The following is a 50,791-nucleotide window of genomic DNA, read 5'->3' as shown; positions in this document are numbered from 1 at the left end:
GTCCTATAACTTCTGATGGAGGGGGAACTCCTCCTTCCGTTATATCTATATAGATTTATTAGATTGGACTTTGTAACTGTTAACCAGTAGTCGTTCTTGACTACACCATTATTATACTAGGAGGAAAAAAATGGGTTATAATGTTGCTGACTAAAAAGCTCTCTGCGGAAGAGGGATATACAGGAAAAACAAGCAGGAGGAAACGTGATGAATACGACAGAATTAAGACCCGGCATTTATGCGGTAGGCGTGGTGGACTGGAATGTGCGCAGCTTTCATGGCTATACGACCGACAGAGGCGCCACCTATAACGCCTATCTCATCATTGATGAGAAAATCGCCCTGATAGACACGGTGAAAGAGCCCTTTGCCCAGGAGCTTCTTGAGCGTATCAGGGAAATCGTAGATCCGGAAAAGATTGACTATCTGATATCCAACCATGTGGAGATGGATCATTCCGGGGCAATCCCGGCGGTAATGGCAAAGGCGACCCATGCAGTGATTGTCACAAGCGCTCCCAGCGGATACAACGGCCTGAAGCTGCATTACGGCGACAGCTATGAATATATGCCGGTAAAGGCGGGAGATACCCTGAGCCTTGGTAGGCATACGCTGCAGTTTGTGCCTACGCCCATGCTTCACTGGCCCGATAATATGGTTACCTACTGCCCGGAGGAAAAGATCCTGTTCTCCAACGATGCCTTCGGCCAGCATTATTCCAGCAGCAGGCGTTATGATGATGAAGTGGATATGGCCGAGGTAATGGCGGAGGCGGAGAAATATTACGCCAACATACTCATGCCCTACGGCATGCAGATGAAGAAAACCATTCCGGTAATTGAGGGGCTGGATATCAGCCTGATCGCACCAAGCCACGGCGTGATGTGGAGAAGTCATATCGGGGACATTGTGAATGCCTATAAGCATTTCAGCGATGATACGCCGGATCATAAGGCAGTGGTGGTATTTGATTCCATGTGGCATTCCACGGAGAAGATGGCGAGAGCCGTTCTTGAGGGCTTTGCAATGAAGGGAGTTCCGGTAAAGCTGTATGACCTCAAGGTTGATCACATTTCCGATATTATGACGGATGTGCTGAAGGCGGAATATGTTGCGGTAGGCTCCCCTACAATCAATAACCAGATGCTTCCCACGGTGGCATCCTTCCTCTGTTATATGAAAGGACTTGCTCCTAAAAATAAAAAAGCATTTGCCTTCGGTTCCTATGGCTGGGGCGGACAGAGCGCCGGCCTTGTCAATGACGGACTGGAAGCATGTAAATTCCAGATTGTCATGGAACCGGTAAAGGTGCAGTACATTCCTTCGGAAGCATTTCTGCAGGAGCTGTCCGAAAAGGTTGCAGCTCTTGACTGAGGCCGTACGCAGCGGATGCTGCCGATGCAGCATTCGCTGCATCGGCAGTGTTATTTACGGCGCTGCATCAGCTTCATTATCTGATTCATTTTCATCAGTTCCTCTGGGGTGCTGTATTTTTTTATCGCTTCGATAATTACCGTCATTTCCTCCTGTGTGAAGGTGATGTTTGCCGAACGGCTTCTCTGGGCGAGAGCCATGAGAAAAGGCATCAGCTCCTTCTGGGATAGCGTCTTGCTTTCAAACACCATTTTCTGAAGAAAATCCAGCTTATAAACTGGAATATCCTTTAGTGAAGGTTCCCGCATCCATTCCGGTTTATCTGCGGAATTACCCGAACCCATATAATCTGCCATAATTATTGCTCCCTTTCCGGCGGGCTGTCCTGTATATCAGTATTGCCTGTGGAAGCCGCCTCTGTGTTAAAATCCGACTGAAACATCTGGAACATGGACTGCTGGTCCGGTGAAAGCATTCCCATGAGCATATCCATGGGGTTCATGCCTCCGGCGGAAAACGGGTTGTTCCCGGCTTTTTTTCCGTCCTGTCCGGACTCCGGTGCAGAATCCTTTCCGTCTGCGGCACCAGCGGCGCCGTCTGCATCATTCGTACCCATTCCCTGAAAAAGATCCATATACTGTTTCATTTCCTCATACATCTGCATAGCATTCTGTATGGACTGGAACTGCTCCAGCATGGAACGGACCTGGGGTGAGCAGTAATTTTTTATTTTATCACAGATGTCAATTAAGGAAAAAGGAAGGGCTTCCTCCCGGAAGGCTTCCGGATGTGTGCGGGCAAAACGGAGAGTATAATCGAATTCCATGAATTTGATCATGACGGCCAGCCCTCTGCGGCTGTCTGGATTACAGTAAGGCAGAAGGATTTTCATTATCTGTATTTGGTTGGTCGTATACAGAGCATCAAATGTCTGTAAAAAATCTTTATCATGTTTCTCCATATCCCGGTCCTTCTTCCTTTCATAGAAATACTATGTCGGCGCCGGAAACATAAGAACATAAAAATAGGCTCTGAACCAGAGCCTATTTTCATGTATGCGCCGGGGAGAGGCGCGGTTACATTAGCAGAATCCGTTTCCGCCACAGCAGCAAAGCAGGATCAGAATCCAAATCCAGCTTCCACAGCCAGAGTTATTACCGCCGCATCCGCATCCGCATCCGCAGGAATCGCCGCATCCGCAGCCGAATCCGTTGCCGCCGCAGCAGCAAAGCAGGATCAGGATCCAAATCCAGCTTCCGCATCCGCTGTTTCCGCCGATTACGCCGCATCCACAGTTGTTGTTCCCGCAGTTACTTCCACATCCACATCCACAGCCGGTGTTGCTGCCGCCACAACCGGTATTGCCGCCGCATCCGCAGCCGCTTGCTGTTAAATCACTCATGTTTGTTTGCCTCCAAATTGGTTTTTATGGTTTATACTATGCCGTACAGCATGTCAGTGTTTCCTGTGGTTTTGCCATTCTTTAAAATAATTTTTTATTTTTCTTTAAGACAGGGCTGTGCGGACCTGTCCGCCCGGGAGGGGCCTTGGGGCGTTTTCTTACCTTTGGAAACAGTCATTCACCGGAAGGGAAATCAGACATATTTTAATAGAAAAAGGAAGGTAACTGTGGCAACGAAACGGTTACAGAGAAAGAATAATGAGCGATGGACCGGGTTAGAAAACTGATACATGCGGAAAGAGAGGACGTATCCCCATACACCGGGGCCGGGGTCACGGTGGCAATTCTGGATACGGGAATCGCCATGCACCCTGATTTTGCGGATCGGGTAATCGGCTTCCGGGATTTTGTGGGCACCAGCCGCATGCCCTATGACGATTGCGGACACGGAACCCATGTGGCGGGATGCCTGTGCGGCAGCGGCGCCTGCTCCGGCGGATTATATGCCGGTGTCGCACCCGGATGCCGGATTTTGTCGGGAAAGGTCCTTGATGAAAAGGGCGACGGTACCATTTCGAATATGGCGGCCGGAATTGAATGGATCCTGGATAACCAGGAGCTTTATCAAATAAAGATATTAAATATTTCTGTAAGCATGGAAGCGAAGCGTTCCATGGAAGCTAAACGTTCCATGGAAGCTAAACGTTCCATGGAAGCAAGACATTCCATGGATGAGAAGGAACATGTGAGAATGATGCAGTACCTGGTAGCCCGCCTGGAGAGGGTATGGGATGCCGGTATTTTTGTTGTTGTGGCAGCAGGCAACCGGGGACCGGCGGCGGGCAGTATTTCCCCGCTGGGGGCAAGCAGGAAGGTAGTTACGGTAGGCTGCCATGATGGAATTGCATGTCATGGAAGAAAAAACTCCTGTGAGGCATATTCAGGCAGAGGCCCTGCGGGAACGGAACTGAAAAAACCGGATATCGTGGCGCCGGGAACGGATATCATGTCCTGCAGCGCCGGGTTCCGTCAGACGGTGCGGGGCTGCAGGGACGCCTATATCATAAAAAACGGTACTTCCATGTCCACGCCCCTGGTGGCCGGAGCTGCCGCGCTGTGTCTCCAGAAATATCCGGAATACTCCAACGAACAGATAAAACGCCGGATTCTCTGGTCCGCCGCGGATCTGGGAGAGGCGTGGAGCAAACAGGGCTGGGGGATGCTGGATGTGGAGAGAGCCCTCCGGTAGATGAGATATAAAGTTAATGGAATATAACCATGTTTTATCAGGCAGATCATTTTGCCTCCCAATGCGGGACGCTGTCCGGCAGCAGGAGGCGGGCGGGTCTGTTTTTTTCTGCCGGACGGCTGAAGCCATAATATTTTTTTCAAATCCCAAGAAAAATATTGACATGATATGTATAATTGTATACAATTATACATGGATTAAGGGATAATGTATAAGACAGACCCTGTTGGGATACATAAGAGTAAGCCAGGCCGTGTGCCGGCGCGCCTGACAGGCCTGAGAAAAGGAGAAACACATGAATATGAATGAAACTTTTTCCAACCGCCCGGTAACAATGAATGAGAAAAATAACCTTCTCGAAATCGAAGAGCATATGTACATACTGGACGATGTCAAGAAACCTAATGTTTTCAGAAATATGTTTCCGTATTCGGAAATTCCGAAGATTCCCTTTAACGACAGGATTGTGCCCCATAACATGCCGAAGGATATCTGGATAACGGATACCACCTTCCGTGACGGACAGCAGTCCCGCGCGCCTTATACCACAGAACAGATTGTGACGATTTATGATTACCTGCACAGGCTGGGAGGGCCCAACGGCATGGTCCGCGCCTGTGAATTCTTCCTTTACAGCAAGAAGGACAGGGATGCAGTATATAAATGTATGGAGAGAGGATACCAGTTTCCTGAAGTAACCAGCTGGATCCGGGCCAGCAAGGAGGATTTCAGGCTGGTCAAGGAAATCGGCATGAAGGAAACGGGAATTCTGGTAAGCTGCTCAGATTACCATATCTTCATGAAGCTGAAAATGACAAGAAGACAGGCCATGGACCATTATCTGAGCGTCATCAGGGAGTGCCTTGAGGAAGGTATCAGCCCCAGATGCCATCTGGAGGACATTACCAGAGCCGATATTTACGGATATGTGGTTCCCTTCTGCGTGGAGCTGATGAAGCTGATGGAAGAATATAAGATCCCGATCAAAATCCGTGCCTGCGATACTATGGGCTACGGCGTGAATTATCCTGGCGCCGTAATCCCCAGGAGCGTGCCCGGAATCATTTATGCGATCCATACCCATGCAGGCGTGCCCCACTCCCTGATTGAATGGCATGGTCACAATGATTTTTACAAGGCGGTCGCCAATTCCACCACCGCATGGCTGTATGGCTGCTCCGGGGTAAACGCCTCTTTGTTCGGTATCGGGGAGCGTACCGGAAACACGCCTCTGGAGGCCATGGTTTTCGAATATGCGCAGCTTAAGGGCGACCTGAACGGTATGGATACCACGGTAATTACAGAGCTTGCGGAGTATTACGAGAAGGAAATCGGCTATCATATTCCGGAGAGGACACCTTTTGTGGGAAAGAATTTTAACGTGACCAGGGCAGGGATTCATGCGGACGGCCTCTTGAAAAATGAAGAGATTTATAATATATTTGATACGGAGAAGTTTTTGAACAGGCCTGTCATCTGTGCGGTATCCAACACATCCGGACTTGCGGGCATTGCTCACTGGATCAATACCTATTTCCGTCTGAAGGAAGATGAGCAGGTGAGCAAAACCTCCGAGCTGGTACATGAAGTAAAGAAATGGGTGGATGAGGAATATGCCGGCGGACGTGTTACCGTTCTGACGGATGCGGAACTCATAAAAGTAATTGATGACGCCTGCGAAAAACTTGGCATCAGCCTGAAAGGCGGCCAGAGTAAGGCGGCAGGAAAGCTGGACAGGTAAGTATGAGCGATAGAGATGTAAAGAGTGAGGTCACGGATAAATATTCCCTGCGGGGACGTGTCTTTCACAAGCTCCGGGATGACATCCTGAATGGAAAATACAAGGAAAATGAAGAGCTGCGGGAGGCAGCCGTCGGTGAGGAGATGGGCGTCAGCCGCACGCCGGTCAGAGAAGCCTTCAGACAGCTGGAGCTGGAGGGACTTCTGCAGATCGTACCCAATAAGGGGGCCTATGTTACCGGCATTACGGTGAAGGATGTGAAGGACATTTACGCCATCCGTTCCCTGCTGGAAGGACTGTGCGCCAGATGGGCCACGGAGAACATCAGCCGGGAGCAGATGGAGGAGATGGAGGAAAATATCTATCTTTCCGAATTCCATGCCGGAAAGGGCCATGCCCAGCAGCTGGCGGAGCTGGATAACCAGTTCCACGACATTCTTTATGCGGCTTCCAACAGCAAAATGCTGGAGCATGTGCTGCGGGAATTCCATGAATATGTATTGCGTGTCAGGAGAAAGACGCTCTCGGACGATGCCCGGGGCGTACAGTCCAATGCGGAGCACCGCCAGATTATGGAGGCGATCAGACAGAGGGATGCCGATCTGGCGGAACAGCTGGCCAATGCCCATATCCGCAAGGCCTACCGGAACATGGTAAAAAGCGGGTTATATGAGGCTTATGAAGAAACCGAGTCTGCGGACGGCAAGCAGGCGGAACAGGAGAATTAAAATATGAATAAAATCGAAATGAAGACTCCCCTGGTGGAGATGGACGGCGATGAAATGACCAGAATTCTGTGGCAGATGATCAAGGAGGAGCTGATTCTTCCTTTTGTGGATCTGAAAACAGAATATTACGATCTGGGACTGGAACACCGGAATGAAACCAACGATCAGGTTACCGTAGATTCCGCCGAAGCCACAAAGAAATACGGCGTTGCCGTAAAGTGCGCAACCATCACTCCCAATGCGGCCCGTATGGATGAATATAAGCTGAAGGAAATGTGGAAAAGCCCCAACGGCACCATCCGCTCCATTCTGGACGGCACCGTATTCAGGGCGCCCATCGTTGTAAAAGGAATTGAACCCTGCGTCAGGAACTGGGAAAAGCCCATCACCATCGCCCGCCATGCCTACGGCGATGTATATAAAAACGTGGAAATGAAAATCGAAGGCGTCGGTAAGGCCGAGCTTGTTTTCACCGATAAGGACGGGAAGGAATCCAGGGAAACCATACATGATTTCAAGGATGCCGGCATCATCCAGGGCATACATAACACAAAGGCTTCCATCACCAGCTTTGCTCGCGCCTGCTTCCAGTATGCGGTAAGTACAAAGCAGGATCTGTGGTTTGGAAGCAAGGATACCATTTCCAAAAAGTACGACCATACCTTCAAGGATATTTTCCAGGAGGTATATGAAGCGGAATTTAAAGAAAAATTCGAAGCGCTTGGGTTGGAATATTTCTACAGCCTGATCGATGATATCGTAGCCCGTATCATGAAAGCAAAGGGCGGCTTCATCTGGGCCTGCAAGAACTATGACGGCGACGTGATGAGCGATATGATTTCCTCCGCCTTCGGCTCCCTGGCTATGATGACCTCCGTTCTGGTATCCCCGGACGGCATTTACGAATATGAAGCCGCCCATGGAACCGTGCAGAGACATTATTACAAATATCTGAAGGGAGAAGAGACCTCCACCAACCCGGTGGCCACCATCTTCGCATGGACCGGCGCACTGAGAAAACGAGGCGAGCTGGATGGAATTTCCGCTCTCTGCGATTTCGCGGACAGGCTGGAAAAGGCAACCCTTTCCACCATTGAAAGCGGCGTTATGACAAAAGATCTGGCCCTGATTACCTCCCTGAAGGAAGTGACTGCGCTGAACAGCAGGGACTTTATCGGAGCTATCAGAAAACAACTGGAGGCATAGCGGTCCTGCGCCGGAGCGCTTCCTGGAAACGATCGGCAGGCGGTTTTTGAAAATAATGTTCAGGCAGTTTGTGAAAACAGAAGCTTGATTCCTTACGGAAATAGTGTTACAGTATTACGGGCTGATACTAATGAAAGTAAGGAGCACAGGAAAAATGAAAAAATTGATACAACAGATATTAAAGTTCGGCGTAGTAGGATTTCTCTGCTTTTTTATCGACTACGGCATCATGGTGGCTCTCACGGAGCTTTGCGGCATACCGTCGGTAATTTCCAGCGGAATCTCCTTTTCAGTATCGGTAATTGTAAATTATATTCTGAGCATTACCATGGTATTTGATGCGGACAAGGATGCGAATAAGGTAAAGCAGTTTGTTGTTTTCCTCATTCTCAGCATCATTGGCTTAGGCATCAACCAGCTGATAATGTGGGGAGGCACTTCCTGGCTGGATCAGTACATGGAACGCTCCTACATGCTTGTTAAAATAGTGGCGACGGCTGTGGTTATGGTTTATAATTTCATTACCAGAAAGATTTTCATCGAGAAAAAACCGGAGAAAAAATAGTAACGGAAAAGAAGGACAGCACACGGAACGGCTCAATAAAACAGTATAAGTTGTTTTCGGGAAACGGCGTAGCTTCAGGCTATGCCGTTTCTCCGTTTTGTGTGACGTGTAGTGATTGTTAGTTTTTCTGCGGGAAAACGGGAATGCCTTGATGTGATATCCTCATTCATGTATAATTAAATCAGCGCGGAATGTGGGAGGTTATCATATGAAACAGCTTAAAACAGCCGTAATCGTGATAGATATGCAGGCAGATTATATTGTGGAGGGCTTATCTGTTGTATCAAATTGCATTGTGGAAAAAGGAAAGTCAAGCGTCTTCGATAATCTTATTCTATTGGATATGCTGAAAGAAAATGAAAATTGAAATCGCGCCAAAGTACATCCCTGCTATGAAAGCGTTGGAGGGCTTTAGCCACATCAACGTCATTTGGTGGTTTAGCGACTTTGATAACAATGACGCAAGGAACACGCTTGACGCACCGAAACCGTATAAAAATGCCCCTGATACAATGGGCATTTTCGCCACAAGGTCGCCTATCCGCCCTAATCCGATTGCCCTAACCGCAGTAGAAGTAATACACATTGATTATCAAAAGGGGCTTATCCAGATTGCGTATATTGACGCTAACGACAATACGCCCGTTTTGGATATTAAACCTTATACGCCGAGCCTTGACCGTGTAGAAACGCCGGGTGTGCCGGAGTGGTGCAGTCACTGGCCGAAAAGTTTAGAGCAATCCGCTTATTTTGCATGGGAAGATGAATTTAATTTCTGATACCCATTAACCGCCCAACGGATAATATTAACTGTTCTTCCAGAATATTTTTCAGCGCAGTGTATTCAGAGGAATGATTACCCTTTGCAACCCACATATGAATTGATGTGGGTTGTATTTCTTCAATTACAAAAGTCCTGATATCCTGCCTGCCGCACAGAACATTTTTAGGTAACAAAGAAACACCACCGCCGTTAGAAACCAGATTCAGGATTGACTCTACAGTGTCCAGTTCTATTATTTACAAATAAACCTGCCAGCAATAACATTGGTGTGCTTTTTGAAATATTGCATTTATCCATGTAATTCCTGTTCAGTATGACAGGCTCCAGGCGTATTTTATCTGTGGAAAGCAGCCGATTTAACTGAAACATAGAAATCAAAGCCCTTTCCGGCGCATATGATACAAAAAAAGGCTACAGGATACGAATATGCAGATTTATGTTGTAAAACAGGGGGATACTGTCGATACCATTGCCGGAGAATACGGTGTTTCCGTTGAGGATATCATTTACGATAATCAGATTCCCTATCCCTATCGCCTGGCAGTGGGCATGGCGCTGCTTTTGCGGATAACGGGAGAGGAGGGTGCCGGCCGGTACGATGCATATGTCAACGGCTATGCCTATCCGTTTATCAGCAACTATGTGCTCAACCAGACCCTGCCATACTTGTCCTCCTTATCCATTTTTTCTTATGGGTTTACTACGGAAGGGAACCTTATTCCCCCGGCGATTGATGAAAGCTTCATGATTCAGGCGGCGCTTCTGGAGGACGTGGCTCCCATCCTGACCCTGACGCCCTTCGGGGCGGACGGCATGTTTAATAATTACCTGATTTCTGTCCTGGTCAATAACCAGCCGGTCAGGGATACTCTGATTGCACAGCTGCTGTTTACCATGGAACAGAAAGGCTATCAGGGAGTGGATATCGATTTTGAATACATCCTTCCTGAAGACCGGGACGCTTTCACCGCCTTTGTGGCGGAAACGAGGGCGGCGGCCAATGCGGAAGGCTACACCCTTTCCGTCGCGCTCGCGCCCAAAATATCCGATACCCAGACAGGCCTTCTCTATGAAGGAAAGGACTACGAGGGACTGGGAAGAGCGGCGGACAGCGTACTCCTCATGACCTACGAATGGGGGTATACCTACGGTCCGCCGATGGCCGTCGCGCCCCTCAACAAAGTGATCGAGGTGGTGGAATACGCCATAACAAAAATCCCTCCCGAAAAAATCGATCTGGGCATACCCAATTATGGCTACGACTGGACCCTCCCCTACATAAGAGGCGAGAGCAAAGCAGATACCATCGGCAACATAGAAGCCGTCCAGATAGCCATTGAAAACAACGCTGAAATCCTTTTTGACAGCACTGCCATGTCCCCATGGTTCCGCTATACAAGGGACGGGGCGGAACACGAGGTCTGGTTTGAGGATGTCCGCAGCCTGCGCGAAAAATTCCGCCTGGTAAAAAGCTATGGCCTGAGAGGCATGGGCTACTGGCAGATCATGCAGCTTTTCCGATCCAACTGGCTTCTTCTCGCAGATACCTTTTCCATACAAAAAAGGCCTGCCGGTTAATCCGACAGGCTTTCCCATTCCTCCATTTTAAGCAGAAGCTCTTCCTCAACCTGCTCCTTTTCCTTGGCCAGCGCCTGCAGCCTGGCAACATCCGTGCATACCTCGGGCCGCAGCATTTCCGCATCGATTTCCTGGCTGCGGGTTTCCAGACGTTCGATTTGCTCCTCACACCTTTTCAGGGCGTTTTCCTTCTTCCGCAAAGCGGCCTGCGCTTCCTTCTGCGACTGCCAGTCCTGTTTCAGACTGGAAGAAGCGGCAGAGGAGGCTTCGGATTTTATCCCGCCGGCAGCAGGAGGGAAGGCTCCGCCGGTCCCTGAAGAAAGCACTGTATTTTCCGCCTTCTTCTCCAGATAGTAATCATAATTCCCAAGATACCCGGTAAACCCGCCGTTGCAGAGCTCCAGAATCCGGGAAGCCGTGCGGTTGATAAAATAACGGTCATGGGACACATAAAGCACCGTGCCGCTGTAGCTGTTGATGGCGTCCTCCAGGATTTCCTTACTCATGATATCCAGATGGTTCGTAGGCTCATCCAGAATCAGGAAATTTGCTTCAGACAGCATCAGCTTGGCCAGAGACACACGTCCCCGTTCCCCTCCGGAAAGCATCTTAATCTGCTTGAACACATCGTCCCCGGTAAAAAGAAACGCTGCAAGAACATTCCTGATTTCCGTATTTGTGAGCGCAGGATACTCATCCGAGATTTCCTCAAACAACGTTTTGTCAGGATGCAGCACATGATGCTCCTGATCATAATATCCGATATGTACCTTTGTCCCCAGCCGGATATTTCCGGCATCCTGTTCCACAAGCCCGTTGATGATTTTTAAAATCGTGGTTTTCCCCGTCCCGTTGTCACCGATAACCGCCACATGCTCCCCGCGCTTTATGGAAAAAGACAGCCCCTCAAACAGCCGTTCCGGCCCGAACGCCTTTGCCAGATTTTCAACATCCAGCACATCGTTCCCGCTCATGATCCTGGGATGCAGCTCCATACGCATATCCGCCCGCGTTTCCACCGGCTTGTCCAACACCTCAATCTTCTGAAGCATCTTTTCCCGGCTTTCCGCCCTCCGGATGGATTTTTCACGGTTAAAGGAACGCAGCTTCTCGATTACCGCCTCCTGATGCCTGATTTCCTGCTGCTGATTCATGTAAGCATTCCACCGCGCTGCCCGGACCTGCTCCTTTTTCACCGCATAATCCGAATAATTCCCTGAAAAAACGGAAGCCTCCGTACCGTCAAGCTCAATAATTTTCGTCGCGATCTTATCCAGGAAATACCGGTCATGGGACACGATCAAAACCGCACCCTTATAATTCAGAAGATAGTTTTCCAGCCAGGCGATGGAAGACATGTCCAGATGGTTCGTAGGCTCATCCAGAATGATCAAATCCGGCCTGTCAAGCAGAAGCTTACCCAGAGCCACCCTTGTTTTTTGCCCGCCCGACAACGTACAGGCCTTCTTCGAAAACTCCTCCTCCGTAAACCCGAGCCCCTTCAAAACCCCCACGATCTCGCTCCGGTAGCTGTACCCGTCCGCCAGCTCAAACTGATGCGTATAAAGCGCATACTGCTCCATCAAAGCAGCCAGCGCCTCCCCTTCCACATGCTTCATTTCCAGCTCACACTGTCGGATCCGCTCCTCCAGCGCGATTACATCCCGCTTCACCTCAAGAAGCTCATCATAGATCGTATGCTCACTGTCCACCTCAGCATTCTGCGGAAGATACCCGAAGCTCTTATCCTTCCCGAAGACCACCTGCCCGCTGTCAGCCTCCAGCTCCCCCACAATAATCCGCAGCAAAGTAGTCTTCCCGGCCCCGTTAATCCCCACCACAGCCGCCTTCTCATAATCCTCTATATGAAAAGAACAATTCCTGAACACCTGCTTCTCATGAAAAGCCTTATTCACATTCTGACAAGATAAAACCATCCCAACTCACCTCTATAATCATTTTCTTTTTTTTGCCCTTAAATCCCTTTTCTCTTCCGCCCTACTTAGCGTACCCCGCCTGACGTCCTGCGCCGTTCTCAGGCCCACCCCCACAAGTTTACCGTTGAAGGGACGGGCTGTCAATTCAAACCTATTTAATTCATTGACATTTTTTTAACATATGTCTATAATAATTAAGTAATGGGTTCAGCCGCAGGACAGGTCTGCGCACTTGCTGCACAGACCATACAAAATGCGGCGCCTGGAAGCGGAAATCCGTCGCCAAAAGCAGGCCGGGATGGATTTTTGCCTGTAACTGCGGATGCAAAGCAGTTACAATGGGCTTGGAAAAAAGAATGGAGGCGTAACAAATTGGATAAAGAAATTTCACAGGCAGTAATCGCGCGTCTTCCCAGATATTTCCGGTACCTTGGTGAACTGAAGGACAGTGGCGTGGAACGCATTTCCTCTCAGGAGCTGAGCAGGCTGATGCATGTTACCGCATCCCAGATCCGGCAGGATTTCAATAATTTCGGAGGCTTCGGACAACAGGGGTATGGCTATAACGTGGAGTATCTGTATACCGAGATCGGCAAGATACTCGGATTGGATAAAAAGCATCATCTGATAATCATTGGTGCGGGCAATCTTGGCCAGGCGCTGGCTAATTATATGAATTTTGAGCGCCGCGGCTTCATTTTTACAGGCGTATTTGATATCAATGAAAAGCTGCACGGAAAAATGATCCGCGGGATGAAGGTCCGCCCCATGGAAGAAATGCAGGAATTTGTCAGAGAAAACAATATTGATATCGCGGTGCTTACCATACCGAAGGAAGGCGCGGCCGCCGCAGCTGAAAAGCTGGTGGGAATGGGAATCAAGGCCATATGGAATTTCGCCCATGTGGATTTGGATGTGCCTGACAGCGTACAGGTGGAAAACGTACACCTGTCGGACAGCCTCATCAAGCTGTCCTATATGATAAATCAATATGAAAATGAGTTGGAAGAGAAAGAAAAGAACGCTTCCGGTGAGGCGTAAAGACAGGCTTGTATAAAGGGTGCCGTGTTCCCGGACGGGAATGCGGCAGTCTGGTAAATGCGTCAGGGCAGCAGGCTCAGGACGCATTTTTGCATGATTTGGGAATTCGGAAGCTGCGGTTTGCGGGGAGATAAAAATGGAATATCTGGTTACCTCGGCGGAAATGAAACGCTGTGATGGAAATACAATAGAACATTTCGGCATGCCTTCCATGGTGCTGATGGAAAGGGCGGCGCTGGCCTGTGCGGAAGAACTGATCGCACGGGATAAGAAGCTGAAGGAAGCGATGCGCCCCTTTGGGCCTGTGCCTCCTGCCAACAGAACGCTGGTTGCCGCAGGCACCGGCAATAACGGCGGCGACGGGCTGGCCATAGGCAGGCTGCTGAGCCAGGCGGGCTTTCCGGTGGATTTTGTACTGCTGGGCAAAGAAGAAAAGTGTTCCGCGGAAACGGCGGCCCAGCTTAAAATTCTTGAAAACTATGGATACCGGGTCATGCGCAAACTCCCGGAACGGGAATATGATATTATCATAGACTCGATTTTTGGCATTGGACTGACAAGGCCTGTGGAAGGCAGCTTCGCGGAGGCGGTGGAATATATCAACGCACAGGACGCCTATGTCCTTTCCGTAGATATCCCTTCCGGCATCCATGGGGATACCGGGGAGGTGATGGGCTGCGCCGTACAGGCGGATGTAACGGTAACCTTTGGATTCCGCAAGCTGGGACTTGTTTTATATCCGGGCGCCCGGTATGCGGGAAAGGTGCTCTGCGCCGATATCGGAATTACACAGGAAGGCTTTCTGGGAGAGTATCCCCGGATTTTTACCTGGAACAAAGAAGACAGAGGATTCCTGCCGGTAAGGCTCCAGGAGGGAAATAAGGGCACCTTCGGTAAGGTGCTCCTAATCGCGGGAAGCCGGGGAATGGCGGGCGCCTGCGAGCTGTCTGCGGCGGCCGTGTTAAAAAGCGGCGCGGGCATGGTGCGGGCGGTGACGCCGGAAAGCAACCGTGTTATTATGCAGACAGCGCTGCCGGAAGCCATGCTCACCACCTATGAGAAATGGACGCCGCAGGCGGAAGAAAAGCTGAGAGAGGCCTGTGCCTGGGCGAATGTAATCGCTGTCGGCCCGGGGTTTGGAAAAAGCCCGGAAGCACTGCGGATACTGGAGGCGGTGCTAAAGCAGACGATGCAGCCACTGATAATAGACGCGGACGCGCTGAATCTGCTGTCAGAACACAGAGAGCTTCTGGATGAGCTGATACAAAGGCAGCAGGAGCCGGAAACAAGGCGTGAGCTGATCCTTACGCCACATCCGGGAGAATTCGGCAGGCTTGCGGGAAAGAAAACGGATGAAATCCAAAAAGAAGCGGCTGCGCTGACCCTGGAATGGGCAGCCAGGCTGCAGGCCGCATTTATCTGTAAGGGCGCACGCACGCTGGTGGGAAGCCCGGAGGGAAGGCTGTATATGAATCTTACCGGCAACAGCGGTATGGCCACGGCGGGCAGCGGCGACGTGCTCACCGGCATTCTGGCCGGACTTTCCGCCCAGGGAATGCATGCTTTTGATGCCGCCTGTGCGGGAGTGTATCTGCACGGTATGGCAGGAGACCGGGCCGCGCATAAAAAAAGCGAATACGGCGTCACTGCCGGCGATTTGACCCTGGAACTGGAAGCCCTGTTTCCGGAGCTTTTAAAGAAATTGCAATAAAGAAAACGCCGTAAAGAAAACACCGTAAATAAAGTACTGTAAGAAAAACCTGCGATGCCGGGTGCGGGAGAAGCTTAAAATTCCTTTCAAACTACTGATTGATGCAGAATCGCAGGCAACCTGCGATATGCGGGAGGTAAAAATAAGATGAAGAATTATGACAGAATATGGGCGACGGTGGATCTGGATGCGATAAAACACAATATGGCCGCCATGAAAGTCAATCTCCGGGAGGAGACGAAGATCATTGCCGTGGTGAAAACAGACGGCTATGGCCATGGGGCGGTGCCCATTGCCCATGAAATAGAGGATTTGCCGTACCTGTACGGCTTTGCCGTGGCAACGGTGGAAGAAGCCCTGATATTACGGGGCAGCGGCATACGCAAACCGGTGCTGATTCTGGGCTATACCTTTCCCTACTGCTATGAGAAAATGGCAAGAGAGGAAATCCGTCCGGCCGTGTTCCGTGAGGATATGCTGGAGGAAATGGGAAAAGCGGCCGTTTCCTGCGGCCGCCCTGTGAAAATACATATCAAGGTGGATACGGGAATGAGCCGTATCGGAATCCGTCCGGATGAGAGCGGCCTTGCCTTTGTCAGAAAATGCATGGAAACTCCGGGGATAGAAATCGAAGGGATTTTCACTCATTTTGCCAGGGCTGATGAAACGGATAAGACGCCGGCAAGGCAGCAGCTGGAACAGTTCCTTGATTTTACCGGACGGATCCGCAGGGAGCTGGGCATACATATTCCCGTGCAGCACTGTTCCAACAGCGCCGGCATCGTAGGGCTTGGGGAAGCAAACCTGGATGTGGTCAGGGCAGGAATAACCCTTTACGGCCTGTGGCCGTCGGAGCAGGTGGCAAAGGATATCGTTCCTTTAAAGCCGGTGCTCTCCTTAAGAAGCCGCATCGTATACATAAAAGAACTGGAAGCCGGCAGGGCTGTCAGCTACGGCGGGACCTTCGTGACGCAGGCTCCCACCCGGGTAGCCACCATACCGGCCGGATATGGGGATGGATATCCCAGAGGCCTTTCCAACAAGGGCAGCGTGCTGATCGCGGGAAAACGCGCGCCGATTCTGGGACGGATATGCATGGATCAGTTTATGGTGGATGTCACCGGGATACCCGAAGCGAAGGAAGGCGACGTGGTCACCCTCATAGGACCGGACGGGGACGATGCCATAACCATGGAGGAGCTGGGAGAGCTTTCCGGCCGCTTTAATTATGAGCTGGCCTGCTGTCTGAATAAGAGGGTTCCCAGAGTCTATGTGAAGGACGGGGAAACCGTTTACAGCAAGGACTCCTTCCGGGATTTCCGCTAGAGAGGAAAGCAGTTTTCAAATACGCTCCAAAAATCACCCTACCTGAATACCTTCCGAAAAACAGGCAATAATATTGCAAGACAGCCGGATTACTTAAGACGCTGCGGCTGCCTGTAAGGATGTAACGCTTTCCGGAGAAGAAGGAGATCAGGACATGAGACGCGGAGATATCTATTATGCGGATTTAAGACCGGTAATTGGATCGGAGCAGGGCGGAATCAGGCCGGTATTGATCATACAGAACGATGTGGGAAACAAACACAGCCCTACTGTGATTTGCGCCGCAATTACCTCCAGGATGAATAAAGCGAAGCTCCCCACGCATATCGAGCTGCGCGCAGGGGAGTATGATATTGTAAAGGATTCCGTCATTCTCCTGGAACAGCTGCGGACAATTGACAAGCAGCGTTTAAAGACAAAAGTCTGTCATCTGAATGAATCCACCATGGCCCGTGTAAACCAGGCCCTGAAAATCAGCCTGGAATTAAATACATAAGCTAAGCCAGGTTTCTTGACGTTTTTTTACCAAGATGATATATTAAGATGAGTTTGAAAAGGAGTTGATAGAATGGACGATGGTGGGCCTACTGCCAGTATACTTTTATTTCTGGGGCTTTTGCTCCTGGAAGCATATTGTTACGGCTTCGGCGCTGCGATTCATGGACTGAATGAAAAAGAGGTGGAAAGAAAAGCGATAGAGGAGAATGATAAAAGGTCTCTTTTGCTGAGCAGGCTTGTGGGAAAGCCGTCCCGGTACGTTAATACGGTTCAGCTGGTGGTAACCTTTCTGAACCTGTGCATGGGCGGCATGTATCTGCGTGTCTGGAGCTCCCATATCAGGAAAATGCTCCGGGCGCTTGCGGAAAGGCAGGCGGGGCTGTCTCCTTTTATGGGCGGGCTGATTACAGCGGCCTCCCTGGTGATTACCGTGATCCTTCTGCTTTACATACTGCTGGTTTTCGGCACGCTGATACCGAAGAAGCTGGCTTCCCGGTCACCGGAGAAATGGGCTTACAGAATGATTAAGCCCGTTTCCGCCGTTATGACCATTTTTACGCCTCTGACAGGACTTTTTTCCGTAACGGCGTACGGGATACTGAAGCTGTTCGGCATGCATCCGGATGAAGACAGCATTGATGTGACGGAGGAAGAGATCATTTCCATGGTAAATGAAGGCCATGAGCAGGGCGTAATCCAGGCCAGCGAAGCGGAGATGATAACCAATATTTTTGAATTCGGGGACAAGCGTGCCGAGGATATCATGACCAACCGCACGAATATCGTGGCCATTGACTGTGAGATGACCTTCGGCGATGCGATCCAGTTCATGCTGAACGGACGCAACAGCAGATACCCGGTGTATGAAGAAAATATTGATCATATCATCGGCATTCTCCATATGAAGGATGCACTGCGCAGACAGTCTGCGACCGATCCGGGAATGAAGGTCCGGGATATTCCCGGGCTGCTCAGGGATGCCAGGTTCATACCTGAGACGAGGAAGGTGGATTCCCTGTTCAAGACAATGCAGTCTACCAAATGCCAGATGGTTATTGTCCTGGACGAATACGGGCAGACCGCGGGCATGATAGCCATGGAAGATATACTGGAAGAAATAGTAGGCAATATTCTGGATGAATATGATGTGGATGAATCCTATATCAGGGAAAAGAGCAAGGACGAATACATCATAGAAGGGAAGACTCCTCTGGAGGAGCTGGAGGAGCTGTTTGACATTTCCTTTGATGAAAGCGAGTTTGAGACATTGAACGGATTCCTGATTGCAAAGCTGGAGCATATCCCCGAGCCGGACGAGCAGTTTGATATCCGGATCGACGGATATGATTTCAAGGTGCTTTCCGTGGAAAACAAAATGATAAAGACGGTCCTTGTGAAAAAGCTCCCCGAAGAAAGCGGCGCCGCCTGTGAAGAGCAGCCCCTTTCCGGAAAAACAGAAGAAGACAGGCGTTCCTCCGGCCAGGATAAGGCGGGAGAAAGCGGAAACAAGTGATGGATAAAAAAGGAGAAAGAAAAATGTCAGGACATTCAAAATTTGCAAACATTAAGCATAAAAAAGAAAAAAATGATGCTGCCAAGGGCAAAATTTTTACCATTCTGGGAAGGGAAATTGCCGTTGCGGTAAAGGAGGGCGGCCCGGATCCGGCCAATAACTTCAAGCTTTCCCAGGTGATTGCCAAAGCAAAGGCCAACAACATGCCCAACGATACCATTGAACGCGGCATCAAGAAGGCCGCCGGCGATGTGGGAAATGTAAATTATGAATACGTAACCTATGAAGGCTACGGTCCCAACGGCATCGCCATCATAGTTGATGCGCTTACCGATAACAAGAACCGTACGGCCGCCAATGTAAGGAGCGCCTTTACCAAGGGCAACGGCAGCATCGGGACACCCGGCTGCGTATCCTTCATGTTTGACAAAAGAGGACAGATCATCATCGACAAGGAAGAATGTGAAATGGAAGCGGATGATCTGATGATGATGGCTCTGGATGCCGGCGCGGAGGATTTTGGCGAAGAGGAAGACAGCTTTGAAATCCTTACGGCTCCCGATGATCTGGAGGCTGTGCAGAAAGCGCTGGAGGAAGCCGGCATTGTCCTGGCAAGCGCCGAAGTGACCATGATCCCCCAGAATTATGTGGAGCTTACCGATGAAACAGCATTAAAGAACCTGCAGCGTACGCTGGATCTGCTGGATGACGATGACGACGTACAGGCGGTATATCATAACTGGGATGAGTAAATCCTAAAGGGAGCATACGAATGAAGAAACCATACGCAAAAGAAACAATATGTATCCAGTCGGGCTGGAAGCCCGGAAACGGAGAACCCAGGGTCCTTCCCATCTATCAGACAACCACTTATAAATACGATACCTCCGAGCAGATGGGACGTCTTTTCGATCTGGAGGAGGACGGCTATTTTTACACCAGGCTCCAGAACCCCACCAATGACTGTGTCGCGCAGAAGATCTGCGAGCTGGAGGGCGGCGTGGCGGCCATGCTCACATCCTCCGGCCAGGCCGCTAACTATTATGCGGTGTTCAATATCTGTGAGGCGGGCAGCCATGTGGTGCTTTCTTCCACCGTTTACGGCGGCACCTTCAACCTCATCGCCGTAACAATGAAGAAAATGGGAATTTCCTGCACTATCGTGGATCCGGATGCGGACTATGAAACCCTCTGCCAGGCTTTTCAGGAAAATACAAGATGTGTGCTGGCGGAAACCATTGCCAACCCCGCGCTGGTGGTGCTTGATATTGAAAAATTTGCAAAGGCGGCCCACGCCCATCAGGTGCCTCTGATTGTGGACAATACCTTTGCCACGCCCATTAACTGCAATCCTTTTAAATGGGGGGCGGATATCGTTACCCATTCCACCACCAAGTACATGGACGGACATGCCATGTGCGTAGGCGGCGCCATTGTGGACTCCGGCAATTTTGACTGGAGCCTTTATCCGGAAAAGTTCCCGGGCCTGTGTGAACCCGATGATTCCTATCACGGCATCATATATGCGGAAAAATTCGGAAAGGAAGCGTACATAAGGAAGGCAACGGTACAGCTGATGCGCGATCTTGGCTCCATCCAGTCGCCGCAGAATGCGTTCCTTCTGAACGTGGGGCTGGAAACGCTTCATCTGAGAATGCCCAGACACTGTGAAAACGCCATGAAGGTGGCGAGCTTCCTGGAAAATCATGAAAAGGTGGCCTGGGTGAACTATCCCGGCCTAAAGAGCAGCAAATATTATGAACTGGCATGCAAATATATGCCGAACGGTACCTGCGGCGTGATTTCCTTCGGCCTGAAGGGCGGAAGGCATGCAGCACAGATAATGATGGATAAGCTGGAGCTGGCGGCTATCGTGACGCACGTTGCGGATGCCAGAACCTGTGTGCTTCATCCTGCCAGCCATACACACAGGCAGATGAACGACGAGCAGCTGAAGGAAGCCGGAGTCAATCCGGATCTTATCCGCTTCTCTGTGGGAATCGAGAATGCGGAAGATATTATAGCGGATTTGGAGCAGGCGCTTGCCGCTATCTAAACTCAGCGGGCCGCGCCGGTTATCCGGTGCGGCCCTGCGTGTTAAAAGAAGGCAGCAGTTCGTACCAAGCTGCGCGGTAAATACGCAGACTGGACAAATATGCGTCGGCAGAAGGCATCCTGTCCATCGCACAACGGTTATAAACGGCAGGATGCCTGTAACAGTTCGTCTATACAAACTGTTCGAATCGGGGGGAAGCATGAGATATCTCAGATGCAGGTTTAATTATATATTGTGGGCATTGTACGGTCTGGTAATCTGTATTTATTTTACTGCGCAGATTTCTCTGATCTGTACCATGCTGGATCTTGGCTGGCCTTATTATTTCCTCGGAACGGCAGGCTGCGCTTTGCTGTTGGTCCTGGCGGTTTATACGCCGGTTCATATGCTGGCGGAAAAACGGGCTGAAGTAAGACCGGAATTAAAGCATGCCCAGCTGTGGGAATGCCTTTTCCTTATTTTTGCCATTGCGGCGGCCCTGCTTCTGAGGCTCTGGATGGCTTCCTCCGGCGGCGCCGGGCTGTACGGCGACAAAAGCCTGTATATAATCGCAGCCGCTACGGCAGGACAGCCTGTGAGGCTGACCGGGCTTCATTTTAACGAAATTTTTCTGTTCCTTCTTACCTGCCTGTTTTCCATGATCGGCGTGTGGGAAAATAACTGTATTCTTTTACAGCTGGCCCTGCAGATTGCAGCCATTGCCCTGCTGTATCCGGCTGTGCGCATGATTGCGGGGAAAATCGCGGCGGTGGCGGCCGTGACGGCGGCGGCCCTGCTTCCGGTATATGTGGAATACTGTCTGTCCGCCACGCCGGAAGGCCTGCGTATGCTCTGTTTTTCCCTGCTTCTGTTAATAGTGGGAGCCATGCTTGGCAAGCTTAAGAAATGCGGAAGGAAATCTGCGGCGGCAGGACTGATTCTTTTTCTGGCCGGCTTTGCGGCGGGGATTTTTTCATTCCTGGATTATTATTTCCTGAGCGTATTTCTTCTGGGACTTCTGGGGATCCTGTATCTGGAACGACGCGGTGTCCGTGCTAAAACAAGAATTAAAGAAACGGCAGCTTTTTTTATCGCCGCCCTGTGCGGTTTTGCAGGCGCGCTCTGCCTCCGGCTTTTTCTTTTCGGCGGGAGCGTTGCGGAGGTGCTTCAGGAATGGTTTTTGGCAAATATGGAGTCAGGACAGACCGGCTGGGCAAGCCTTGCCGGCAGGGAAGCGCTGTTTTACTTCCTCCCGCTGCTGTTTTCGGCGTTTTTTTATGTATTCGGATTTTTTGAACAAAAGGGAAATCTGGGAATAATCTGGATTCTGCCTTTTGCTTTTCTTCTTATCAGTGATCTGATATTTGGCACCAGCCTGGAAAAGCAGACGATAACGCTGCTTTTCTGGGGCGTATTTGCCGGTATGGGGGTACATAGCATGTGCTGCTTTGAAAAGGATAAAAACAGGAAAAATAAAGAAAAGCCGTCCCTTCCCAAAAAAAGAAGGCATCACCCGGGCGCTTCCGAAAAAGAAGCGTCTGCGCAGGCTTCCTTTATGGCTGTGGGAATTGAAGCAAGGCTGGAAGCGCCTGCTGGTTCGCCGCTGCCCGGGGAACCCATTCCCAACCCGCTGCCCGGACCCAAAAAGCATGTCCAAAGGGAAATGGATTTTGCATATGAGCCGAAGGAAGAGGAGATGTGCTTCGATATTGACCGTTTTGAAGAGGGTGACGATTTCGATCTGCTATAGAATAAGGAAGGGTAAACGTTTAGCAGGAGCAGGCTGGTGAATTTTTCTGCGCTTGCCGTATGGTTGGACAGTAACTGAAACCCATATAATCATAAAAAGTTTTTATAAAAGTGTGCCGGAAAATTCCATTATTATTCCGGCGCACTTTTTTCTTCCCGCTTTTTCCTCCCGGAAACAATTGCTTTGGCGCATAAAACCCGCCTGACCTGCAAACAATACGAAAAACAAACGGATAACAGCAAACGCGGTTTTTTCGCGGGACAGGAGCAGACAATATGAGCAGCAATAAAGCAGACGAAGAAAAGCAAAGGGATGAAAGAATCGAGGAAACCGGACAGCTGACGCTGGAGCGTCACGGAGAAAACGACAAAGCCATCCATATGATAACCATCATCGGGGAAATCGAAGGCCATGACAACCTGGGAAGCTCCTCCAAAACAACAAAATACGAGCACATCCTTCCCCAGCTGGCCGCCATAGAGGACAGCAGTAAAATAGAAGGTCTTCTTATCCTTCTGAACACCATGGGCGGCGATGTGGAAGCGGGCCTTGCCATAGCGGAGATGATCGCCTCCCTCAGCAAGCCCACCGTTTCCCTTGTGCTTGGCGGCGGCCATTCCATCGGCGTCCCCATTGCCGTCGGCGCCGACTATTCTTATATCGTTCCCACAGGAACCATGGTCATCCACCCCGTGCGTATGAGCGGCACCGTCATCGGCGCTCCCCAGACCTTTGACTACTTCAAACAGATCCAGAACCGTATCACCGGCTTCGTTTGCTCCCACTGCGACATCACCAGAAGCCGTATGGAAGAGCTCATGATGGAAACAGGAGTCCTCACCAAGGACCTGGGCACCATCCTTGTGGGTGAGGAGGCTGTAAATGCAGGCCTTATCAACGAAGTGGGCGGTATCAAAGAAGCTATCCAAAAGCTCCACACCCTGGCCGGCCGGAAAAAGTAGGGGAGGACGGCTAAAGTCAGCAGCCCCGGCTGCGTACTGTTTTTCCCCGCAGGGTCCCTGGCCGGCCGTCCTTCTTCCCGGATACGGTGGGGGTGTTTCCGGCTCCAGTCTCAAAAACGGGGTATTTCTAACCGTCCCGGGAGGCCGGAATCCTGCCAACGCGGCCGGAACTCCTCACGCAGCGGCTTGCAGCCGGCTGCGTTCGTCAGACAGGCCGCTAAGGGCGGCATGATTCCGGCCTCCCGGGGCGGTAAGAAATATCTCCGTTTTTTCCAATGGAGCCGGAAACACCCCCACCGTATCCGGGAAGAAGGACGGCCGGCCAGGGACCCTGCGGGGAAAACCAGGCGCAGCCGGGGCTGCTGACTTTAGCCTGGGTATATAGGGTTGCCGGAAGACTATAAGAAAGACTTTGAGGAAGGCTATGAAATATTAAATGATGACAAGGGCCCCGTTTCGTGGTATACTGATTTCGATTCAGTCTGTGATTCAAACAGATTTCGGAGGCGGTAAACAATGGCATCAGCTTCAGGAAGCAGGTCAGGCGCGGGTAAAAAGAATACAACTTCTTCTTCCAGAACGAGAAGCAATTCCAATACAAAAACTAAAAAAAGCACATCGAATGCACGGGATAAAAGTCAACAGAAGATTAGAACAGAAGAGGAAAGCGCAATCACCAGTGAGATCATTCTGATTGGTGTCTTTGCGTTAAGTATTCTTCTCTTTTTATGTAATTTTGGGGTGATCGGCCCTGTGGGGAATGCTGTCAGTCATGCGATGTTCGGCATTTTCGGCATGATGGCTTATGTGATTCCGGTGATGATTTTTCTCGGGATTGCTTTTGGTATCTCCAACAGAGGGAATGTGTTCGCTGTAATGAAAATTGTGGCGGCTGTTCTTTTGGTACTTTTAATTGGTGTGGTGCTGGAGCTGATCGGGGGGCAGGTGCCTTCCATGGAGAAGTATTCCGTTGCGTCGCTTTATAAGGTGAGCGCGGATTCCAAGGCCGGGGGCGGGGTGCTGTCTGGTTCCCTTGCCTATCTTCTGAATCATTTCCTGGGCATGGTGGGAGCTGTGCTTCTGGTAATCGTGCTGGCAATTATATGCCTGGTGCTGATTACGGAGAAATCTTTTGTGGGCGGCGTGAAGTCGGGGAGCAGGAAGGTATATGAGTCTGCCCGTGAGGATGCAAGAGTGCGTAAGGAACGCGCCCGGATAAGAAGAGAAGAGCTGGAAGCCAGAAGGGAAGAGGAAGAACGGCTGGCACAGGAGGAGGAGGCGCGCAGGGATGCGGAGCGGATTCTCCGGATGGATAAAAAGGTGTCCGGCGTAATGATAGATACTACCCTGGCGGCGCAGGAGAAAGAGGCCCGTGAGGAAAACAGGGAACGGCTGAGAAATGATATTCATGAAATAACGGTGGAGGATGCTGCGGCGGAAAAGAAAGAGAGTGTCAAGGTAGCGCCCAAAACAGATAATATTATTGATTTTGATAAAATACAGATACATACCGCCGGGCAGACGGTCCGGGAGGAGGAAGGGGAAGCTGCGGGTGAGCTGCATCCTGTCAAAGAACCTGCCGTTTCGGATCCTCTGGCACAGACCTACAAAAATGCGGATGTATTCAGCGATATGAAGGAAGTGTCACCCGTACATATTACGGCAAAGCCTGTGGGGGAGGCACGTTCTGAGATTTTTGACAGCCAGGTATTCCCGGAGGGGGCGGAGCCTGAAATGGACGTTGTTGCGGCAGGGGAGGAGCTTCCCTGGGACGAGCCGCCAGGAATACCGGGGGATGGGGCGGCAGAAGAAGTCAGCAGCCCTGCGCCTGAAAGGGAGCGGCCGAAGGCCAGGCTTTCGAAAGAGGAACATCCGCTTCCGGGAGGCGGAAAGCAGTTTACCGGCGAAGGGCGCCAGCTTACGCTGAAGGATATAGAACCGGCCGGAAAAGCGGCTGCGGCGGCGGGAGCTGCCGGACAGGCGGCCATGGCTGAAATGCGCAGGGAAGGGGCGCCTGCAGTTGCCCAGATACCGAAAAAAGAGCGCCCCTATCATTTCCCTCCGATTTCACTTCTTCAGAAGGTTGGCGGAAACAATTCCGGGGATTCAGTCAGGGAGCTTAAAAATACGGCGGCCAAGCTGCAGCAGACGCTGGCTACCTTCGGCGTTAAGGTGACCATTACAGATATCAGCCAGGGACCGTCCGTAACCAGGTATGAGCTGCAGCCGGAGCAGGGTGTTAAGGTCAGCAAAATTCTGGGACTGGCGGATGATATCAAATTGAACCTGGCGGCAATGGATATTCGTATTGAAGCGCCGATACCCGGAAAAGCAGCGATCGGGATCGAGGTTCCCAATAAGGAAAATACCATGGTTTCGTTTCGTGAGCTGATGGAAAGCAAGGAGTTTAAGGAGTTCCCATCACGGCTGTCCTTTGCCGTAGGGAAGGACATTGCCGGTAAGGTAGTTGTTTCCGATATTGCCAAGATGCCTCATATGCTCATTGCAGGGTCTACCGGTTCCGGTAAATCGGTCTGTATCAATACATTAATAATGAGTATTTTGTATAAAGCCAAGCCGGATGAGGTCAAGCTGATCCTGGTGGATCCCAAGGTGGTGGAGCTGAGTGTTTATAATGGAATTCCGCATCTGCTCATCCCTGTTGTGACCGATCCGAAGCAGGCTTCTGCGGCCCTGCACTGGGGCGTTGCCGAGATGACGGACCGTTACCAGAAATTTGCGGATATGAACGTCCGTGATTTGAAGGGATATAATAAGAAAGTTGAAGACATGCGGGTGAAGGGAGACGCAACGGCTCCCGATAAGCTGCCTCAAATCGTCATTATTGTAGACGAGCTTGCCGATCTGATGATGGTGGCTCCCGGTGAGGTGGAGGAATCCATCTGCCGTCTGGCCCAGCTGGCCAGGGCTGCGGGGATCCATCTGATTATTGCGACCCAGCGTCCCTCCGTGGATGTTATAACGGGCCTGATTAAAGCCAACATGCCCAGCCGTGTGGCTTTTGCCGTATCCAGCGGCGTGGATTCCAGAACCATTCTGGATATGAATGGTGCGGAAAAGCTGTTGGGAAAAGGAGATATGCTTTTCTATCCCCAGGGCTATTCCAAACCGGCGCGTATCCAGGGAGCTTTTGTTTCCGACGGCGAGGTTTCCGATGTGGTTGATTTCCTGAAGAACCAGGTGATTGGAAATGTTTACGATGATCAGATCGTTGAAAAGGTAAAAACGATGGAATCCTCCGGCGGCGGAAGCGGCGGAGGTGCCGGCGGCGGTGGGCCGGAAAGAGACGCCTACTTTGAAGAAGCGGGCAAGTTTATCATCGATAAGGATAAAGCGTCTATCGGCATGCTTCAGAGAGTGTTTAAAATCGGCTTCAACCGTGCGGCGCGCATTATGGATCAGCTTGCGGAAGCGGGTGTTGTGGGAGAAGAGGAAGGCACCAAGCCCAGGAAGGTGCTGATGAGCCCGGAACAATTCGAACAATACATAGAGGAATCGTAACTGTGAAGGTGTTTTTAAAGCAGTTGCCCAAAAACTCTTTAATCAAGGAGGATACAAATGAAAACAGATATTGAAATCGCACAGGAAGCGGTCATGGAGCCAATCGTTAAGGTGGCGCAGAAGCTGGGGATCAAAGAGGATGAGCTGGAGCTTTACGGAAAGTATAAAGCGAAAATATCCGATGAGTACATGAATTCCATCAAAGGAAACCCGGACGGAAAGCTGGTACTGGTGACAGCTATCAATCCCACGCCCGCCGGGGAAGGCAAGACCACAACCAGCGTAGGCCTGGGCGAAGCCTTCGGGAAGCTGGGGAAAAAAGCGGTAATCGCCCTGCGTGAGCCTTCTCTTGGGCCCTGCTTTGGCATTAAGGGTGGAGCGGCCGGCGGCGGCTATGCCCAGGTGGTTCCCATGGAAGATTTGAACCTTCATTTCACAGGAGATTTCCATGCGATTACATCTGCCAATAATTTATGTGCCGCTCTTCTTGATAATCATATTCAGCAGGGAAATGAACTGGGTATTGATACCAGACAGGTGGTCTGGAAACGCTGCCTGGATATGAATGACCGTGTGCTGCGCAACATCGTTGTGGGTCTGGGAAATAAAATGGACGGTACGGTAAGGGAGGATCATTTTGTTATTACCGTTGCAACGGAAATTATGGCTGTTCTCTGCCTGGCGGAGGATATGGACGATCTGAAGGAAAGGTTGTCCAGAATGGTAGTGGCTTATACTTTTGATGGAAAGCCCGTTACCGCAGGGGATATCCATGCGGTAGGCTCTATGGCGGCACTGCTGAAGGATGCGCTTAAGCCCAACCTGATTCAGACGCTGGAGCATACGCCGGCGCTGGTTCACGGCGGTCCCTTCGCCAATATCGCCCATGGCTGCAACTCGGTAAGAGCCACCAAGACTGCTTTGAAAATGGCTGATTACGTTATCACAGAGGCTGGCTTTGGCGCAGATCTGGGCGCTGAAAAATTCTTTGATATCAAATGCCGCATGTCCGGCCTGAAGCCTGATGCGGTCGTTCTTGTAGCCACAGTCAGAGCGCTGAAATACAACGGCGGCGTACCCAAGGCAGAGCTTGGCAGCGAGAATCTGGAAGCCCTGGAAAAAGGAATTGTCAATCTGGAGAAGCATATTGAAAACCTTCAGAAATATGATGTTCCTGTTGTGGTTACCCTGAATTCCTTCATTTCGGATACGGCAGCGGAAATTGCCTTTGTAAAGAAATTCTGTGAGGACAGAGGCTGTGAGTTCGCTATTTCCCAGGTATGGGAAAAGGGCGGTGAAGGCGGAATTGAGCTGGCGCAGAAGGTTCTGGAAACACTGGAAAAGAAGGAAAGCCATTTCCATGTATTATATGAGGATACTCTCAGCCTGAAAGAAAAGATTGCTGCAGTTTCCAAAGAAATTTACGGGGCGGACGGTGTGGTTTATTCGCCTGCTGCGGAGAAACAGCTGAAGAAGCTGACAGAACTTGGCTTCGGAGGACTGCCGGTCTGCATGGCAAAAACCCAGTACTCCCTTTCCGATAACCCGGATCTTCTGGGACGGCCGGAAGGCTTTGAAATCAATGTGAGAGAAGCCTATGTATCCGCGGGAGCGGGCTTTGTGGTTGTGCTGACCGGAGCGGTCATGACGATGCCGGGTCTTCCCAAAACACCGGCCGCGTTCAGTATTGATGTGGACGAAGACGGCAGGATAACCGGCCTTTTCTGAGAATCATCAGGAATGCAGGGTATTTTTTGACAGCATATGTACCAGCGCAGGAAGGAGAGAATGACCTATGGCAAAAATTATTGACGGCAAGGCAATATCCAAAGCCATCAAGGATGAAGTAAAGCAGCAGGTGGAGGAATGGAAGCAGCAGGGGATTACAGTTACCCTGGCTGTTATCCAGGTAGGCAGTAACCAGGCCTCTACCGTATATGTGAACAATAAAAAGAAGGCCTGCGAGTACACGGGCATCCGTTCGCTTTCTTATGAGTTGCCGGAGGAAACCACGCAGGAGGAGCTTCTTTCTCTTGTAAGGGAGCTTAATGACAGGGAGGACGTGAACGGCATCCTGGTACAGCTTCCTCTTCCTGCGCATATGGACGAGGATGAGGTGATCAGGACGATTTCACCGAAAAAGGATGTGGACGGCTTTCATCCCCAGAGCGTTGGTGCGTTATGCATAGGCCAGCCGGGGTTTGTATCCTGCACCCCTGCGGGGATTATCGAGCTGCTCAAAAGATCCGGCGTTGAAATCGCAGGCAGGGAATGCGTGGTTATCGGCCGCAGCAATATTGTGGGAAAGCCCATGGCAATCCTTCTTCTGCGTGAAAACGGTACAGTTACCGTGGCTCATTCTAAAACTGCGGATCTGAAGGCGGTAGCCAAAAGGGCAGATATTCTTGTGGTCGCTGTGGGCAAAGCCAAAATGATAACAAGCGAATATGTGAAGCCCGGCGCCGCAGTCATCGATGTGGGGATGGACAGGGATGAAAATAACAGGCTTTGCGGCGATGTGGACTTTGAAGATGTGGAAAAGGTGGCAGGCAGCATCACCCCGGTTCCCGGAGGTGTGGGCCCTATGACGATTGCCATGCTGATGCACAATTGCCTGGAGTCCGTAAAGCTTCAGGGAAAGTAACAGGAAGGATTGTGTATGAAATGTCCCAGATGTGGAAGTGAAATCAAGGACGGAAGGCTGTTTTGCGAGAAATGCGGGGAAGAAATCCGGATAGTGCAGGATTTTGAACCGGAGATGGAAGTGAATATGGAAGGAAATATTTCCATTGAAGATGAAATCTCCATGGAAGAAAACCTCTCCGCAGATGATATTCTGTCTGATGATACGGAAAAATCCGGGACAGAGCCCTGGCGGAGTGGAGTCCTGCAGAAAATAGGAAAACGGGTTTCCCTTCTGACAGTAAGACAGAGAATGATTATGGCTGTCGTACTCGTTCTTCTGCTGAGCGCGGTTTTAGGACTGGCGGTGGCGGGAGTGCAGCATTTCAGCGCAGATTATCAGTATGATAAAGCGCTGGAATACATAAATAAAAAGGATTATGCAAAGGCATGTTCCTACGCGGAAAGAGCTGTGGAGCTGGAACCGGGCAATGTGGAATATCTGGTACGGCTCGCCGGCTGCTTTAGCGCCATGGGCAATGAAGAGGAGACCATTGAGCTGTGTCTTCGTATTATAGGAATGGACGAATCCAATGAAGCGGCCTACAAACGTTTAATATCCATATATGAGAAAAGAAAAGAGTATGATATAATAAATGAGCTGCTTCTTTCCTGTGGAAATGAACAGATAGTAAATCAGTATCCTGGCTTTATAGCCAAACCGCCGGAATTTTCCTTCAAGGGAGGTGTTTACAATGAGACGCTTTCATTGAAAATGCTGGCGAATACCCAGGGCACCATTTATTATACGGTGGATGGCAGCAAGCCTGATGAAAGCGGTCTGGTGTATTCCTCCCCGGTTTTTCTGGAATCCGGCCAGTATGATATCCGTGCGGTTTTCATCAATTCATATGGTGTGGAAAGTGATGAAACACAGGAACATTTTTTTGTGGACGTAACCGTGCCGGAGGCTCCGCTGGTAAGCCCTGAGGAAGGGGAATATTCACGTCCCACCATCATTTCGGTAGAGGTGCCCGAGGATTATACGGTATATTATACCACTGACGGAACGCTTCCTACTGCTGACAGCATTCAGTATACCGGGCCGTTTCCCATGCCGGTGGGAGTCAATACCTTCCGGTTTGTCAGCTATAGTGCTGCGGGAGTGGCAGGCGTGGAAACGCAGGTACGCTATTCGCTGAACCTGCATGCGGCGCTGAGTATTGAAGCGGCAAAGAACAAGCTGCTGTTTGAACTGGTCAATGCCGGTATCATCCAGGATATGAGCGGCAGTGTGAAGACAGGGAGCGGACATAACGTTTATGGATATAAATATGCGGTGACGGTAGACGGATCCGATTATTATCTTTACAGGGAATATTATGAAGACGATGCCGGGAACCGTGCCGGAACAGGCACGGATTATGTGGTAAGCATCATGGAAGGACAATGTTATAAAGCAGTGCAGGCTGCGAAGGAAACTTCGGCGGCAGGTGCGGCGGTACAGGGAGACGGCGGCAAACTGCCGGACGAGCCTGAGACTTCTGCGAAGGAAGCCTCTGAGGAAAACGCGGATGCTAAGGACAAAGGCCCCTGGAGCACACTGATACTGCAGGATATAAATTCCGGATCCAATCCGGAGTAAGTCATCAAGACATTATTAAACAAGCAGATGGAGGGAAAAAATGTATCAGATTTTACAGGCAAAGGAACTGACCACAAACATTTTTATGATGGTAGTGGAAGCAAAGAGAGTTGCAAAATCCTGTGAACCGGGACAGTTTGTAATCGTAAGAAGGGATGCAGACAGCGAGAGAATTCCGCTTACTATCTGTGATTATGACAGAGAAGCGGGCACGATCACCATCGTATTCCAGATTGTAGGAGCAGGAACATTGGAAATGTCTACCCTGAAGGCAGGAGATGCCTTCCATGACGTTGTAGGTCCTCTGGGCCGTCCTTCGGAACTGGTGGAGGAAGACATGGAGACCCTTTCCAGGAAAAAAATCCTTTTTGTTGCAGGCGGCGTGGGAACAGCTCCCGTATATCCCCAGGTGAAATGGCTTCATGAGCACGGAATCGCAGCGGATGTTATCGTAGGCGCAAAGACTAAAGATCTGCTGATTCTGGAAGAGGAAATGAAGTCTGTTGCCGGAAATCTCTATGTGACTACGGATGACGGCTCCTACGGAAGAAGCGGTATGGTAACACAGACAATCCAGGATCTGGTGGAGAAAGAAGGCAAGGCCTACGATGTCTGCATTGCTATCGGACCGATGATCATGATGAAATTTACCTGCAAAATGACAGAGTCCCTGAATATTCCCACTGTTGTCAGCCTGAATCCCATTATGGTTGACGGAACCGGTATGTGCGGCGCCTGCCGTGTAACCGTAGGCGGCGAAGTGAAATTCGCCTGCGTGGACGGACCGGAATTCGACGGACATAAGGTTAACTTTGATGAAGCAATGAAGCGCCAGCAGATTTATAAGACAGAAGAAGGCAGGGCGTTTTTAAAGGCCAAAGAAGGCGCTACCCACCACGGCGGATGCGGTAACTGCAACTGACAGGTATAATTTGCGGAATGAAGACAGTGACAGTTCAGTCAGCGGAACTGTTACCGAAGACAGTGACAATGGAGGATAATATGGACGTTTTAAAGAAAGTGCCTGTAAGAGAACAGGATGCAAAGGTGAGGGCTACCAATTTTGAAGAGGTGTGCCTTGGATATAATAAAGAAGAGGCTATGGAAGAAGCTGCAAGATGCATTAACTGCAAGAATGCCCAGTGTATCAAAGGCTGTCCGGTATCCATCAACATCCCCGGCTTTATCGAAAAGGTAAGGGAAGGGGATATCGAGGCGGCTTATCAGGTTATCAGTGAGGCTTCCGCGCTTCCTGCCGTATGCGGCCGTGTATGCCCTCAGGAAAGCCAGTGTGAAGGAAAATGTATCAGAGGCATTAAAGGGGAGCCGATTTCCATCGGTAAGCTGGAGCGTTACGTAGCCGACTGGGCAGGGGAAAACAACATCAAACCGGAAGGCGCAAAGGAGAAAAAGGGCAAGAAGGTTGCTGTTATCGGTTCCGGCCCTGCAGGACTGACCTGTGCGGGAGATCTGGCAAAGATGGGCTATGAGGTTACCATTTTTGAAGCGCTGCATGAGCCCGGCGGCGTTCTTGTATACGGAATCCCTGAATTCCGTCTTCCCAAGGAAGCCGTAGTGAAGAAGGAAATTGAAAACGTAAAATCTCTGGGTGTTACAATTGAAACCAATGTAATTGTGGGAAAATCCGTAACCATCGATGAGCTTCTGACAGAAGAAGGCTTTTCTGCTGTATTCATCGGCTCCGGCGCAGGGCTTCCCAAGTTTATGGGAATCCCCGGAGAAAATGCGAACGGTGTGTTCTCTGCAAATGAATATCTGACAAGAAGCAACCTGATGAAGGCATTCCGCGAGGATTCCGAGACGCCTATCATGCGCGGCAAAAAGGTAGCGGTAGTCGGCGGCGGAAACGTAGCTATGGATGCGGCAAGAACAGCGCTTCGTCTCGGGGCTGAGGTTCATATTGTTTACAGAAGAAGTGAAGAAGAGCTTCCTGCCCGTGTGGAAGAAGTGCACCATGCAAAGCAGGAAGGAATTATATTCGATCTGCTCACCAATCCCGTTGAAATCCTTGAGGATGAAAACAACTGGGTATGCGGCATGAAATGCGTGAAGATGGAGCTGGGCGAGCCCGATGCTTCTGGAAGAAGGCGTCCTGTGGAGATTCCCGGTTCCGAATTTGTTATCGACTGCGACACCGTAATCATGTCCCTGGGAACCTCACCCAACCCGCTGATTTCCTCCACCACCGAAGGACTGGATACCAACAAGTGGAAATGCATCGTTGCCGATGAAGAATTCGGAAAAACCTCCAAAGAAGGCGTTTACGCCGGCGGAGACGCCGTAACCGGAGCCGCCACAGTAATCCTGGCAATGGGGGCAGGAAAAGCCGGGGCTAAGGGAATAGACGAATACTTATCAAAGTAACTGAGTTTGGAAACAGGGAGATACAGCATCATGGTAAATCATATTGTTTTTTGGAATTTCAAGCCTGAACTGACGGAGCAGGAAAGAGAAGAGGCCGGGGAGACGATCCGGCAGAGCCTGGAAGCGGTCAGGGAAAAAGCGGAAGGGGTCATCAGCCTGGAAGTCCGGATCAACGAGCTGGCATCCAGCAGTAAGGATATCGCCCTGATTTCCAGCTTTGAAACAGTGGATGCGCTGAATGCGTACCAGGTTCATCCCGACCATGTCAAGGCGGCCGGCTTTATCAAAACAGTGACCTGTGACAGGGCATGTTTTGATTATGAAGGCTGAGATTAACTGTAACGATTCCGTCCCTGACAGGGGCGGAGCGCTGAAAGAGGAGGAGTCATTATGCCCTGGTGTCCAAAGTGTAAAAACGAATATGTGGATGGCGTAAAGACGTGTGTTGACTGCGGCTGTGACCTGGTGGGTTCCCTGGAGGAAATGGAAAAGGAAGGCCTGATTTTCGGGACGCAGGAAGAAATGGAAGAACTGCTTTCCTTCCTTTCCTGCAATGGAATCAAAAGCGGGGAACTACGTTTTGACGAAACAGAGGATCTGTATGAATTATTCGTTTCACCGGAGGAAAAGGGCAGAGCATCCCGCTATTCCGGTATTTTCCAGAAGGAGAAAAACCTTCGGGAAAAAAAGAAAGCGATAAATAACAATAGTTTTGAAGATATGCAGGAAGAGCTGGCGGAGACGGAGGAAGAGGCTGAAGAAGAAGCTGTGGAAGCTGCACCGGCAGGCCCAGTGTATGAAGCGGCCTCCCAGAAAGCCGAGAATTTCAAGTCGGGTGCTTATACGCTGCTGGGAGCCGGTATTGTGGGCATGCTCCTGCTCATCTGCCTTCTGGCGGGCGTTCTGCCCATACAGCTTAACGGAAGCACGAAATATCTTACCGGCGGGGTAATGGGAGCGCTTTTTCTCGTATTTATAGTAATGGGAGTGCTTTCCCTGAAATCTTCCAGGCAGTTTGAGGGAAAAGCAAAGGAAGAATCCGCTCTGAAAGAGGAGCTGCGCCGCTGGTGTGATGAGAATATTACGGCGGAGGCTGTGGACGCTTCAATTCCGGACTTGCCGGATGCGGAGGAGGCACGCTATTTCAGGCGGACGGAACGGATCCGCGCTATGATATCCGAGAATTTCCTGAATCTGGAGGCCGGCTATCTGGAAAATTTTGTGGATGAAATATACCCACAGTTTTTCGGCGAAGACGGACAGTAACTGTGAAGAAACCAGGCAGTTAGGAATGAGTTAAATATGCGGCAGCCTCTGAGTGGGATCAGAGGCTGTTTTCAGGTAATTGTCCCGGGGGCCGTGCGCCGCGGACGGGCAGGATATGATTGTGATGCGGCGGAATGCCGGACAGGAAAGGGAGCGGTATATGAAAATCTCAATTATCTGCGTTGGGAAAATAAAAGAAAAATTTTACAGAGAGGCCGTTGCCGAATATGCCAAAAGGCTTTCACGCTACTGTAAGCTAGAGGTGCTTGAAGTGGAGGATGAAAAGACGCCGGAGCAGCCAAGCCCCGCGCAAAAGGAGCAGATCCTGCGCAGGGAGGCCGAACGCATGGAACGTTATATCAGGCCGGACGCCCATTTAACCGCGCTTGCCATAGAAGGCAGAAAAATGGATTCCGAACAGTTCGCTTCCCGTATAGAAAGCCTGGGCGTCAGAGGAATCAGCCATATCCAGTTCCTGATAGGTGGATCGCTTGGAATCCATCCGTCACTGCTGGATAAGGCGGATGACAAACTCAGCTTTTCCGATATGACCTTCCCTCACCAGCTGATGAGGGTAATACTGCTGGAACAGATTTACCGGGGATACCGGATCATGAACAAAGAACCGTATCACAAATAATTGTATTTGACTTGCTGTAAAAAGAAAAGCGTATCAGACACGCAGACAGGAGAACTAATGGAACGCAATCTGATTATGCTGGGAACCGGACATGCCATGGTGACCAGATGCTATAATACATGCTTCTGCATACAGAACGCAGAGGACTACCTTCTGGTGGATGCAGGCGGCGGAAACGGAATCCTTTCCCGGCTGGAGGAGGCGCAGATCCCTGTGGAAAAAATACACTGTATGTTCGTCACCCATTCCCACACGGATCATGTGCTGGGCGTGGTCTGGATGATACGGAAGGTGGCCACAATGATGCGCGGCGGCTCCTATGAAGGAAAGTTTAAAATTTACTGCCATGAAGAGCTAGCAGATACGATTACCCAGCTCTGTATGCTCACGCTGGTTAAGAAATTCACTTCGTTTCTGGGAGATCGTATTCTGATTAAAAAGGTGAAGGACGGGGAAGAAAAAAATGCGGCGGGCATGAAGCTGACTTTTTTTGACATCCATTCCACGAAAACAAAACAGTTCGGATTCCGGGCGGGGTTTGAGGACGGGACAAGGCTTACCTGTCTGGGGGATGAACCCTATAAGGAAACGGCCAGACCCTATGCCGAAGGTTGTGACTGGCTGTTGAGCGAAGCCTTCTGTCTGGACAGGGATAAGGAAATTTTCCATCCTTATGAGAAGCATCACAGCACGGCCCTGGATGCCGGACGCCTGGCGCAGCAGCTTCATGTGAAGAACATGGTCCTTTACCATACGGAGGATACCTGTCTTTCGGAAAGAAAGGAGTCCTACACAAAGGAAGCGGCCCGGTGCTTTGACGGAAATATTTTCGTGCCTCTGGACCTGGAAAGAATCCGGTTATGAAGAGGGGAAAATGCTCATATACTGCAATATGAGTAGAAAATCTAATGTATTTAAAAAGAAAAGTATAACCGGAAAGAAAAGCGTACTGGAAAAAAGCTCCGCCCCGGGCAGGAAGGAGCAGCTTGTGGAGTCCCTGAAGCTGCCCAAGGATATGCTTCTTGGGGCTTCCATCCTCACCATGACGGGAAATCACGAGCTGTGGGTGGAAAATTACAAGGGAATTATCGAGTATACCACGGAGTCAATCATACTGCAGGCAAAAACCGGACAGATCGCTATCTGCGGAGGCGGGCTGGTCATTGATTATTATACCAACGAGGACATGAAGATAATCGGAAATATACAGTGTATCCGCTATCTTTGACACCATGGAGGGATAATAGGCATGAAGGAATTTTTCCGGTATCTGCGGGGGTATCTGAAGATAAAGGTATGGGGATATTCTCCGGAGCGGTTTATGAATCTGTGCAGCAATCACCACATTCTGCTGTGGGACATTGCCAGGCAGGAGGATTGCTATACCATGTATATCAGCCTGTCCGATTTCTACAAGCTGCGGCCGATTGTAAAAAAGACCGGAACAAGGGCAGCCGTTCTGGAACGATACGGGCTGCCTTTTTTTATATGGAAAATGCGGAAAAGAAAGGTCTTTGCCCTGGGGCTTCCCTGCTGTCTGGCCTTTCTTATCGCCATGTCCCAGTTTGTATGGGCCATTGATTTTGAAGGGAATATATCTATTACGGATGATGTGCTTCTGGATTTCCTTGCGGAGAACGGCGTGGATTACGGCGTGGCCAAAAATAAGGTGGATATCGAAGCCCTGGAGGCGGGGCTTCGGGAAAATTTCGATATAATTACCTGGACCTCGGCCAGGATAGAGGGCACCCATTTTATTGTTAAAATCAAGGAAAACGATCTGGCCGTGGAGGAAGAGACGGAGGATGACAAGGAAAACTGGCCCGGAAGCAATCTGGTGGCCACACAGGACGGCGTGGTAGTATCCATCCTCACAAGACAGGGGGTGCCAAAGGTGACGGAAGGCACGAGCGTGCAGAAGGGAGACATCTTGGTTTCCGGAGCAGTGCCGGTCATGGCCGATGACGGGACGGTGCGGGAATACCAGTTCTGCCATGCGGACGCGGATGTGGCCCTGGTTTATGAAATCCCTGTACATGAAGAACAGCCGCTTCTGTATGAATATAAAAACTATACCAACCGGGAAAAGAAGGATTTGTTTTTTTCATTGGGACATAAACGCTACATACTGAAGCTGGGAGAGTGCAGATTTGTAAAATACGATACCATACTTGACAGCCGCCAGCTGTGCATCTTAAACCAGATCTACCTTCCCTTTTATTACGGCTTTGTAGTACACAGGGAATATCTTCCAGTAGAAGCGGTTTATCAGGAAAAAAAGGCGGAATCCATGCTGAATGAAGCACTTTCAAAAAATATAGTAAGTTTAGAAGAAAAAGGGGTACAAATAATACAAAAAGATGTTAAAATAGAAGCAGTGGGCAATATGCTGGTGATGGACGGCTATATGACCGTGCAGGGAAATGACGGTAAATCACAGCCTGTACAGGAACAGCAGCCTGCGGTTGAAAATGAGACGGAACCCGGGAGCAGTCAGTAAATATATGGAGCAGTTTGAAGAGATAATTGAAATGGAAGCCGGACATATTCTGAATGTGTTCGGCGAATACGATAAATATGTGAAGAAGCTGGAGAAATATCTGTCGGTCACCATAGTTGACAGGGACGGAGGCGTCCGGATTACCGGTTCGAGGAAGCATGTGGAGCAGACCGCAGCCATTCTGAACCAGCTTCTGGAATTATCGAAAAGGGGAAACCAGATTCAGGAACAGAATGTGGATTATGCGATTGAGATGAGTATGGAAAGCAACAATGACGCACTTTTAGAAATAGACGGCGATCTTATCTGCCATACGGTGAGCGGAAAGCCGATTAAGCCGAAAACGCTGGGACAGAAGCAGTATGTGGATGCGATCCGCAGGAATATGATCGTTTTCGGTATGGGCCCTGCCGGCACAGGCAAGACCTATCTGGCCATGGCTATGGCAATTACGGCATTTAAGAACAACGAGGTGGAACGGATTATCCTCACCCGCCCCGCCATTGAAGCGGGAGAGAAGCTGGGATTTCTGCCCGGCGATTTGCAGAGCAAGGTTGACCCGTACCTGCGCCCTCTCTACGATGCCCTCTATCAGATCATGGGCGCGGAAAGCTTTGTAAAAAACATGGAAAAAGGGCTGATCGAGGTGGCGCCTCTTGCCTATATGCGCGGCCGCACGCTGGACAACGCCTATATCATACTGGATGAGGCGCAGAATACCACGCCTGCCCAGATGAAAATGTTCCTGACGAGAATCGGCTTCGGCTCCAAGGTCATTATAACCGGTGATTCCTCACAGAAGGATCTTATGCCCGGTGTGAAATCCGGCCTTGACATAGCGGAGAAGGTACTGCAGAAAATCGACGATATCGCCTTCTGTACCCTGACCAGCCGGGACGTCGTCAGACATCCCCTGGTGCAGAAAATCGTAAAGGCATACGAAACCTATGAAAACCGCGAGCTTTCCAGGGAACGCACAAAGCCGCAGAGGGAAACGAAGGATAATGCCCGTAAAAAGGGGAAAGGAAGATTTGCCAGATGACCATATTTGTAGAAAATGAAACCGACTATGTCTTTCCCTTCGACCCCGAAAAGGTTGCCGGGCAGGTCGTCCTGGAGGTGCTGGAAGAGGAAAGCTGCCCATATGAAACGGAAGTGAATATCCTCATTACCGATAATGAAGGCATAAGGCTTTACAACCGGGAATACAGAAATATTGACAGGGAAACGGACGTGCTGTCCTTCCCCAACGTCCCCTTTGAAGCCCCGGCGGATTTTAACGCGGCGGAGCAGTACGAAGCAGACTGCTTCCAGCCTGACAGCGGAGAACTGATTCTGGGAGATATTATTCTTTCCCGTGACAGGATACTGGAACAGGCGGAGAGCTTCGGACACAGCATACGCCGTGAATTTGCGTTCCTTGTGGCCCACAGCATGCTTCATCTGTGCGGCTATGACCATATGGAACTACAGGAAGCAGCCGTAATGGAAGAAAAACAGAACCATGTCCTGGACGTGCTGGGAATTACGAGAGATATTACCGACTGATAACGGCAACTGTCCCGCAACAGTTCCGTTATCTGAACTGCTGACGCTGTGTTTAATGCACAAAATAAAAACGACAAATAGAAAAGAAAAATAGAAAAGACTTGATGATAGGATTGCGATACGGATGAAGATGGCTGCGAATAACCATAAGAAAAAAAGAAGAAGAAACGACAGACCGGCCGGAGGAGGCGGCGCTTTTCTTGCCGTCTGCAGCGGCCTGGCCGGTCTGATTGCCATGATTAAAAGAATACCTCTGACCAATATGATCGGAGATAACGGAAACGCCTACTACAGCATGGCGTTTGATACCTACACATTTTTCTTTTTACTCTGCGGCTATGCCGCTCCCGCCGTTGTGGCTAAAATGACGGCAGCCCGGTGCTCCAAAGGACAGTTCCGCAATACCAGGCGGGTCTGGAATGTCTCCATGGGCCTGACAGCCGGTTCGGGCCTGATATGCGCACTGCTCATGTTCCTTCTTTCCGATGTGCTTTCACGCAGGGTTCTCGGAGAACCCATGAGCGCCATCGCTATGAAAATTCTTGCGGTAAATCTTATTTTTGCTTCGGTACTTGGACTCTACAGAGGCTTTTTCCAGGGCATGGGTACGATGGTTCCCACGGCGCTTTCCCGCTTCCTGGAAGAAGTGCTCTGTCTTATTGTAATGCTTGTAGCCGCCGGAAAAATGGGAGAGTACGGCAGCAAGGTGGGAGCCCTGCTTCAGAACCCCAATTACGAACAGGCCTTCGGCGCCGCAGGCGGCATCCTTGGCCTTGTCATCGGAAGCCTGGTACCACTTCTGTTTCTCCTGGTGGTATTTTTCATGTTCCAAAGCAGCTTCCGTAAAAAAGAGCGAAAGGACATGGGAAAAGGCACTGAAAGCTACCACCGCCTGATCCGCATCCTCCTGCTCACCTCTTTTCCGGTAATTCTCATTGCGCTGGTAACCCAGGGCAGTGTCATTGCAGATCAGATTATGTTCCTGAAAATGAGCTCCAAATCACAGGATACCATAGTCCAGTGGGGCGTTTATGCCGGAAAATACAGAATCCTGTCAGGAATGCCCATTATCGTGATTACCTCCATATGCGCATCCCTCGTACCGGCCATGTCCGTTTCCAACGCCAGCATGAACATCGGCCGCCTCAAGGAAAAGGCTCAGCTGCTCCTCCGCCTGGCCGTCCTGCTTGCCCTGCCTGCAGCCGCCTTTTTTGCCATCATGGCGGACACCCTGATGCCGGCGCTGTTTAAAACAGGAAACCTGGAACTTCCCGCCGCGCTTCTGCGCATCGGAAGCATCGCCATCATATTCCAGGCCCTTTCCATGGCCATGGCAGGCATACTCCAGGGACTTGAACGGGAAAGGAACGTCCTCGTCAACTCAGCGATCGCCTTCCTCGTCCATATCATCACCCTGTACATCCTTCTTAAAAGCACGAAACTGGGCATCACCGCCGTCCTCATTTCCACCATCGTCCTGTATGCCCTGCTTTTTATCCTGAACCTCCTGTCCGTACAACGGCGGATATCCCTGCGCATTGACTGGGGCCGTATGATAGGCACCCCTGTCATCTCCGCAGCCGTATCAGGCGTGATTATCCTCCTGATAAACAAGCTCCTTACCGAAAAAATGGGCAGCATGGCCATGACCATCCTCTGCCTCATCCTCGGAACCATCATATACCTCGTCCTTCTCCTTGCCCTCCACGGCATTACAGAACGAGACCTCAAAGATATCCCCGCAGGAGAGATACTGATCACAGCCGCCAGGGCGCTCCATCTGATGTAGCCCCCGACCCCTGCCGGTTACAGACCTGTGATAATTATATTTTTACAGAGAAGTCCTTATAAACAGTGCAGGTACACCGTTTATAAGGGCTTACTTTATAAAATAAAAAATTTTGCCGGAAAGGATGGAAGAACACATAATGATCCAATTTTCAAAAAAAATAGAACAATATCGAAAACGGATACAAAATAATCCTGCACTTGTCAGGCATTTACAGGAGGAAGTTAAGGCTGTATTTACCAGCCGGATTCAGGTCCCCGAAAAAGGAATCGGAAACTGGATCCTATATTACTATTGTCCGGACTGTTCGGCAGCGCTGGAATTTAACAGGAACAATGAAAAGGAACACCGATGCCCAAGATGCGGGAAAATTTATCACGGCGAACCCTTCCATGGCGCCTGGTGGAGCCATATCCACAACCAGAATGCGATCCAAAGCGTAAATATGGGCATATTATTCTTCCTCACAAATGAAAAGGAATATTTTGAAAAGGTAAAGCAGATATTACTAACCTATGCAAAATACTATGCAGGCTATGAAATCCATGGAAACATACCATGCAACGGCCCCGGAAAGGCCGAGGCCCAGACGCTGGACGAGGCAATACTGCATACGATATAATTCAGGACCAGCTGTCTGCGGAAGAAAAGAAAACCATCTGTGAAGGCCTGTTTCTCCCTGCCGCTGAATTTTTACTGAAATACACGGAAAAACAGATTCACAATCACGCCGTTGTGATTGGAGCGGCATTGGGAATGCTGGGCATCATACTGGACAGAAAAGACTGCATAAAAATTGCCGTCTATGATAAATATGGACTGAAGGACCAGCTGGACAGAGGCGTCCTGGAGGATGGAATGTGGTATGAATGCGCTTTTTCATATCATATGTACGCTCTGAAGTGCTTTTTTACCTATGAAAAATTCGCCCGCCGCACACAACATGGGCTGCTGGGACATCCCAACTACCCGAAAATGATCTCCTGTATTCTGCGCTACATACAGGAAGACGGGACTCTGCCTGTTATCAATGATGCACAGCTGTCACAGGGCGGAATGGAAGAATATCAGATTTTGGAATTTGCCGCATCAAACTTCCCTGTTGACGGAATACATGACATACTTAAAAAATCATACCAGGGAACCCCCCGCAGCTTAAACACAGAAGCCTTTCTATACGGACCGGAAACATTATACACAAAGCAGGAAAAGCTAAAAGAAAGCTACATTGCCCAAAACGGCGGCGGACTGACCATGCTGTGTGAAAATGGCAACACATGCCTTTGCTTTCGACACGGTCCATATGCCGGAGAACACGAACACTTTGACAAGCTGGCCATTACACTGCGCGCATTTGGCACTGACATTGCCTCTGATCTGGGAACCTGCGGCTACGGCGCCCCCATGCATTATCAATATTACAAAAACACAGCCACACACAATACGGCAGTCATCGATGAAAGCAACCAACCTCCGGTAAATGCAAGACTGGTACGATATGAGCTAAAGGAACAAGGCATATACCTGGAAGCCGAAGCCGACTTTTCAAAAGACACACGCCCCCGTCCCGACAGCAATGCCCCCAGGCTGTGGAAAGAAGAAATATACGACGGCGTATACATGAACCGCAGGCTTTTCTGGAATCCCAAATGGCTGGCGGAAGTATTTGTGGTACAAGCAGACCGCCCGCACCAGATAGACTGGGTGATGCATTTCAACGGCCAGGCCTGCAAAACCCCCGCAACCGCCGCTGTTACCCCCTTTTCACAAAAACCGCCCTTTTGCTTCCTGGAAAAAATGAGACCCCTGGCCGCCAGCCAAGAACTCATTAACACATACCAAACCTAGGACATTTACACCACACTCTACGCCGGCCAACAGAACCACCACCTTTACCAGGGACTGGGCCCCGGAAATCCGTCAGATGAAAAAATCACTTATCTAATAGAACGTACCTCCGGAAAACAAGCCATATTCTGCCACCTTATTGAAATAAGAAAAGACACACCAACAATAGAAAACGTAAAATTTGACCTTAACGGAAAAGATGCCACCATCCGCATTAAAGAAAAACAAAAAACAATCCTCCTGCAAATGAAAAACCAACTGCCAATTCAAATTACAGAATTAAATTAACCCAAAGAAATAAATTTCCCCAAGGAAATGATTCCTATAACATAAAAATCAACGAAACAACACATTACTAAATAAGAAAATTACCGCTAACAATACCCCCAGGTTCTTTCTGCCCTCAATTGGTTCCGTGACGCAGGTATGTGGGTTGGGGGTTTGTTCCGGCAGGCGGGGAGGGATGGGGGAATTTCCAGTTCCATTAGAAAAAACGGTGATGTTTCTTACAGCCCCGACAGACCATTCATCTGCCGCCCTTAGCGGCTTGTCTGACGAACTGCAGCCGGCTGAAGGCCGCTGCAGTGAGGAGTTCAGCCGCGCTGGCAGAAGAATGGCCTGCCGGGACTGTTAGAAACACCCCGTTTTTGAGACTGGAACAGGAAATCCCCCCATCCCTCCCCGCCTGCCGGAACAAACCCCCAACCCACATACCTGCGCCCTACGGAACCAATTGAGGGCAGAAAGAACCGCCCTCCCCCGCCGCTGAATAATTTGGCTTAAATATGCTGATACTTGATACAAAAGGGATATAAGAGCAGGAGGTTCTTATGCGTTTGTGGAAGAAAATCAGCATATTTTTAATTTATCCGCTGCTTATGCTGGCCGCGGGTTTTCTGGCATCCATAAAGCTGCAGGATTTCTTTTACCCCAGCCGGGAACAGCCTCAGATCGTACAGGAGGAAACAGCGGCGCAGGAGCAGGGAAGTCTGGAAGCGGCGGAGCTTGGCGGCTTAATCATTACCTGTGATACACGTTTTGTGGTAAAGAGCCTGGATTTGGCGGATTCCAGCCGGACGGAGGAGGAGCTTCCGATTCCGGAACAGTATATCGGCATGGACAGGGAGGCGTTTCTGTCAGCAATGGACAGCTACGAGACGGCGCCGTCTTTAAATGATCTCAATAAAGGCTTTCTTTCCCTGGATGTGCAGCGGTTCTCAGCCGATGAGGTGGTAATCCAGAAAAATTACGAAAGTAAAAAGAAATGTACAGAGTTCTATCTTGCCGTGGAAAATAATTATGTGGTAGTATATGAATCTGATAAAAAGACGAAATATATGTCCACAGGGATTCCGCTGCAGAGCCTTTCCGCAGAGCTGGCGGGGGAAATTCTCCGTTTCAAATATGTGGGAAGCGAGGCGGAGCTTTATAATTTCCTTGAGTCTTACTCCAGTTAGTATTATAATGGATAACAGTTCGGACGGCTGAAATGAGGCCAGGAAGCGGCATCTGGAGCCGTCTGAAATGTTACGGTAAAGAGCGCGCGGGACATATGCGCTTGTACAGGATAGGAACCGGTTGTATGAGGAGAAGAGAGATTGGAATTATCGGAGGCGGGGCCTCCGGCCTGATGGCTGCCATATCGGCGGCGCAGGCTGACAGCTCTGGCAGCTGTAAAATCACAGTATTGGAAAAAAAAGACAGGGTGGGTAAGAAACTGCTGGCGACAGGCAACGGGAAATGTAATTTAACCAACCTGTCTTTTTCTGTAGAAAATCCGCAGCAATATTACCGCAGCCAAAATCCGGAGGCACTTTCCGGGTTGTTTGCGCAGTTTGGGGAACAGGATACGCTGAAGCAGTTCCGGCGTATGGGGATGCTGGTCATGGACAGAAACGGCTATGTATATCCCCTTTCACAGCAGGCGGCCACCGTGCTGGACACACTGCGTTTTACCCTGGAGGAGCAGGAAACTGAGGTGGTTACGGATTGTGCGGTGGAGAAAATAATCGTTTCCCAAAAGGGGCGGGATACGGAATTCCTGGTGCGCGCCGGTGGGGAAGACTGGCTGTTTCGGAAGCTGATTCTTGCCTGCGGAAGCATAGCCGGTGAAAAAAATGCGGATTTTGGCGGGTATGCCCTGGCGAAGGCCTTAGGACATACGATCCTTAAGCCGCTGCCTGCGCTTGTGCAGCTTCGTTGTGCGGGAAGCTTCTGGAAGGGACTGGCAGGGGTACGGTGTGATGCAAGGATACAGCTCCTGATCAGCGGACCGGGAACAAAGGAGAGCTATGAGGAGCAGGGAGAGCTGCAGCTGACGGACTATGGGATTTCGGGGATTCCGGTTTTTCAGCTTAGCCGTTTTGCCGCTGCCGCGCTGGATGCCGGAAGGCAGGTGAAGGCGTCCATTGATTTCCTGCCGGGGTTCCGGGATAATGAGGCTCTGTGGCAGGAGCTGATGGAAGAAAAATGCACGTCCTGCCGTCAAAGGAGTATGGAGGTGCTGTTTGGCGGCCTGGTGAATAAGAAGATTATCCAGACGGCGGTAAAGCTTTGTGGGCTTTCTATGGGAGACAGGGCGGAACGCAAAAATCTTCCTGCCATAAGGAAGGTTTTTGCGCTGCTTAGAAGCTTTGAAGTGCAGGTGACGGATACGAATCCTTTTGCCAATGCCCAGGTATGTGCGGGCGGCGTACCTCTGACGGAGGTGGACGGGCATATGGAATCACGCATATGCTCCGGCCTTTATCTGGCGGGAGAGCTTTTGGATGCGGACGGAAGGTGCGGCGGCTACAATCTTCAGTGGGCATGGACCACAGGTTACATAGCGGGGAAAGATGCGGTTCTGTCACTGGAGAAACCAGCCGGCCAACGGAAAAAAGGAAAAAGAGAGTAACAGATTAAAAAAGCTGTTGCAGCAAAGGGAAAAACGGAATGATTCGAATACAACAGATGAAGTTAAAGCCGGGACACGCCCCGGAGGCCGTGGAAGAAAAGGCCGCCAGGATACTGCGCATCCCTGCGGGACAGATTGCCTCCTGCAGCGTGGCGAAGCAATCCATAGATGCCAGGAAGAAACCGGAGATATGGTATTCCTACGTGGTGGATATCACTCTGAAAAGCGGGGATGAGGATAAGGTTATCAGGAAATGCCGGAATGCTGATGTAACCCGGTTTACCCCTGTGGCTTACCATTTTCCCGGGCCGGGAACTGAAAAAATGCAGCACCGGCCGCTTATTATCGGTATGGGGCCGGCGGGGCTTTTCTGCGGTTATATGCTTGCCAGGGCGGGATACCGCCCCATCATTTTAGAACGGGGCAGCGATGTACAGACCCGTTCCAGGGATGTGGAAGCATTCTGGGCAGGCGGCCCATGCAGGCCGGATTCCAATGTGCAGTTCGGTGAAGGCGGTGCAGGAACCTTTTCCGACGGCAAGCTGAATACGCTTGTTAAGGATAAAGAGGGCAGAAGCGGCGAGGTCCTGCGGATTTTTGTGGAGCATGGCGCGCCTTCCGGTATTTTGTATGAAAACAAACCGCATATCGGCACGGATATTCTGTCCCAGGTGGTCAGGAATATGCGGGAGCAGATCCTTTCCTGGGGCGGTGATGTCCATTTTAACACCAAAGTGACCGAGCTGCTTTTGGATAAGGGCAGGGTCACCGGCGTAAAATGTGCCGGAGGACAGGTTTTCCCGTCGGAGCAGGTGGTGTTGGCCATCGGCCACAGCGCCAGGGATACCTTTGAAATGCTGGAGCAGAAAAAGATACCCATGGAGGCCAAGGCATTTGCCGTGGGACTCCGGGTGGAGCATCCCCAGTCGCTTATCGATCTGTCCCAGTATGCCTGTGAATGGCCGGAGCATCTTCCTCCGGCCTCCTATAAGCTGACGGCCCAGACGTCTGAAAACAGGGGAGTCTATTCCTTCTGTATGTGTCCGGGCGGTTACGTGGTCAATGCCGCGAGCGAGGAGAAGCGGCTGGCGGTAAACGGCATGAGCTACAGCAGCAGGGACGGCAGAAATGCGAATTCCGCGATCATTGTTTCTGTAACACCGGAGGATTTCGGAGCCGAAGGGCCTCTTGCGGGCATCGCCTTCCAGCGCCGGCTGGAAGAAAAAGCATGGGAGCTGGGCGGCGGGAAAATCCCGGTACAGCGTTATCGGGATTTTGCGGACAGAAGCGGGGAAGCAAAGCGGGAAAAACATGTGGCGGCGGATTTTATGCCCTGCATCAAAGGAAAATATACTTTTGCCGATTTAAAACCTCTGTTTTCACCCTCCATCAGGAAAGCTTTTCTGGAGGGAATGGAAGCTTTTGACAGGATCATTCCCGGCTTTGCGGATGATGCGGTCTGCCTTTCCGGCGTGGAAAGCAGAACCTCGTCGCCTGTGCGTATTCACAGGGAGGCTGATTTTCAGTCGCAGGTCAGGGGGCTTTATCCCTGCGGAGAGGGCGCGGGATATGCGGGAGGCATTACTTCCGCCGCTATGGATGGTATGAAGATCGCAGAAGCTATTGCGAAATGCTATGAAATTATATAAAATGCTTTTTAGAGCATATGTACGGAGGATAAAATGATGGAGCAGTATCGTGAAAGGCTTAAGGATAAAAAAAGAATTGTTGTGAAAATAGGCTCTTCGTCCCTTCAGCATCCTGAGACCGGAGATCTGGACTATATTAAGCTGGAGGTTCTTGTAAGGGAGCTTTGCAATCTGAAAAACCAGGGCAAGGATGTGGTTCTTGTTACCTCCGGGGCCATTGCCCAGGGGAAAAAGGTAATGCATCTGAGGGAGGAGGACATCAACGAGCACAACCGGATTGCCATCAAGCAGGCCTGTGCCGCTATCGGCCAGTCGAGGCTGATGATGACCTATGAGCGTATTTTTTCCGAATATAACCAGGTAACCGCCCAGATTCTGATGACTAAAAATACGATAGTGGACGATCTGAACCGTTATAATGCCCACAATACCTTTTCCCAGCTGCTGCAAATGGGTGTTATCCCGGTGGTAAATGAAAATGATACGGTTGCCACCTATGAGCTGGAAATGGATAACGATACACTTTCCGCCATTGTGGCCGCCCTGATTGATGCGGATCTGCTGATTCTCCTTTCCGATATAGACGGGCTGTATACGGATGATCCCAGGAAAAACCCGGATGCCGAATTCGTGGAGATCGTGGAGGAGCTGAGCGATGCCTATATGGATATGGGGAAGGGAAGCACGGGAAGCAGCGTGGGCACCGGCGGCATGAATACCAAGCTAACCGCCGCTAAAATCGCCACCAAGGCAGGGGCGGATATGCTGATCGCGAACAGTAAGGATATCCGCATCATACACCGTCTCATGGACGGCAGGAATTACGGAACTTTGTTTGTGGCAAATAAGGACGAGGATTTTGACCTCCCCGGATTTGTAAGCAGGCTGAAAAAATAGGGACTGTGGCAGTTTGGACAGGGGCTGCGCATTTACTGCGCTGACCGTACGAAATGTATCGGCCAAAACAGACTATACGGAAAGGAGAACGGCAGAAATGAGCGAACCGCTTACCATGGATGAGAAAATAAAACGAATCAACGAGCTGTATCATAAATCCCAGGCAGAGGGGCTGAGCGCTGAGGAAAAGGATGAACAGGCGCGGCTGCGTAAGGAATATATCAACAGTGTGAAGGCGAACCTGCGTTCCCAGCTGAATAATATCAATATTCAGAATGAGGATGGCTCCGTCATCAATCTGGGAAAAGAACATGCGGAGTAAAAAAGAGTGCCGGAAGGAAGCGCTTGCCAGGCGTGCCCTGATGAGCGCCAAAGAGCGTGAGGCCGCCGGCAGACGGATCACAGACTTCCTCAGGGACAGTGAGGAATACCAACTGGCGGAAAAAATTCTGGTTTATGCCTCTTACCGGGATGAGGTGCCTACCTATGATTTGATAGAAGGCGCGCTGCGGGAGGGTAAACAGGTTTTCTGCCCGAAAATTGAAGGCCAGGCGCGGGCCAGAACAATGTCTTTTTACCGGATTATGGATCCGGAGGAGCTTCAGGACGGCTTTCAGGGAATCCCGGAGCCTGTGGTATTGCAGGGAAGGCATTATGAGACGGGAAAAAATTCCCGGGATTTGATCCTCATGCCCGGCACTGCTTTTGACAGGCAAAGGCGGCGGCTCGGATATGGAGGCGGTTTTTATGACCGGTTCTGCCGGAGGGCGCAGGGCGCGGCAAGAATTGCGCTCTGTTTTGACTGCCAGCTGCTGGAAGAGCTGCCCGAGGAGGAAACAGATATAAGGCCGGAACGGATCGTGACGGAATCGGGCTGGATATAGAATAAAACGGACTGGATATAAAAAAAACTGGCCGGATACAGTCATGCCGGATAAAGAAGAGGAATAGGCCAGGAGATGACACAGGGAGGGCGTGCCGCAGCGGCATGCTGATTTATGCGGTACCGCAGGCCTGCCTGCGGTGTTCAGGAGGTATGGTTATGAATCTGACGGAAATGGGAAAAGCGGCGGCAGCTGCGAAATATGAAGTGCAGAAAATGAGCGCGTCTGCGAAAAATGCGGCCTTGCTGGCAGTGGCGGACGCCCTTACAGGAAACTGTGGAAGAATTCTGGAAGCCAACGGGCGGGATGTGAGCCGGGCACAGGAGAACGGAATGCATCCGGGCATGGTGGATCGCCTGCGGCTGACAGAAGCCAGGGTGGAAGCCATGGCGGAAGGGCTGCGCCAGATAGCCGGGCTTCCGGATCCGCTGGGAGAGGTACTGGATCGGTTTACCCGTCCCAACGGTCTGGAAATCGAGAAACGCCGGGTGCCGCTGGGAGTCATTGGAATCATTTATGAATCCCGTCCCAATGTGACGGCGGATGCCTTCGGCCTTTGCTTTAAGGCGGGGAATGCCTGTATCCTCAAGGGCGGGAAGGATGCCATTGATTCCAACACCGCCATTGCGGAAAGCATCCGCGCTTCTCTTGCAGAATGCGGCGCCTGCGCCGATGCCATCCAGCTGATTACCGATACGGACAGGGAAACAACGGAGCGGTTCATGAAGCTGAACGGCTATGTGGATGTTCTCATTCCCAGAGGCGGCGCGGGACTGATCCGGGCGGTGGTGGAAAACAGCACGATACCCGTGATTGAAACCGGCACAGGCAACTGCCATATCTACGTGGATGAATATGCCGATATCCAAAAAGCAATTCCTATCATCATAAATGCCAAGACACAGCGTATCGGTGTCTGCAATGCCTGTGAGTCCCTGGTGATTCACGAAAATATCCGGGAGAAGGTCCTGCCGGCCCTGGCGGAAGCCCTCAGAAGCGCATCCGTGGAAATCCGGGGGGACGAAAGGACACTGTGCAGTGTCCCCGACGCGTCTACGGCTGACGAAGAGGACTACGGGAAGGAATACCTGGACTATATTCTTTCTGTGAAAACAGTGGACAGCCTGGACGAGGCCATTGCCCATATCAACCGTTACAATACGGGACATTCCGATTCCATTATCACGGAGAATGCCGACAATGCACAACGGTTTCTGAATGAAGTGGATTCTGCCTGCGTTTACGCCAATGCATCCACCCGGTTTACGGACGGCTTTGAATTCGGCTTCGGCGCGGAAAT

General features: G+C 50.6%; 46 protein-coding genes (1 of these 46 running past the window's edge). 42 read left to right on the top strand and 4 right to left on the bottom strand.

Annotation, left to right across the window (positions count from 1 at the left end; all coding sequences use genetic code 11):
* Positions 1–207 precede the first annotated feature (207 nt).
* On the top strand, positions 208–1,374 hold the full coding sequence (locus FYJ45_RS11845) for an FprA family A-type flavoprotein (RefSeq protein ID WP_154464748.1): 1,167 nt from the start codon (positions 208–210) through the stop codon (positions 1,372–1,374).
* Between the two features lie 50 nt (positions 1,375–1,424).
* Here FYJ45_RS11845 and FYJ45_RS11840 read toward each other — a convergent pair whose 3' ends face one another.
* The 3 genes from FYJ45_RS11840 to FYJ45_RS11830 all read right to left on the bottom strand — a co-directional run bounded on the left by FYJ45_RS11840 (position 1,425) and on the right by FYJ45_RS11830 (position 2,776).
* Positions 1,425–1,730, bottom strand: a complete 306-nt coding sequence (locus FYJ45_RS11840; protein ID WP_154464747.1) for a hypothetical protein — start codon at positions 1,728–1,730, stop codon at positions 1,425–1,427.
* 2 nt (positions 1,731–1,732) lie between these two features.
* The gene (locus FYJ45_RS11835; protein WP_154464746.1) at positions 1,733–2,335 is read right to left on the bottom strand and encodes a hypothetical protein; all 603 of its coding nucleotides are present in this window, start codon (positions 2,333–2,335) and stop codon (positions 1,733–1,735) included.
* Positions 2,336–2,455: 120 nt separating this feature from the next.
* A complete protein-coding gene (locus FYJ45_RS11830) occupies positions 2,456–2,776 on the bottom strand; it encodes a hypothetical protein (RefSeq protein ID WP_154464745.1) in 321 nt (106 codons plus the stop codon).
* Between the two features lie 265 nt (positions 2,777–3,041).
* Between FYJ45_RS11830 and FYJ45_RS11825 the strand changes: the two genes are divergently transcribed.
* From FYJ45_RS11825 to FYJ45_RS11790, 8 genes are all read left to right on the top strand, one after another.
* A complete protein-coding gene (locus FYJ45_RS11825) occupies positions 3,042–4,025 on the top strand; it encodes a S8 family peptidase (RefSeq protein ID WP_154464744.1) in 984 nt (327 codons plus the stop codon).
* A 295-nt stretch (positions 4,026–4,320) separates the two neighbouring features.
* A complete protein-coding gene (locus FYJ45_RS11820) occupies positions 4,321–5,766 on the top strand; it encodes a beta/alpha barrel domain-containing protein (protein ID WP_021636744.1) in 1,446 nt (481 codons plus the stop codon).
* A 2-nt stretch (positions 5,767–5,768) separates the two neighbouring features.
* Positions 5,769–6,494 (top strand): GntR family transcriptional regulator, encoded by a 726-nt coding sequence (locus FYJ45_RS11815; protein ID WP_154464743.1) that lies wholly within the window; start codon positions 5,769–5,771, stop codon positions 6,492–6,494.
* A gap of 3 nt (positions 6,495–6,497) precedes the next feature.
* On the top strand, positions 6,498–7,700 hold the full coding sequence (locus FYJ45_RS11810) for an NADP-dependent isocitrate dehydrogenase (RefSeq protein WP_154464742.1): 1,203 nt from the start codon (positions 6,498–6,500) through the stop codon (positions 7,698–7,700).
* A gap of 154 nt (positions 7,701–7,854) precedes the next feature.
* The gene (locus tag FYJ45_RS11805) at positions 7,855–8,265 is read left to right on the top strand and encodes a GtrA family protein (protein ID WP_154464741.1); all 411 of its coding nucleotides are present in this window, start codon (positions 7,855–7,857) and stop codon (positions 8,263–8,265) included.
* Positions 8,266–8,473: 208 nt separating this feature from the next.
* A complete protein-coding gene (locus FYJ45_RS11800; RefSeq protein WP_154464740.1) occupies positions 8,474–8,632 on the top strand; it encodes a hypothetical protein in 159 nt (52 codons plus the stop codon).
* Complete coding sequence (locus tag FYJ45_RS11795; RefSeq protein WP_154464739.1) at positions 8,622–9,044, top strand: SAM-dependent methyltransferase; 423 nt, start codon at positions 8,622–8,624, stop codon at positions 9,042–9,044. The genes FYJ45_RS11800 and FYJ45_RS11795 overlap by 11 nt, the downstream gene beginning before the upstream one ends.
* A 431-nt stretch (positions 9,045–9,475) precedes the next feature.
* Positions 9,476–10,627, top strand: coding sequence for a glycosyl hydrolase family 18 protein (locus FYJ45_RS11790; protein WP_154464738.1), 1,152 nt, complete (start codon positions 9,476–9,478; stop codon positions 10,625–10,627).
* Here the strand turns inward: FYJ45_RS11790 and FYJ45_RS11785 are convergent.
* Positions 10,624–12,564, bottom strand: coding sequence for an ABC-F family ATP-binding cassette domain-containing protein (locus FYJ45_RS11785; RefSeq protein WP_154464737.1), 1,941 nt, complete (start codon positions 12,562–12,564; stop codon positions 10,624–10,626). The two genes, FYJ45_RS11790 and FYJ45_RS11785, sit on opposite strands and share 4 nt — an antisense overlap.
* Positions 12,565–12,936: 372 nt before the next feature.
* On the opposite strand from FYJ45_RS11785, the gene FYJ45_RS11780 reads away from it, so the two are divergent.
* From FYJ45_RS11780 to FYJ45_RS11620, 33 genes are all read left to right on the top strand, one after another.
* Positions 12,937–13,605: a redox-sensing transcriptional repressor Rex gene (locus FYJ45_RS11780; protein WP_025490110.1), complete on the top strand. Its 669-nt coding sequence runs from the start codon at positions 12,937–12,939 to the stop codon at positions 13,603–13,605.
* A 136-nt stretch (positions 13,606–13,741) separates the two neighbouring features.
* On the top strand, positions 13,742–15,316 hold the full coding sequence (locus FYJ45_RS11775; RefSeq protein WP_154464736.1) for an NAD(P)H-hydrate dehydratase: 1,575 nt from the start codon (positions 13,742–13,744) through the stop codon (positions 15,314–15,316).
* 147 nt (positions 15,317–15,463) lie between these two features.
* A complete protein-coding gene (gene alr, locus FYJ45_RS11770; RefSeq protein WP_154464735.1) occupies positions 15,464–16,642 on the top strand; it encodes an alanine racemase in 1,179 nt (392 codons plus the stop codon).
* 154 nt (positions 16,643–16,796) lie between these two features.
* Positions 16,797–17,138, top strand: coding sequence for a type II toxin-antitoxin system PemK/MazF family toxin (locus FYJ45_RS11765; RefSeq protein WP_154464734.1), 342 nt, complete (start codon positions 16,797–16,799; stop codon positions 17,136–17,138).
* Positions 17,139–17,210: 72 nt separating this feature from the next.
* A complete protein-coding gene (locus FYJ45_RS11760) occupies positions 17,211–18,653 on the top strand; it encodes a hemolysin family protein (protein WP_154464733.1) in 1,443 nt (480 codons plus the stop codon).
* A gap of 23 nt (positions 18,654–18,676) precedes the next feature.
* Positions 18,677–19,405, top strand: a complete 729-nt coding sequence (locus tag FYJ45_RS11755; protein ID WP_021636722.1) for a YebC/PmpR family DNA-binding transcriptional regulator — start codon at positions 18,677–18,679, stop codon at positions 19,403–19,405.
* 20 nt (positions 19,406–19,425) lie between these two features.
* The gene (locus FYJ45_RS11750; RefSeq protein ID WP_154464732.1) at positions 19,426–20,709 is read left to right on the top strand and encodes an O-acetylhomoserine aminocarboxypropyltransferase/cysteine synthase family protein; all 1,284 of its coding nucleotides are present in this window, start codon (positions 19,426–19,428) and stop codon (positions 20,707–20,709) included.
* Between the two features lie 199 nt (positions 20,710–20,908).
* Positions 20,909–22,438, top strand: coding sequence for a hypothetical protein (locus tag FYJ45_RS11745; RefSeq protein ID WP_154464731.1), 1,530 nt, complete (start codon positions 20,909–20,911; stop codon positions 22,436–22,438).
* A 275-nt stretch (positions 22,439–22,713) separates the two neighbouring features.
* On the top strand, positions 22,714–23,400 hold the full coding sequence (locus FYJ45_RS11740) for a ClpP family protease (RefSeq protein ID WP_154464730.1): 687 nt from the start codon (positions 22,714–22,716) through the stop codon (positions 23,398–23,400).
* A gap of 516 nt (positions 23,401–23,916) precedes the next feature.
* Positions 23,917–26,922: an FtsK/SpoIIIE family DNA translocase gene (locus FYJ45_RS11735; RefSeq protein WP_154464729.1), complete on the top strand. Its 3,006-nt coding sequence runs from the start codon at positions 23,917–23,919 to the stop codon at positions 26,920–26,922.
* Positions 26,923–26,979: 57 nt separating this feature from the next.
* On the top strand, positions 26,980–28,650 hold the full coding sequence (locus tag FYJ45_RS11730; protein ID WP_102288739.1) for a formate--tetrahydrofolate ligase: 1,671 nt from the start codon (positions 26,980–26,982) through the stop codon (positions 28,648–28,650).
* Positions 28,651–28,717: 67 nt separating this feature from the next.
* Positions 28,718–29,566: a bifunctional methylenetetrahydrofolate dehydrogenase/methenyltetrahydrofolate cyclohydrolase FolD gene (gene folD / locus FYJ45_RS11725; protein WP_154464728.1), complete on the top strand. Its 849-nt coding sequence runs from the start codon at positions 28,718–28,720 to the stop codon at positions 29,564–29,566.
* A 15-nt stretch (positions 29,567–29,581) separates the two neighbouring features.
* A complete protein-coding gene (locus FYJ45_RS11720; RefSeq protein ID WP_154464727.1) occupies positions 29,582–31,189 on the top strand; it encodes a chitobiase/beta-hexosaminidase C-terminal domain-containing protein in 1,608 nt (535 codons plus the stop codon).
* 40 nt (positions 31,190–31,229) lie between these two features.
* Complete coding sequence (locus FYJ45_RS11715; protein WP_021638966.1) at positions 31,230–32,111, top strand: sulfide/dihydroorotate dehydrogenase-like FAD/NAD-binding protein; 882 nt, start codon at positions 31,230–31,232, stop codon at positions 32,109–32,111.
* Between the two features lie 80 nt (positions 32,112–32,191).
* The gene (gene gltA, locus FYJ45_RS11710) at positions 32,192–33,574 is read left to right on the top strand and encodes an NADPH-dependent glutamate synthase (protein ID WP_195841793.1); all 1,383 of its coding nucleotides are present in this window, start codon (positions 32,192–32,194) and stop codon (positions 33,572–33,574) included.
* 30 nt (positions 33,575–33,604) lie between these two features.
* A complete protein-coding gene (locus FYJ45_RS11705; protein WP_154464726.1) occupies positions 33,605–33,904 on the top strand; it encodes a Dabb family protein in 300 nt (99 codons plus the stop codon).
* Between the two features lie 60 nt (positions 33,905–33,964).
* Positions 33,965–34,840 (top strand): hypothetical protein, encoded by an 876-nt coding sequence (locus FYJ45_RS11700; RefSeq protein ID WP_154464725.1) that lies wholly within the window; start codon positions 33,965–33,967, stop codon positions 34,838–34,840.
* A gap of 160 nt (positions 34,841–35,000) precedes the next feature.
* Positions 35,001–35,480 (top strand): 23S rRNA (pseudouridine(1915)-N(3))-methyltransferase RlmH, encoded by a 480-nt coding sequence (gene rlmH / locus FYJ45_RS11695; RefSeq protein WP_154464724.1) that lies wholly within the window; start codon positions 35,001–35,003, stop codon positions 35,478–35,480.
* 57 nt (positions 35,481–35,537) lie between these two features.
* A complete protein-coding gene (locus tag FYJ45_RS11690; protein ID WP_154464723.1) occupies positions 35,538–36,344 on the top strand; it encodes an MBL fold metallo-hydrolase in 807 nt (268 codons plus the stop codon).
* A gap of 10 nt (positions 36,345–36,354) precedes the next feature.
* Positions 36,355–36,708, top strand: a complete 354-nt coding sequence (locus tag FYJ45_RS11685; RefSeq protein ID WP_235930771.1) for a YabP/YqfC family sporulation protein — start codon at positions 36,355–36,357, stop codon at positions 36,706–36,708.
* A 21-nt stretch (positions 36,709–36,729) separates the two neighbouring features.
* Positions 36,730–37,980: a sporulation protein YqfD gene (locus FYJ45_RS11680; protein WP_154464722.1), complete on the top strand. Its 1,251-nt coding sequence runs from the start codon at positions 36,730–36,732 to the stop codon at positions 37,978–37,980.
* Between the two features lie 4 nt (positions 37,981–37,984).
* The gene (locus FYJ45_RS11675) at positions 37,985–39,022 is read left to right on the top strand and encodes a PhoH family protein (protein ID WP_154464721.1); all 1,038 of its coding nucleotides are present in this window, start codon (positions 37,985–37,987) and stop codon (positions 39,020–39,022) included.
* Positions 39,019–39,528: an rRNA maturation RNase YbeY gene (gene ybeY / locus FYJ45_RS11670; protein ID WP_154464720.1), complete on the top strand. Its 510-nt coding sequence runs from the start codon at positions 39,019–39,021 to the stop codon at positions 39,526–39,528. Before FYJ45_RS11675 ends, ybeY begins: the two co-directional genes overlap by 4 nt.
* Positions 39,529–39,652: 124 nt before the next feature.
* Positions 39,653–41,317 carry an oligosaccharide flippase family protein gene (locus tag FYJ45_RS11665; RefSeq protein ID WP_154464719.1) on the top strand — a complete coding sequence of 555 codons (1,665 nt, stop codon included), beginning with the start codon at positions 39,653–39,655 and terminating at the stop codon, positions 41,315–41,317.
* A gap of 139 nt (positions 41,318–41,456) precedes the next feature.
* Positions 41,457–41,939: a transcription initiation factor IIE subunit alpha family protein gene (locus FYJ45_RS11660; RefSeq protein WP_154464718.1), complete on the top strand. Its 483-nt coding sequence runs from the start codon at positions 41,457–41,459 to the stop codon at positions 41,937–41,939.
* Entirely contained in the window at positions 41,876–43,165 is a 1,290-nt protein-coding gene (locus tag FYJ45_RS11655; RefSeq protein ID WP_154464717.1) for a heparinase II/III domain-containing protein, read from the top strand. The genes FYJ45_RS11660 and FYJ45_RS11655 overlap by 64 nt, the downstream gene beginning before the upstream one ends.
* 830 nt (positions 43,166–43,995) lie before the next feature.
* Positions 43,996–44,622, top strand: a complete 627-nt coding sequence (locus tag FYJ45_RS11650; RefSeq protein ID WP_117545087.1) for a hypothetical protein — start codon at positions 43,996–43,998, stop codon at positions 44,620–44,622.
* Positions 44,623–44,747: 125 nt separating this feature from the next.
* Positions 44,748–46,061, top strand: a complete 1,314-nt coding sequence (locus FYJ45_RS11645; protein WP_195841791.1) for an aminoacetone oxidase family FAD-binding enzyme — start codon at positions 44,748–44,750, stop codon at positions 46,059–46,061.
* A 38-nt stretch (positions 46,062–46,099) separates the two neighbouring features.
* The gene (locus tag FYJ45_RS11640; RefSeq protein WP_154464715.1) at positions 46,100–47,710 is read left to right on the top strand and encodes an NAD(P)/FAD-dependent oxidoreductase; all 1,611 of its coding nucleotides are present in this window, start codon (positions 46,100–46,102) and stop codon (positions 47,708–47,710) included.
* Between the two features lie 36 nt (positions 47,711–47,746).
* Complete coding sequence (gene proB, locus FYJ45_RS11635) at positions 47,747–48,607, top strand: glutamate 5-kinase (RefSeq protein ID WP_025490090.1); 861 nt, start codon at positions 47,747–47,749, stop codon at positions 48,605–48,607.
* A 97-nt stretch (positions 48,608–48,704) separates the two neighbouring features.
* On the top strand, positions 48,705–48,929 hold the full coding sequence (locus FYJ45_RS11630) for a DUF896 domain-containing protein (protein ID WP_021633874.1): 225 nt from the start codon (positions 48,705–48,707) through the stop codon (positions 48,927–48,929).
* Positions 48,919–49,491: a 5-formyltetrahydrofolate cyclo-ligase gene (locus FYJ45_RS11625; RefSeq protein WP_195841790.1), complete on the top strand. Its 573-nt coding sequence runs from the start codon at positions 48,919–48,921 to the stop codon at positions 49,489–49,491. Before FYJ45_RS11630 ends, FYJ45_RS11625 begins: the two co-directional genes overlap by 11 nt.
* Before the next feature lie 158 nt (positions 49,492–49,649).
* Positions 49,650–50,791 carry the 5' portion of a glutamate-5-semialdehyde dehydrogenase gene (locus FYJ45_RS11620; RefSeq protein ID WP_154464713.1) on the top strand. Its footprint extends 100 nt past the window's final position, so 1,142 of the gene's 1,242 nt are visible here — the first part of the coding sequence; its start codon is at positions 49,650–49,652; its stop codon lies beyond the right edge, outside the window.

The organism is Eisenbergiella porci, from assembly GCF_009696275.1.
In the GTDB taxonomy this organism is placed as follows: Bacteria; Bacillota; Clostridia; order Lachnospirales; family Lachnospiraceae; genus Eisenbergiella; species Eisenbergiella porci.
The sequence above is the reverse complement of the archived record's forward strand: the minus strand, read 5'-3'. Positions and strand labels throughout refer to the sequence as shown.

Excerpts from the sequence above, each read along its gene's own strand:
- FYJ45_RS11845 (WP_154464748.1), top strand. The coding sequence starts at position 208 with ATGAATACGACAGAATTAAGACCCGGCATTTATGCGGTAGGCGTGGTG.
- FYJ45_RS11840 (WP_154464747.1), bottom strand. The coding sequence starts at position 1,730 with ATGGCAGATTATATGGGTTCGGGTAATTCCGCAGATAAACCGGAATGG.
- FYJ45_RS11835 (WP_154464746.1), bottom strand. The coding sequence starts at position 2,335 with ATGGAGAAACATGATAAAGATTTTTTACAGACATTTGATGCTCTGTAT.
- FYJ45_RS11830 (WP_154464745.1), bottom strand. The coding sequence starts at position 2,776 with ATGAGTGATTTAACAGCAAGCGGCTGCGGATGCGGCGGCAATACCGGT.
- FYJ45_RS11825 (WP_154464744.1), top strand. The coding sequence starts at position 3,042 with ATGGACCGGGTTAGAAAACTGATACATGCGGAAAGAGAGGACGTATCC.
- FYJ45_RS11820 (WP_021636744.1), top strand. The coding sequence starts at position 4,321 with ATGAATATGAATGAAACTTTTTCCAACCGCCCGGTAACAATGAATGAG.
- FYJ45_RS11815 (WP_154464743.1), top strand. The coding sequence starts at position 5,769 with ATGAGCGATAGAGATGTAAAGAGTGAGGTCACGGATAAATATTCCCTG.
- FYJ45_RS11810 (WP_154464742.1), top strand. The coding sequence starts at position 6,498 with ATGAATAAAATCGAAATGAAGACTCCCCTGGTGGAGATGGACGGCGAT.
- FYJ45_RS11805 (WP_154464741.1), top strand. The coding sequence starts at position 7,855 with ATGAAAAAATTGATACAACAGATATTAAAGTTCGGCGTAGTAGGATTT.
- FYJ45_RS11800 (WP_154464740.1), top strand. The coding sequence starts at position 8,474 with ATGAAACAGCTTAAAACAGCCGTAATCGTGATAGATATGCAGGCAGAT.
- FYJ45_RS11795 (WP_154464739.1), top strand. The coding sequence starts at position 8,622 with ATGAAAATTGAAATCGCGCCAAAGTACATCCCTGCTATGAAAGCGTTG.
- FYJ45_RS11790 (WP_154464738.1), top strand. The coding sequence starts at position 9,476 with ATGCAGATTTATGTTGTAAAACAGGGGGATACTGTCGATACCATTGCC.
- FYJ45_RS11785 (WP_154464737.1), bottom strand. The coding sequence starts at position 12,564 with ATGGTTTTATCTTGTCAGAATGTGAATAAGGCTTTTCATGAGAAGCAG.
- FYJ45_RS11775 (WP_154464736.1), top strand. The coding sequence starts at position 13,742 with ATGGAATATCTGGTTACCTCGGCGGAAATGAAACGCTGTGATGGAAAT.
- alr (WP_154464735.1), top strand. The coding sequence starts at position 15,464 with ATGAAGAATTATGACAGAATATGGGCGACGGTGGATCTGGATGCGATA.
- FYJ45_RS11765 (WP_154464734.1), top strand. The coding sequence starts at position 16,797 with ATGAGACGCGGAGATATCTATTATGCGGATTTAAGACCGGTAATTGGA.
- FYJ45_RS11760 (WP_154464733.1), top strand. The coding sequence starts at position 17,211 with ATGGACGATGGTGGGCCTACTGCCAGTATACTTTTATTTCTGGGGCTT.
- FYJ45_RS11755 (WP_021636722.1), top strand. The coding sequence starts at position 18,677 with ATGTCAGGACATTCAAAATTTGCAAACATTAAGCATAAAAAAGAAAAA.
- FYJ45_RS11750 (WP_154464732.1), top strand. The coding sequence starts at position 19,426 with ATGAAGAAACCATACGCAAAAGAAACAATATGTATCCAGTCGGGCTGG.
- FYJ45_RS11745 (WP_154464731.1), top strand. The coding sequence starts at position 20,909 with ATGAGATATCTCAGATGCAGGTTTAATTATATATTGTGGGCATTGTAC.
- FYJ45_RS11740 (WP_154464730.1), top strand. The coding sequence starts at position 22,714 with ATGAGCAGCAATAAAGCAGACGAAGAAAAGCAAAGGGATGAAAGAATC.
- FYJ45_RS11735 (WP_154464729.1), top strand. The coding sequence starts at position 23,917 with ATGGCATCAGCTTCAGGAAGCAGGTCAGGCGCGGGTAAAAAGAATACA.
- FYJ45_RS11730 (WP_102288739.1), top strand. The coding sequence starts at position 26,980 with ATGAAAACAGATATTGAAATCGCACAGGAAGCGGTCATGGAGCCAATC.
- folD (WP_154464728.1), top strand. The coding sequence starts at position 28,718 with ATGGCAAAAATTATTGACGGCAAGGCAATATCCAAAGCCATCAAGGAT.
- FYJ45_RS11720 (WP_154464727.1), top strand. The coding sequence starts at position 29,582 with ATGAAATGTCCCAGATGTGGAAGTGAAATCAAGGACGGAAGGCTGTTT.
- FYJ45_RS11715 (WP_021638966.1), top strand. The coding sequence starts at position 31,230 with ATGTATCAGATTTTACAGGCAAAGGAACTGACCACAAACATTTTTATG.
- gltA (WP_195841793.1), top strand. The coding sequence starts at position 32,192 with ATGGACGTTTTAAAGAAAGTGCCTGTAAGAGAACAGGATGCAAAGGTG.
- FYJ45_RS11705 (WP_154464726.1), top strand. The coding sequence starts at position 33,605 with ATGGTAAATCATATTGTTTTTTGGAATTTCAAGCCTGAACTGACGGAG.
- FYJ45_RS11700 (WP_154464725.1), top strand. The coding sequence starts at position 33,965 with ATGCCCTGGTGTCCAAAGTGTAAAAACGAATATGTGGATGGCGTAAAG.
- rlmH (WP_154464724.1), top strand. The coding sequence starts at position 35,001 with ATGAAAATCTCAATTATCTGCGTTGGGAAAATAAAAGAAAAATTTTAC.
- FYJ45_RS11690 (WP_154464723.1), top strand. The coding sequence starts at position 35,538 with ATGGAACGCAATCTGATTATGCTGGGAACCGGACATGCCATGGTGACC.
- FYJ45_RS11685 (WP_235930771.1), top strand. The coding sequence starts at position 36,355 with ATGCTCATATACTGCAATATGAGTAGAAAATCTAATGTATTTAAAAAG.
- FYJ45_RS11680 (WP_154464722.1), top strand. The coding sequence starts at position 36,730 with ATGAAGGAATTTTTCCGGTATCTGCGGGGGTATCTGAAGATAAAGGTA.
- FYJ45_RS11675 (WP_154464721.1), top strand. The coding sequence starts at position 37,985 with ATGGAGCAGTTTGAAGAGATAATTGAAATGGAAGCCGGACATATTCTG.
- ybeY (WP_154464720.1), top strand. The coding sequence starts at position 39,019 with ATGACCATATTTGTAGAAAATGAAACCGACTATGTCTTTCCCTTCGAC.
- FYJ45_RS11665 (WP_154464719.1), top strand. The coding sequence starts at position 39,653 with ATGAAGATGGCTGCGAATAACCATAAGAAAAAAAGAAGAAGAAACGAC.
- FYJ45_RS11660 (WP_154464718.1), top strand. The coding sequence starts at position 41,457 with ATGATCCAATTTTCAAAAAAAATAGAACAATATCGAAAACGGATACAA.
- FYJ45_RS11655 (WP_154464717.1), top strand. The coding sequence starts at position 41,876 with ATGCAACGGCCCCGGAAAGGCCGAGGCCCAGACGCTGGACGAGGCAAT.
- FYJ45_RS11650 (WP_117545087.1), top strand. The coding sequence starts at position 43,996 with ATGCGTTTGTGGAAGAAAATCAGCATATTTTTAATTTATCCGCTGCTT.
- FYJ45_RS11645 (WP_195841791.1), top strand. The coding sequence starts at position 44,748 with ATGAGGAGAAGAGAGATTGGAATTATCGGAGGCGGGGCCTCCGGCCTG.
- FYJ45_RS11640 (WP_154464715.1), top strand. The coding sequence starts at position 46,100 with ATGATTCGAATACAACAGATGAAGTTAAAGCCGGGACACGCCCCGGAG.
- proB (WP_025490090.1), top strand. The coding sequence starts at position 47,747 with ATGGAGCAGTATCGTGAAAGGCTTAAGGATAAAAAAAGAATTGTTGTG.
- FYJ45_RS11630 (WP_021633874.1), top strand. The coding sequence starts at position 48,705 with ATGAGCGAACCGCTTACCATGGATGAGAAAATAAAACGAATCAACGAG.
- FYJ45_RS11625 (WP_195841790.1), top strand. The coding sequence starts at position 48,919 with ATGCGGAGTAAAAAAGAGTGCCGGAAGGAAGCGCTTGCCAGGCGTGCC.